Source organism: Pseudomonas alkylphenolica (assembly GCF_004025535.1).
In the GTDB taxonomy this organism is placed as follows: Bacteria; Pseudomonadota; Gammaproteobacteria; order Pseudomonadales; family Pseudomonadaceae; genus Aquipseudomonas; species Aquipseudomonas alkylphenolica_A.
Genome location: NZ_QJRG01000038.1, coordinates 57,672 through 113,542, shown reverse-complemented (window position 1 = coordinate 113,542; position 55,871 = coordinate 57,672). Strand labels below are relative to the sequence as shown.

At 61.0% G+C, this 55,871-nt stretch carries 52 protein-coding genes and 1 other RNA gene (2 of these 53 cut by a window edge); 29 read left to right on the top strand and 24 right to left on the bottom strand.

The annotated features are described in order from the left end of the window. The 3 genes in view from DM813_RS08975 to DM813_RS08965 are tightly spaced (at most 44 nt apart) and all read left to right on the top strand, a layout consistent with a single transcriptional unit that may run on beyond the window. Positions 1-1,526, top strand: partial view of an acyl-CoA dehydrogenase family protein gene (locus tag DM813_RS08975; RefSeq protein ID WP_128323068.1) — the 3' portion only. 127 nt of this gene lie to the left of the window's left edge; the window shows 1,526 of its 1,653 coding nt (coding positions 128-1,653); its start codon lies off the left edge, out of view; its stop codon occupies positions 1,524-1,526. A 44-nt stretch (positions 1,527-1,570) separates the two neighbouring features. Beyond that, entirely contained in the window at positions 1,571-3,064 is a 1,494-nt protein-coding gene (amn, locus tag DM813_RS08970) for an AMP nucleosidase (RefSeq protein ID WP_128323067.1), read from the top strand. 6 nt (positions 3,065-3,070) lie between these two features. Next, on the top strand, positions 3,071-3,700 hold the full coding sequence (locus DM813_RS08965) for a pseudouridine synthase (RefSeq protein ID WP_128323066.1): 630 nt from the start codon (positions 3,071-3,073) through the stop codon (positions 3,698-3,700). Here DM813_RS08965 and DM813_RS08960 read toward each other — a convergent pair. Next, on the bottom strand, positions 3,697-3,900 hold the full coding sequence (locus DM813_RS08960; RefSeq protein WP_128323065.1) for a DUF2788 domain-containing protein: 204 nt from the start codon (positions 3,898-3,900) through the stop codon (positions 3,697-3,699). The two genes, DM813_RS08965 and DM813_RS08960, sit on opposite strands and share 4 nt — an antisense overlap. 55 nt (positions 3,901-3,955) lie before the next feature. Further along, a complete protein-coding gene (locus DM813_RS08955; RefSeq protein ID WP_128323064.1) occupies positions 3,956-4,432 on the bottom strand; it encodes an Lrp/AsnC family transcriptional regulator in 477 nt (158 codons plus the stop codon). A 442-nt stretch (positions 4,433-4,874) separates the two neighbouring features. Here DM813_RS08955 and DM813_RS08950 point away from each other — a divergent pair, with 442 nt between their 5' ends. Further along, entirely contained in the window at positions 4,875-5,705 is an 831-nt protein-coding gene (locus DM813_RS08950) for a DUF6515 family protein (RefSeq protein WP_128323063.1), read from the top strand. A 19-nt stretch (positions 5,706-5,724) separates the two neighbouring features. Here DM813_RS08950 and DM813_RS08945 read toward each other — a convergent pair whose 3' ends face one another. Both DM813_RS08945 and DM813_RS08940 read right to left on the bottom strand, forming a co-directional pair. Then, positions 5,725-6,597: a cation diffusion facilitator family transporter gene (locus DM813_RS08945; RefSeq protein WP_128323062.1), complete on the bottom strand. Its 873-nt coding sequence runs from the start codon at positions 6,595-6,597 to the stop codon at positions 5,725-5,727. Positions 6,598-6,622: 25 nt separating this feature from the next. Beyond that, entirely contained in the window at positions 6,623-7,042 is a 420-nt protein-coding gene (locus tag DM813_RS08940) for a polyribonucleotide nucleotidyltransferase (protein WP_128323061.1), read from the bottom strand. 117 nt (positions 7,043-7,159) lie between these two features. Between DM813_RS08940 and hrpB the strand changes: the two genes are divergently transcribed. Then, the gene (hrpB, locus tag DM813_RS08935) at positions 7,160-9,685 is read left to right on the top strand and encodes an ATP-dependent helicase HrpB (RefSeq protein ID WP_128323060.1); all 2,526 of its coding nucleotides are present in this window, start codon (positions 7,160-7,162) and stop codon (positions 9,683-9,685) included. Positions 9,686-9,697: 12 nt separating this feature from the next. Here the strand turns inward: hrpB and DM813_RS08930 are convergent, their stop codons facing one another. Together DM813_RS08930 and DM813_RS08925 are read right to left on the bottom strand one after the other, a co-directional pair. Continuing rightward, entirely contained in the window at positions 9,698-10,228 is a 531-nt protein-coding gene (locus tag DM813_RS08930) for a hypothetical protein (RefSeq protein WP_128323059.1), read from the bottom strand. 135 nt (positions 10,229-10,363) lie between these two features. After that, a complete protein-coding gene (locus DM813_RS08925; RefSeq protein WP_128323058.1) occupies positions 10,364-11,032 on the bottom strand; it encodes a hypothetical protein in 669 nt (222 codons plus the stop codon). 152 nt (positions 11,033-11,184) lie between these two features. Between DM813_RS08925 and DM813_RS08920 the strand changes: the two genes are divergently transcribed. The 3 genes from DM813_RS08920 (at position 11,185) to DM813_RS08910 (ending at position 13,129) form a co-directional block, all read left to right on the top strand. Further along, positions 11,185-11,925 carry a DUF2076 domain-containing protein gene (locus DM813_RS08920; protein WP_128323057.1) on the top strand — a complete coding sequence of 247 codons (741 nt, stop codon included), beginning with the start codon at positions 11,185-11,187 and terminating at the stop codon, positions 11,923-11,925. A gap of 101 nt (positions 11,926-12,026) precedes the next feature. Continuing rightward, positions 12,027-12,506 (top strand): NYN domain-containing protein, encoded by a 480-nt coding sequence (locus DM813_RS08915; RefSeq protein ID WP_045182683.1) that lies wholly within the window; start codon positions 12,027-12,029, stop codon positions 12,504-12,506. Positions 12,507-12,526: 20 nt separating this feature from the next. Then, a complete protein-coding gene (locus tag DM813_RS08910) occupies positions 12,527-13,129 on the top strand; it encodes a 3'-5' exonuclease (protein ID WP_128323056.1) in 603 nt (200 codons plus the stop codon). Here DM813_RS08910 and DM813_RS08905 read toward each other — a convergent pair. Next, positions 13,126-13,584, bottom strand: a complete 459-nt coding sequence (locus tag DM813_RS08905; RefSeq protein WP_128323055.1) for an Lrp/AsnC family transcriptional regulator — start codon at positions 13,582-13,584, stop codon at positions 13,126-13,128. The genes DM813_RS08910 and DM813_RS08905 overlap by 4 nt on opposite strands. 152 nt (positions 13,585-13,736) lie before the next feature. Here DM813_RS08905 and yedA point away from each other — a divergent pair, with 152 nt between their 5' ends. Continuing rightward, positions 13,737-14,669 (top strand): drug/metabolite exporter YedA, encoded by a 933-nt coding sequence (gene yedA / locus DM813_RS08900; RefSeq protein WP_128323054.1) that lies wholly within the window; start codon positions 13,737-13,739, stop codon positions 14,667-14,669. A gap of 75 nt (positions 14,670-14,744) precedes the next feature. Then, entirely contained in the window at positions 14,745-16,076 is a 1,332-nt protein-coding gene (locus tag DM813_RS08895; protein ID WP_128323053.1) for a DEAD/DEAH box helicase, read from the top strand. Positions 16,077-16,088: 12 nt separating this feature from the next. Here DM813_RS08895 and DM813_RS08890 read toward each other — a convergent pair whose 3' ends face one another. Beyond that, a complete protein-coding gene (locus tag DM813_RS08890) occupies positions 16,089-17,336 on the bottom strand; it encodes a TIGR03862 family flavoprotein (RefSeq protein ID WP_128323052.1) in 1,248 nt (415 codons plus the stop codon). A gap of 148 nt (positions 17,337-17,484) precedes the next feature. Continuing rightward, positions 17,485-18,399 carry a histone deacetylase family protein gene (locus DM813_RS08885; RefSeq protein WP_128323051.1) on the bottom strand — a complete coding sequence of 305 codons (915 nt, stop codon included), beginning with the start codon at positions 18,397-18,399 and terminating at the stop codon, positions 17,485-17,487. A gap of 101 nt (positions 18,400-18,500) precedes the next feature. On the opposite strand from DM813_RS08885, the gene DM813_RS08880 reads away from it, so the two are divergent. Beyond that, positions 18,501-18,926: an EamA family transporter gene (locus DM813_RS08880; protein ID WP_128323050.1), complete on the top strand. Its 426-nt coding sequence runs from the start codon at positions 18,501-18,503 to the stop codon at positions 18,924-18,926. Here the strand turns inward: DM813_RS08880 and DM813_RS08875 are convergent. Then, positions 18,892-19,740 (bottom strand): phosphatase PAP2 family protein, encoded by an 849-nt coding sequence (locus DM813_RS08875; protein WP_128323049.1) that lies wholly within the window; start codon positions 19,738-19,740, stop codon positions 18,892-18,894. The genes DM813_RS08880 and DM813_RS08875 overlap by 35 nt on opposite strands. A 2-nt stretch (positions 19,741-19,742) precedes the next feature. After that, a complete protein-coding gene (locus tag DM813_RS08870) occupies positions 19,743-20,432 on the bottom strand; it encodes a histidine phosphatase family protein (RefSeq protein ID WP_431311941.1) in 690 nt (229 codons plus the stop codon). A gap of 375 nt (positions 20,433-20,807) precedes the next feature. Here DM813_RS08870 and DM813_RS08865 point away from each other — a divergent pair, with 375 nt between their 5' ends. The 4 genes from DM813_RS08865 (at position 20,808) to DM813_RS08850 (ending at position 25,233) form a co-directional block, all read left to right on the top strand. Then, positions 20,808-22,991, top strand: coding sequence for a TonB-dependent receptor (locus DM813_RS08865; RefSeq protein WP_128323047.1), 2,184 nt, complete (start codon positions 20,808-20,810; stop codon positions 22,989-22,991). A 135-nt stretch (positions 22,992-23,126) separates the two neighbouring features. Further along, positions 23,127-23,696 (top strand): GNAT family N-acetyltransferase, encoded by a 570-nt coding sequence (locus DM813_RS08860; protein ID WP_128323046.1) that lies wholly within the window; start codon positions 23,127-23,129, stop codon positions 23,694-23,696. Positions 23,697-23,773: 77 nt separating this feature from the next. Further along, complete coding sequence (gene tesB / locus DM813_RS08855; RefSeq protein WP_128323045.1) at positions 23,774-24,643, top strand: acyl-CoA thioesterase II; 870 nt, start codon at positions 23,774-23,776, stop codon at positions 24,641-24,643. Beyond that, positions 24,640-25,233, top strand: a complete 594-nt coding sequence (locus DM813_RS08850) for an HAD family hydrolase (RefSeq protein ID WP_128323044.1) — start codon at positions 24,640-24,642, stop codon at positions 25,231-25,233. The genes tesB and DM813_RS08850 overlap by 4 nt, the downstream gene beginning before the upstream one ends. Positions 25,234-25,315: 82 nt before the next feature. Here the strand turns inward: DM813_RS08850 and DM813_RS08845 are convergent, their stop codons facing one another. The 3 genes from DM813_RS08845 to DM813_RS08835 all read right to left on the bottom strand — a co-directional run bounded on the left by DM813_RS08845 (position 25,316) and on the right by DM813_RS08835 (position 29,340). Further along, positions 25,316-27,787, bottom strand: a complete 2,472-nt coding sequence (locus DM813_RS08845; RefSeq protein ID WP_128323043.1) for a TonB-dependent siderophore receptor — start codon at positions 27,785-27,787, stop codon at positions 25,316-25,318. A 104-nt stretch (positions 27,788-27,891) separates the two neighbouring features. Continuing rightward, entirely contained in the window at positions 27,892-28,839 is a 948-nt protein-coding gene (locus DM813_RS08840; RefSeq protein WP_128323042.1) for a FecR domain-containing protein, read from the bottom strand. After that, complete coding sequence (locus tag DM813_RS08835; RefSeq protein ID WP_128323041.1) at positions 28,840-29,340, bottom strand: sigma-70 family RNA polymerase sigma factor; 501 nt, start codon at positions 29,338-29,340, stop codon at positions 28,840-28,842. A 141-nt stretch (positions 29,341-29,481) separates the two neighbouring features. On the opposite strand from DM813_RS08835, the gene DM813_RS08830 reads away from it, so the two are divergent. Both DM813_RS08830 and DM813_RS08825 read left to right on the top strand, forming a co-directional pair. Next, positions 29,482-30,492, top strand: a complete 1,011-nt coding sequence (locus tag DM813_RS08830; protein ID WP_128323040.1) for a zinc-dependent alcohol dehydrogenase family protein — start codon at positions 29,482-29,484, stop codon at positions 30,490-30,492. A 272-nt stretch (positions 30,493-30,764) separates the two neighbouring features. Further along, the gene (locus DM813_RS08825) at positions 30,765-32,018 is read left to right on the top strand and encodes an aromatic amino acid transport family protein (protein ID WP_128323039.1); all 1,254 of its coding nucleotides are present in this window, start codon (positions 30,765-30,767) and stop codon (positions 32,016-32,018) included. A 42-nt stretch (positions 32,019-32,060) separates the two neighbouring features. Here DM813_RS08825 and DM813_RS08820 read toward each other — a convergent pair whose 3' ends face one another. Next, a complete protein-coding gene (locus DM813_RS08820; protein ID WP_128323038.1) occupies positions 32,061-33,536 on the bottom strand; it encodes an APC family permease in 1,476 nt (491 codons plus the stop codon). Positions 33,537-33,607: 71 nt separating this feature from the next. Beyond that, positions 33,608-35,101, bottom strand: coding sequence for an aldehyde dehydrogenase (locus tag DM813_RS08815; RefSeq protein WP_128323037.1), 1,494 nt, complete (start codon positions 35,099-35,101; stop codon positions 33,608-33,610). Positions 35,102-35,336: 235 nt separating this feature from the next. Between DM813_RS08815 and DM813_RS08810 the strand changes: the two genes are divergently transcribed. Together DM813_RS08810 and DM813_RS08805 are read left to right on the top strand one after the other, a co-directional pair. After that, positions 35,337-36,068, top strand: a complete 732-nt coding sequence (locus tag DM813_RS08810; RefSeq protein WP_128323036.1) for a FadR/GntR family transcriptional regulator — start codon at positions 35,337-35,339, stop codon at positions 36,066-36,068. 82 nt (positions 36,069-36,150) lie between these two features. Then, the gene (locus DM813_RS08805; protein ID WP_128323035.1) at positions 36,151-36,900 is read left to right on the top strand and encodes a cache domain-containing protein; all 750 of its coding nucleotides are present in this window, start codon (positions 36,151-36,153) and stop codon (positions 36,898-36,900) included. 78 nt (positions 36,901-36,978) lie between these two features. Here DM813_RS08805 and ssrA read toward each other — a convergent pair. The 5 genes from ssrA to DM813_RS08780 all read right to left on the bottom strand — a co-directional run bounded on the left by ssrA (position 36,979) and on the right by DM813_RS08780 (position 43,597). Further along, positions 36,979-37,371: a transfer-messenger RNA gene (gene ssrA, locus DM813_RS08800) on the bottom strand. Between the two features lie 99 nt (positions 37,372-37,470). Further along, positions 37,471-37,743 carry a hypothetical protein gene (locus tag DM813_RS08795; protein WP_128323034.1) on the bottom strand — a complete coding sequence of 91 codons (273 nt, stop codon included), beginning with the start codon at positions 37,741-37,743 and terminating at the stop codon, positions 37,471-37,473. 71 nt (positions 37,744-37,814) lie between these two features. Continuing rightward, positions 37,815-40,634, bottom strand: a complete 2,820-nt coding sequence (locus DM813_RS08790) for an FAD-binding and (Fe-S)-binding domain-containing protein (protein ID WP_128323033.1) — start codon at positions 40,632-40,634, stop codon at positions 37,815-37,817. Between the two features lie 80 nt (positions 40,635-40,714). Then, positions 40,715-41,860, bottom strand: coding sequence for an FMN-dependent L-lactate dehydrogenase LldD (gene lldD / locus DM813_RS08785; RefSeq protein ID WP_128323032.1), 1,146 nt, complete (start codon positions 41,858-41,860; stop codon positions 40,715-40,717). A 69-nt stretch (positions 41,861-41,929) separates the two neighbouring features. Further along, positions 41,930-43,597, bottom strand: a complete 1,668-nt coding sequence (locus DM813_RS08780) for a lactate permease LctP family transporter (protein ID WP_128323031.1) — start codon at positions 43,595-43,597, stop codon at positions 41,930-41,932. Positions 43,598-43,851: 254 nt separating this feature from the next. Here DM813_RS08780 and DM813_RS08775 point away from each other — a divergent pair, with 254 nt between their 5' ends. Further along, positions 43,852-44,619 carry a GntR family transcriptional regulator gene (locus DM813_RS08775; RefSeq protein ID WP_128323030.1) on the top strand — a complete coding sequence of 256 codons (768 nt, stop codon included), beginning with the start codon at positions 43,852-43,854 and terminating at the stop codon, positions 44,617-44,619. Positions 44,620-44,665: 46 nt separating this feature from the next. Here DM813_RS08775 and smpB read toward each other — a convergent pair whose 3' ends face one another. Further along, the gene (smpB, locus tag DM813_RS08770; protein ID WP_128323029.1) at positions 44,666-45,148 is read right to left on the bottom strand and encodes an SsrA-binding protein SmpB; all 483 of its coding nucleotides are present in this window, start codon (positions 45,146-45,148) and stop codon (positions 44,666-44,668) included. Positions 45,149-45,264: 116 nt separating this feature from the next. Here smpB and DM813_RS08765 point away from each other — a divergent pair, with 116 nt between their 5' ends. The 3 genes from DM813_RS08765 to DM813_RS08755 are packed head-to-tail and all read left to right on the top strand — an operon-like array spanning position 45,265 to position 47,420. Continuing rightward, a complete protein-coding gene (locus DM813_RS08765) occupies positions 45,265-46,668 on the top strand; it encodes a sodium-dependent transporter (RefSeq protein ID WP_128323028.1) in 1,404 nt (467 codons plus the stop codon). A gap of 7 nt (positions 46,669-46,675) precedes the next feature. Continuing rightward, positions 46,676-47,110, top strand: a complete 435-nt coding sequence (locus tag DM813_RS08760; protein WP_128323027.1) for a type II toxin-antitoxin system RatA family toxin — start codon at positions 46,676-46,678, stop codon at positions 47,108-47,110. Beyond that, positions 47,103-47,420, top strand: a complete 318-nt coding sequence (locus tag DM813_RS08755) for an RnfH family protein (RefSeq protein ID WP_128323026.1) — start codon at positions 47,103-47,105, stop codon at positions 47,418-47,420. Before DM813_RS08760 ends, DM813_RS08755 begins: the two co-directional genes overlap by 8 nt. 49 nt (positions 47,421-47,469) lie before the next feature. Here the strand turns inward: DM813_RS08755 and DM813_RS08750 are convergent, their stop codons facing one another. Beyond that, a complete protein-coding gene (locus DM813_RS08750) occupies positions 47,470-48,006 on the bottom strand; it encodes an outer membrane protein assembly factor BamE (RefSeq protein WP_128323025.1) in 537 nt (178 codons plus the stop codon). 97 nt (positions 48,007-48,103) lie between these two features. Between DM813_RS08750 and fur the strand changes: the two genes are divergently transcribed. Further along, a complete protein-coding gene (fur, locus tag DM813_RS08745; RefSeq protein WP_128323024.1) occupies positions 48,104-48,508 on the top strand; it encodes a ferric iron uptake transcriptional regulator in 405 nt (134 codons plus the stop codon). Between the two features lie 68 nt (positions 48,509-48,576). Here the strand turns inward: fur and recN are convergent, their stop codons facing one another. Next, complete coding sequence (recN, locus tag DM813_RS08740) at positions 48,577-50,250, bottom strand: DNA repair protein RecN (RefSeq protein ID WP_128323023.1); 1,674 nt, start codon at positions 50,248-50,250, stop codon at positions 48,577-48,579. Between the two features lie 230 nt (positions 50,251-50,480). On the opposite strand from recN, the gene grpE reads away from it, so the two are divergent. From grpE to carA, 5 genes are all read left to right on the top strand, one after another. Next, positions 50,481-51,035, top strand: coding sequence for a nucleotide exchange factor GrpE (gene grpE / locus DM813_RS08735; protein ID WP_128323022.1), 555 nt, complete (start codon positions 50,481-50,483; stop codon positions 51,033-51,035). Positions 51,036-51,136: 101 nt separating this feature from the next. Then, the gene (gene dnaK, locus DM813_RS08730) at positions 51,137-53,056 is read left to right on the top strand and encodes a molecular chaperone DnaK (protein WP_128323021.1); all 1,920 of its coding nucleotides are present in this window, start codon (positions 51,137-51,139) and stop codon (positions 53,054-53,056) included. 210 nt (positions 53,057-53,266) lie between these two features. Next, positions 53,267-54,391, top strand: coding sequence for a molecular chaperone DnaJ (gene dnaJ / locus DM813_RS08725; protein WP_128323020.1), 1,125 nt, complete (start codon positions 53,267-53,269; stop codon positions 54,389-54,391). Between the two features lie 12 nt (positions 54,392-54,403). Further along, positions 54,404-55,207 carry a 4-hydroxy-tetrahydrodipicolinate reductase gene (gene dapB / locus DM813_RS08720; protein WP_128323019.1) on the top strand — a complete coding sequence of 268 codons (804 nt, stop codon included), beginning with the start codon at positions 54,404-54,406 and terminating at the stop codon, positions 55,205-55,207. A 263-nt stretch (positions 55,208-55,470) separates the two neighbouring features. After that, a protein-coding gene (gene carA / locus DM813_RS08715; RefSeq protein ID WP_128323018.1) for a glutamine-hydrolyzing carbamoyl-phosphate synthase small subunit crosses the window boundary here: on the top strand, positions 55,471-55,871 show its beginning. It continues 736 nt past the right edge of the window; only the first 401 of its 1,137 coding nucleotides appear in the window; its start codon is at positions 55,471-55,473; its stop codon lies beyond the right edge, outside the window.

Sequence of the window (55,871 nt, the reverse complement as noted above, 5' to 3'; positions counted from 1 at the left end):
CCGAGGAGCGGATTGATGCGTATGGCGCACTGGCCGGTGGGCCGCTGATGGCGGCGGGCTTTCTGGCCAACCAGAACAAACCGCAATTCAGCAGCCATGACCGCTACGGTCACCGTATCGATCTGGTGGAGTTTCATCCGGCTTATCACGAGTTGATGCGCACCGCCATCGAGCATGGCTTGCCGTCGCTGCCCTGGGTCGAGCCCCGCGAGGGTGCACACGTTGCCCGGGCTTCCATGACCTACCTGCACAGCCAGGCGGAAGCCGGCAGTGGCTGCCCGCTGACCATGACCTTTGCCGCGGTACCTGCGCTCAAGCTGCAACCGGAGCTGGCCGAATACTGGCTGCCCAAGGTGCTGGCCACCGAATACGACCCGCGCAATGTCGGCGACCGGCACAAGGTCGGAGTGACCCTGGGCATGGCCATGACCGAGAAGCAGGGCGGCACCGATGTGCGGGCCAACACCACCCGAGCCTACGCGGTTGGGGCAGCGGGGCCGGGGCAGGCGTACGAGTTGGTCGGGCACAAATGGTTCTGCTCGGCGCCAATGTGTGACGCCTTCCTCACCCTGGCCCAGACCGACAAGGGCTTGAGCTGTTTTCTGCTGCCTCGGCACCGCCCGGACGACACGCGCAACCAGTTCTATATCCAGCGCTTGAAGAACAAGCTGGGCAACTGCTCCAACGCCTCCAGCGAAGTCGAGTTCCGTGGCGCCCTGGCCTGGATGATTGGCGAAGAAGGCCGCGGCGTGCCCACCATCATTGAAATGGTGGCGATGACCCGCTTTGACTGTATGGTCGGCTCCAGTGCCTTGATGCGCCAGGCCTTGACCCAGGCTGCTCACCACTGCGCACACCGCCAGGTCGGCGGACGCTTGCTGGCCGAGCAACCGTTGATGCAGAACGTGCTTGCCGACCTGGCCCTGGAAAGCGAAGCGGCACTGGCCCTCAGTCTACGCATGGGACGCGCCCTGGATCAGCCAGATGATCAGCAGCAGGCGAAGTTCGCCCGCCTGGTGACGGCGGTGGGCAAGTACTGGATCTGCAAGCGCGCCCCGGCCATGATCAACGAGTCCGCCGAATGCATGGGCGGTGCCGGGTATGTCGAAGACAGCATCCTGCCGCGCTTGTACCGCGAGGCGCCGGTCAACTCGACCTGGGAGGGTTCGGGCAATGTTCAGTGCCTGGATGTGCTGCGCGCCCTGTCCAAGGAGTCCGGTGTGCTGGATGTGTTGTTCGACGAGCTCGGCGACGGCCACGGTGACCCACGCCTGGCAGTGCATATCGGCAACCTCAAGGCTGCCTTTGCCGACACCGGTGATATCCAGTACCGCGCCCGCCAGTTGACCGAAGACATCGCCTTGGCCCTGCAGGCCAAGCTGTTGCTCGAAGCTGGCAACGCGACGATCAGCGATGCCTTTATCGGCAGTCGCCTGAGCGGCAGCGGCCGGGTTTACGGGGTGTTGCCGCGCGGGGTGAATGTTGGCGAACTGGTGGCACGTGCGACGCCAAACTGGCCGCTCTAATAGGCGTGCCTTTGCCTGAATATGTAGGCAAGATGAGCGTATGCATGCCAGACAGGAAGTACATTGTGAGCCGTACTGATGAAGCCTTCGTTGTCGTAGAAACCGCCGAGCAGGCCGTCGATCGTTTGGCGGCCCTGCACGAGAAATCCACCGCGGCCCTGAGCCAGGCGCTCAAACGCTACCTCAAGGACCGCACCGAGCCGAATGCCGAAGAGCGGGCCTTGTTCCGCTACCCGGAACTGCGCCTGACCTACGAATACCATGGCGAAGTACCGGCCATCACCCGTGCCTACGCCAAGGTCCAGCTGCCAGGCACCTACAGTGTCACTGTGACCCAGCCCGCGGCTTTTCGCGGTTACCTGCTGGAGCAACTCAAGCCGTTGATGCGCGACTTCACCGTCACCGTCGAAGTGGGCGTCAGTCAGCAGAACATTCCTTACCCCTACGTGGTCGAGCAGGGCGACGAGCTGGCCGGTAGTGGCATCACCGCGGCCGCGCTGGCGCGGGTATTCCCCAGCACCGATCTCTCGGCCGCCACCGATGGCATCGCCGACGGCCTGTACGATTGGGCCAACGTCGATCCATTGCCGTTGGCGCTGTTTGATGCGGCGCGGGTGGACTTTTCCTTGCGCCGCCTTGTGCATTACACCGGTAGCGACTGGCGCCATGTGCAGCCGTGGATTTTGCTGACCAACTACCACCGTTATGTCGACCAGTTCGTCACCCATGGCCTGGAGCAGTTGCGCGATGACCCGCGCTTCGTGCGGATGGTTCTGCCTGGCAACGTGATTATCGAAAAGAGCATGGACAACGGTGAGGCCCAGGCCCTGGTAGCCGGTGTGGTCTGGCACCGTTACCAGATGCCGGCGTACCACCTGATCGCCGCCGACGGTGATGGCATTACGTTGGTCAACATCGGTGTCGGCCCGTCCAACGCCAAGAACATCACCGATCACCTGGCGGTGCTGCGTCCGCATTGCTGGCTGATGATCGGTCACTGCGGTGGTTTGCGTCAGTCGCAAACCATCGGTGACTACGTACTGGCTCACGCGTATATGCGCCGTGATGGCATCCTTGATCGCGTGGTACCGCCGCATATTCCGATTCCAGCCTTGGCCGAGGTGCAACTGGCCCTGCAGGAGGCGGCAGCACAGGTGACGGGTGAGCGCGGCGACGAGCTGAAAAAGCGTCTGCGCACCGGCACCGTGCTGACCTATGACGACCGCAACTGGGAGTTGCGCTGGGCCCAGGAGCGTCCGCTGATCAATCTGTCACGGGCCGTGGCGGTTGATATGGAAAGCGGCACTATCGCCGCCCAGGGCTATCGCCTGCGTGTGCCTTACGGCACCTTGCTGTGCGTATCGGACAAACCGCTGCACAGCGAGATCAAGTTGCCGGGCGCGGCCAATGCGTTCTACAACCGGGCGGTCAGCCAGCACCTGAAAATCGGTATTGCCGCACTGGATTTGCTGCGTACCGAGCTGCATTCGCTTCACTCGCGTAAACTGCGCAGTTTCGACGAGCCGCCGTTCCGCTGAGGCCCCATGCCGTTACCCCCACGCTCCAAGCCGCGCCCTGGCGCGGCCAAACCCGCCGGTCCGCGTCGCCAGGCCAAGGCGCCGCCGGCCGAGCCGCGGTTGATCCTGTTCAACAAGCCGTTCGACGTGCTGACCCAGTTCAGCGACGGTGAAGGGCGCGCGACCCTCAAGGACTTTATTGATATTCCCGGCGTGTACCCGGCCGGACGCCTGGACCGCGACAGCGAAGGTCTGCTTCTGCTGACCAACGATGGCCAGCTGCAGGCGCGGATCGCCGACCCCAAGCACAAGCTGGCGAAAACCTATTGGGTGCAGGTGGAGGGTGAGCCGACCGAAGCACAGCTGCAGCAATTGCGCGATGGCGTCCAGCTCAACGACGGGCCAACCTTGCCGGCCCAGGCCCGGGCTCTGGAAGAGCCGCAACTATGGCCACGCAATCCGCCGGTACGCTTTCGCAAGAGCGTGCCGACCAGCTGGCTGGAACTGGTGATCAAGGAAGGACGTAACCGTCAGGTGCGGCGCATGACCGCCGCGGTCGGCCTGCCGACCCTGCGCCTGGTCAGGGTGCGGATCGGCGACTGGACGCTGGAAGGGCTGGATCAGGGGCAATGGCGGGAAGTACCGGCCAGACGCTAAACGCCTTCGATGTAGCCCACGACCACGCTCTTGATGATGAACGCGAGCACGCCCAGGCCCAGCACGAAAAACAGGATGAAGGTGCCGAACTTGCCGGCCTTGGATTTTTTCGCCAGGTCCCAGACGATAAAACCCATGAAACCAATCAGGACGGTGACCAGGATGATCATCATCCACTCTTCGAACAACGCAGGATCCATCGATTCTCTCCGGCAGGTTGAGGCGCGCAATTATACGCCCCGTCTGCCGGTCTGACTAACGCAGGTGCGTCAACGGTAGTTCAGTGCTGGCCAGCACCTGGTTGAGCACGAAGCTTGAACGCACGCTTGTCACCCCTTCGATGCGGGTCAGGTGCCCGAGCAGTAGCTTCTGATAATGGTCCATGTCGGGTACCACGACTTTCAGCTGGTAGTCGGCGTCCATCCCGGTGACCAGGCTGCACTCCAGTACTTGGGGCAGGTTGCGGATGGCGGCCTCGAAGGTCTCGAAGCGTTCCGGGGTATGCCGGTCCATGCCGATCAGTACATAGGCGGTCAGGCTCAGGCCGAGCTTCTTGCGATCGAGCAGGGCCACCTGGCGGGCAATGTAGCCGTCGTCTTCAAGCTGCTTGACCCGGCGCGAGCACGGCGAGGGTGACAGGCCGATGCGTTCGGCCAGCTCCTGGTTGGAGATGCGCGCATCGCGCTGCAATTCGGCAAGAATGCTCAGGTCGTAACGGTCCAGTTTGCTCATGGCACAGGCCTTTTCTGTTTCAATTGCTGTGAATTATCAATCCTTGGGTAAAAATTGCGCAAGTGCTATTTGTATGAGCAATCTTCGCAATCCGCTGCTGCCGTTGCAGTCGTATTCTTATACCCAGAATCACTGCCCGGACATCAGTCCAGTGCAGCTGGCCTTATCGGGGCAGCTGCGGCCAGCAACCCGACAGGGTTGTGCTCGGCCCCCGGGCTACACACTGTTCACAAGACAGCGTGAGGTGAGCCGGCGTCACAAGCGTCGAGCACGGACAAAATTCTCAAAGGGAGGCCTCAGGGTCTCCCTTTTTTAATGCCTGCATTTTTTCATCTCGGCGCTGATACCCCGGCTCTGGCAGCCTGATAGATTGTTGGTAGAACCCGCTGCGGGTTTTCCAGTCTTATCCACAGGCCCATCTCAACGGTCCGAGAGGAACAACATGAAGTCGCGCATCTGGTGTCTGGCCGGTGTTGGTTTGTTGTGCATCAGCATCAACCTGCAGGCATTGGCCGAAGGACAAGGGGGCCCCCATGACGGGCATGGCGGTCAAGGGGCAGAGGTGCAGGGTACATCGCCGTTGCAGTCACGTCCGGACGAGGTCCGCCAGACCCAGCCACCGCGTACCGGCTACTACCAGGACATTCCCCGGCACAACAATGGCAACCGCTATTACCAGGCGGGTGGCCCAGAGCAACGGCCGCAGGGCGATAACTGGCCGGGGCGGCCAGACGGGCATGGCAATGGCTGGGGAAGCGGGCCGCGCTATCAGCCAGGCCAGGTGATTGACCAGTTTCCCGATCAGTACTGGCGGGTGCCATACCGTGGTGACGAATACTTTTATTCCGGTGGCTACTGGTACCGTCCGCAAGGGCCGCGTTACGTAGTGGTAGCGCCGCATTACGGCATGCGGGTGGCTTACCTGCCGGACTATGCCCGCGAAGTATGGGTCGCCGATTCGCTGTTCTTCCTGGTTGCCGGTACCTATTACCAGTACCTGCAAGACAGCAACGAATACGTGGTGGTCAATCCGCCGATCGCCAGTGCGGTGCCCCAGCCAATGGAAAATGACTACGACGTGGTGGCCAATCCGGTGTCCGGCCAAAGCCCGGAGCAGGCCGACCGGGATCGCTATGAGTGCCACCGTTGGGCGGTGCAGCAAAGCGGATTCGATCCGGCAAAAGCCACCTATGCGCCTGCTTTGCAAGTAACTGAAGGCTACCGCCAAGCGCTGCGGGCTTGCTTAAGCGGGCGGGGCTACAGCGTTAACTGATAGACGATGCCGCGCCGGTTCAGCTCACTGGATCGGCATGCACCAGCACTTCAGCACGCGGGTACTTGGCATGAATGGCGGCCGCCGCTTGATCGCACAGCGCATGTGCTGCGGTCAGCGGCAGGTCGCCGGGCAGTTCCAGGTGCAGCTGGACAAACCAGTGGCTACCGGAAACGCGTGTGCGCAAGTCATGAGCACCGCGCACGCCAGGGACGCTGCAGGCCAGCTTGAGCATCTGCTCGCTGATATCGCCGGGCAGTTCCTGGTCCATCAGGATCGACGTACTTTCCCGGGCGATCTGCAGGGCGCTCCAGAGGATGTACAGCGCGATGCCAAGGCCGAAGAACGCATCCAGTTGTGGCCAGCCCAGACGCGCCAGGATCAAGGCGACGAGGATGCTGCCGTTGAGCAGCAGGTCGGATCGGTAGTGCAGTGAGTCAGCGCGTACCGCCGTGGAACCGGTGATACGAATGACTTTGGCCTGGAGCACCAGCAACGCCACAGTCAGCGCCAGCGACAACAGCATCACGGCAATGCCGATGGCGGTATCGCCCAGTGGCTGTGGATCGCGCAGGCGTTCTATCGCCTGCACACTGATCAGCACGGCACTGGCACCGATGAACAGCGCCTGCGCCATGCCGGCCATGGCCTCGGCCTTGCCGTGACCGTAACGGTGATCGTCATCGGCCGGGCGTAAGGCGTAATGCACCGCCAGCAGGTTGAGAAACGACGCGACCCCGTCGAGCACCGAGTCGGTCAACCCGGCCAGCAGGCTCACCGAACCGCTGAGCCACCAGGCCACCGCCTTGGTCAGGACCAGAATGCTGGCCACCGCCAGCGAGGCGCGGGTGGCCAGGCGTAGCAGGCGTTGATGTTCAGTAGACGGGGTCATTCTGCCAGGCGCTTCCCGAGTGGTTTCAGGCGGCAGGCTTCAGGCCGTACATCGCCAACTGCTCGACACTGCCTGTGTGCTGGATCAATCGCGGGTCGTTCAGCGGCAGGCGCTGGCCGAGTTCGCTTTCGAGAATGGCCTGCAGCTTGCTGTTGTCGACCTTGCCATCGGCGCTGATTGCCTCGCGGAGCTTTTCCGGCGCCACATGCGCAGTCTGACTTGACGGCAGGTAGATGGCGCCGGTGGCGAAATCGACACCAAAGGCGATCAGGCCGGGGATCACGTAGAACAGGATACCGATGGCGTCGAGGGCAACGATCACCGGGTCGACCTTGCCTTCAATCTGACCGCGTCGCTCAGGGTAGAACAGCGTCCCGCAGGCCGAGAGTTGAGTCAGCAGGGTGGCGACCACAACGCCGCCGATGAGACGAGAAGGAATACGCATGGATATCTCCGCAATGAAGGCCATAACGATACAGGCAAAGAGCCGTTATCTACAGCTAAGACCATGATAGAGCAGGCCGGTTCGCCGTTATACTCGGCGTATTGTTTGAGGGCTCTCATGATTTCGTTACCGATTGATGCTGTCGTTCCCGCCTTGCGTGAAGCCTTGTGCCTGCGCCATGAAGCTGTGTTGGAAGCACCACCCGGCGCCGGTAAAACCACACGGGTGCCGCTGGCCCTGCTCAACGAGCCGTGGCTGGCCGGGCAGACCATTCTCATGCTGGAACCCCGTCGGCTGGCAGCCCGTGCCGCCGCCGAGCGACTGGCCAGCGAGTTGGGCGAACAGGTGGGGCAAACGGTCGGTTACCGCATTCGCCTGGACAGCAAGGTAGGCCCCACGACCCGGATTGAAGTCGTGACTGAAGGTATCCTCACTCGCCGCTTGCAAGCTGATCCGGCGCTTGAAGGTGTGGGCTTGCTGATTTTTGACGAGTTTCACGAGCGCAGCCTGGATGCCGACCTGGCCCTGGCGTTGAGTCTTAATGGTCGTGAACTTCTGCGTGATGAGCCACCGCTGAAAATCCTGCTGATGTCGGCGACGCTGGAGGGCGAGCGCCTGTCGAGCCTGCTGGATGATGCCCCGGTGATCAGCAGCGAAGGGCGCATGTACCCGGTCGATATGCGCTGGGGGCGCCCCTTTCAGCCCGGCGAGTTCATCGAGCCACGGGTTGTCGATACGGTGCTGCAGGCCATTGCCGATGAGCCGGGCAGCCTGCTGGTGTTTCTCCCGGGGCAGGCTGAAATCCGTCGCGTGCATCAGGCGTTGCAGGACGCCCTGGGCGAGCGGCCGGAGCTGTTGCTGTGCCCCTTGCATGGTGAGCTGGATCTCAACGCCCAGCGTGCTGCCATCGACGCCGCCCCCCCCGGCCAACGCAAAGTGGTGCTGGCAACCAATATCGCCGAGACTAGCCTGACTATCGATGGCGTACGGGTGGTGGTCGACGCCGGCCTTGCGCGGGTGCCGCGCTTTGACCCGGGCAGCGGTATGACCCGCCTCGACACCCAGCGCATTTCCCGCGCCAGTGCCACACAGCGCGCTGGCCGTGCTGGCCGTCTCGAACCCGGGGTGTGCTACCGGCTGTGGTCGGAAGCTCAGCACGAACAGCTGGCCGCTTACAGTAGCGCCGAAATTCTTCAGGCCGATCTCGCTGGCCTGGCGTTGCAGCTGGCGCGCTGGGGGGTTACCCCGGAACAATTGCGCTGGCTCGACCAGCCCCCTGGCGCGGCGTATGCGCAGGCGCTGGATCTGCTGCAACGCCTGGGTGCCTTCAAGACCGACAGTCAGGACGCCTTGAGTGACCACGGCCAAGCCATGGCCGAATTGCCGGCACACCCGCGCATCGCCCATCTGCTGTTGCGTGGCCAGGACCTGGGCCTGGCCGACATGGCCTGTGACGTCGCTGCGCTGTTGGGGGAGCGCGACATCCTGCGCGGTGCAGGTGCTGACGTGCATAGCCGCCTGGCTTTGCTCAGTGGTGAAACCCGTGCAAGCAAAGGCGGGCAGGGTGGGGTGCAGCGCGCCCGGCAGCTGGCGCGGCAGTATCGCGGCTATATGCGTGGCAAAGCGCGCACGGCGGTTGCCGACCCTGAGCATGATCGCTGGCTGGGCGCATTGCTGGCGCTGGCTTACCCCGACCGGGTTGCCCAGCAACGGCGTGCCGGCGGTGCTGAGTACCGCCTGGCCAATGGGCGTGCGGCGCTGTTTGGCGAGCCCGATGCGCTGATGAAATGTCCGTGGCTGGTGGTGGCCGACCTCGGTAGCCGTCAGGGGCAGCGCGAAGAGCGCATCTACCTGGCTGCCGAGTTTGATCCGGCGTTGTTTGACGGGGTACTGGCCGAACAGGTGCGCAACGTCGACCTCCTCGATTGGGACGAACGTGAAAACGTGTTGCGCGCCGAGCGCCAACGCAAGGTCGGCGAGCTGGTGCTCAGCCGTGAGCCGTTGACCGGGCTGGACGAAGATGCCCGGGGGCGTGCGCTGTTGGGGCTGGTCCGGCGCAAAGGGCTCGAACTGCTCAACTGGACCCCGGAGCTGCGCCAGTGGCAGGCGCGAGTGGCGCTGTTGCGGCAGATTGATCTGGAGGCGGGGGCTGCCAGTGAATGGCCAGACCTGAGTGACAGTGCCTTGATGGCAAGCCTGGAGGGTTGGCTGCAACCCTATCTGGGCAAGGTGACCCGTCTGAGCCATTTTGCGCAGCTCGACCTGTCGTCGATCCTGCGCAACCTGTTGCCCTGGCCGCTGCCCCAGCGCCTGGATGAGTGGGCGCCGGTGCATGTGAGTGTGCCCTCGGGGTCGAACATTCGCCTGGACTACAGTGAGCGGCCACCGGTGCTGGCCGTGCGCATGCAGGAGCTGTTCGGCCTTGCCGATACCCCGCGTATCGCCCAGGGACGCCAGCTGGTGTTGTTGCATCTGTTGTCACCGGCGCGGCGCCCGGTGCAGGTGACTCAGGACCTGGCGAACTTCTGGCGAAGCACTTATGCCGAGGTGAAGAAGGACCTCAAGGGGCGTTACCCGAAGCATTACTGGCCGGATGACCCGCTGGTGGCCGAGGCTACCGCGCGGGCCAAGCCGCGCAAGTAGCCGTCAGGTAGATCAGATGTTGATCCGTTCGATTCGGAACGTGACTTCTTCACCCTCGCCAACCCTCAGGTAGGAGAAGCGAGGGTTGCTCACCGCAGGATCGTGGTGGGTCCGGACCACATGGCCCTGATGATCGCGCCAGCGGCAGATTACGGCGTCGTCACCCCAATGCAGAGGCTCAAGCTTGAAATAGTCTCTAACGCTGGCGTAAGCGTAGAGTCCAAGGTAACCATTGCGACTGATGCCGAGTTTCTTCTCATGGTCGGCGCCGCTGCCGCTGATCATGAAGTGCAGTCGGTCCGATGTTCTTGAGTGGAAGAGAAAACGCAGTACCGTGGCAGGTTGCTCATGCCCGGCAACCAGCCAGTCACTCTGCCCTCCGATCACCTGTCCGTCGCGGTCCTTGAATTCGCTTAGATGGACTGAGCGGGCGTTTTCACCCAGGGGGCTTTCGAGGTCAGCCGTCGAATCAACGATATGGAGTGTGCCGAGAAATACTTCGGCGCGCTCCGCCCAGTTGTTGTCGTTCGTGAAGGTAGTCAATGGAAACTCCTGCGTTTCGGTGGTGAGTTGCCACTTTCACCGAGGGGCAGAAATCAAGGCAGCTTGCAGGGTTTCCAGGGAAGGGCAGGCCCTGCCCGACGCGGGCCGGGCAGTTGATTTGAAACGCTGCATTGGTTACGGCGCTGGTGGCTCCACCGCCGCTTCGCTGACCAGCATGTACAGGCGGAACATCACCACCGTGCTGAACAGCTGCAGGAAGCTGTTACCGCTGTCGATGGCCAGTTGCACCAGCGGCGAGGGCTCAGGCACCAGCATCTGGCTCAGGCCGTCGATCAACCACAAAGGCGCGAGTACGCCGAGTATGCAGGTGAAGATTTTCCAGAAGTTGCCGGAGGTCATCTGGAAGCTTTCACGCATCGCCGCAATCGGTGGCAGGCCACGCAGCACCAGCAGATACTCGGCAAACACCAGGTGGACCATGACCCAGATCCCCGGAATGATGAACAGGGCCGCACCGGCCATGATCAGCAGCGAACTGAGCATCACCATCAGGGCAAACGATGGCCACAGGCGCAATGCCATGGCCAGCAGATTGCGTTTGAGCGGGGTATAACCGTTGCTGCGGGTGTCGAGGTAGAGAATCAGGGCGGCGCTGTACAACGGGTAAAACAGCAGGCTGGCCAACATGCCGTAGCCCTGGGAGGCGTCCTTGCCCAATTGCTGATAGAGCAACTGGGTGAACAGCGCTTCGAGTACCACCAGCGGCAAGCACAGCTGGAGAATGCTCAGCAGGTGGCGTCGGAAGAAATACAGGGAGTCACGCAAAACACTGAGCGGATTCATCGGTCGATATCGTAATGGAAAAAGCAGGGCGTAACTTTAGCCCAGCCAGCCCCTAAGCTGAAGAAAGTTTCATCGCGCCTTGTGTTGAATCCGCGGCCCAGACACCCCATTTTCAGTAAACCCGAATCCCCCGGCTTTTGTATGAGGTTGCCATGAACAGTGAAGAACAAACCCTGATCGACGGCCTGTTTAGCCGGCTCAGGCAAGCTGAAGATCCGGCCGTCCCCCGTGACGCGTCGGCCCAGGCACGGATTGCCGAGCACCTGCAACAACAGCCCGCCGCCCCGTATTACATGGCGCAGGCGATCCTGGTCCAGGAAGCAGCGCTCAAGCGCCTGGACGAGCAGAACAAGCAACTGCAGGCCGAGTTGAAACAAGCCCGGGCGCAAGTGGCTGCAACAACGCCAAGCAACAGTGGTGGTTTTCTATCGAGCATTTTCGGCAGCGGTACCCGTGATCCTCAGCCACAAACGCAAGCGCCTGCCAGCGCGTCGACCGGTGGCGGCTGGCGTGAGCCGTCGCGTGGGTTCAATCAGCCTGGTATTACTCCGCAGCAAGGCTTCAACGCAGCCCCCGCACCAGCGCCAGCGCGCAGCGGTGCCAGCAGTTTCCTCGGTGGTGCTTTGCAGACGGCTGCGGGTGTCGCTGGCGGGGTGATGCTGGCGCAGGGCATCAGCAGCCTGTTCAACCATCAATCGCAACCTGAAGAGGTGGTCGAAGTTATCAAGGAAGAAACGGCACCGGCCAGCGACAACGGTGGCTGGGGCAGTAACGACGAGCAACGCCTGACCGCCGACAACAGTGGCTATGACAATGATCAGGGCGGTTTCATGAACACCGACTACGGCAACGATGACGGTGGTTTTTTCGACGGTGATGACAGCTTCATCTGACCGCGCATACCCGCACCGCCTTCAGGCTGGCATACTGGGCGCCGAAACGGCCCCGGTGTGCGGCGGCCGCCAACCGCGCCGTGGCGCCATGAGGATGAACGGTGAAGAAGATCGCGGTATTCGCCGATGTGCAGAACCTCTATTACACCGTGCGCCAGGCCTATGGCTGTCATTTCAATTATGCCGCGCTGTGGGCCGACATCAGCCAGCATGGGCAGATCGTCGAGGCGGTGGCCTATGCCATCGACCGGGGTGACAGTAAACAGCAGCAGTTTCAGCAGATCCTGCGCAACCTCGGCTTCACGGTCAAACTCAAACCCTATATCCAGCGCAGCGACGGTTCGGCCAAGGGCGACTGGGACGTCGGTATTACCCTGGACGTGATCGACGCGGCGGCCAGGGTCGACGAAGTGGTGCTGGCTTCCGGTGACGGTGATTTTGACTTGCTCCTGGAGCGGGTCATCAGCCGCCACGGTATCGAAGCGGTTGCCTATGGCGTTCCGGGCCTGACGGCCAATTCCCTGATTCGTGCGGCCAGCCGCTATGTGCCGATTGAAGGCGGCTTGCTGCTGCGGCACTAGTTTTTACTGAGGTTCAGTTTTTGGAACGTATTGCTGTCATCGACTTCGAAACCACCGGCATTTCACCAGGTGCCGGCTGCCGGGCCACGGAAGTGGCGGTTGTCATGCTTGAACGGGGGCGTATTGTCGAGCGCTACCAGAGCCTGATGAATGCCGGCTTGCCGGTACCGGCCTTTGTCGCTTCGCTGACCGGTATCACCACCGCCATGCTGCGCAGCGCCCCGCCGATTGCACAGGTCATGAATGAGGTGGCCGAGTTCGTTGGTGATACACCGATGCTGGCGCACAACGCCTCGTTCGACCAGAAGTTCTGGGATTACGAACTGGCGCAGATCGGCCGTAGCCGCAGCCAGCGTTTCGCCTGTTCGATGCTGTTGGCCCGGCGCTTGCTCCCCGCCGCGCCCAACCACAAGCTAGGAACCCTGACCCGTTGGGCCGGCCTGCCGGATACCGGCACAGCGCACCGGGCAATGGCCGATGCCGAGATGGCTGCCAACCTGGCCCAGCATATGGCTGGACGCCTGCGTGAGCAGGGTATCAATGGCGTGTCCCACCAGTTGTTCTGCAGCCTGCAGAAAGTGCCGGCAGCCAAGATTGGCGAGGCGCTCAACGCCTACCGCTAGGCCTTCTTGCCGTTGTGCTCAAGGTGGCCCAGCGGCAAGCGTCGTTGCACTGCGCTGGAGAGGATGATCGAGGTTTTGCTGAAGCCGAACTGGGCGATACGGTTGATCAGCTCTTCAAGTTCGGGCATCGAGCCCACCGCCGCTTGCATGATCACGCACGGATCGCCAGTCACCCGGTGGCACTCGGTGAGTTGCGGGATCTGGGTGAGCGCTTCGTAGGTTTGCTGATTACCGTGGCTGGCCAGGCGCAGTTCTATTACGCACTGGATCGGCAAGCCGACTTTCTCCAGATCGACCTTGGCCTGATAGCCGGTGATCACGCCGCAGGCCTCAAGCTTGGCGACGCGTTCGGCAACCGCCGGTGCCGACAGATTGACCTTGCGCGCAAGCTCTGCGAACGAGGCGCGACCATTTTCCAGCAAGGCGCTGAGCAGCATCCGATCGTATTTGTCCATGGGCTTCCCGAGGCGATTGCTGAATCGAAGGTTTATGGGTGGAAGAACCGTTGTTTCAAAAGTGTACGGTTCTTTTAAACACGTTTTGTAACTTATGTTCAGGTGCACACCTTTTTAAACTACCTCTCCAACTACCCGATTTCGAGTCCCTCATGCCTGCCCCTCGTCGCTTCCCGTTGGTTTTGATCGGCGCCTTCCTCGCGTTGTACCTGGTGTGGGGCTCGACGTACCTGGTGATCCGTATTGGTGTCGAATCCTGGCCACCGCTACTGATGGCGGGCGTGCGCTTCGTGATCGCCGGTACCTTGCTTTACGGCTTCTTGCGCTGGCGTGGGGTGCCGGCACCGACCTGGCCGCAATGGCGTGCCGCCGGCGCGATCGGCGTGCTGTTGCTCAGCTGTGGCAATGGTGGCGTGACCCTGGCCGAGCATGCCGGTGTCGCCTCTGGCGTGGCGGCATTGGCAGTGGCTACCGTTCCGCTGTTCACCCTGTTGTTCGGTTTGTTCTGGGGCCAACGTAACACCCGTCTGGAATGGGCCGGGATCCTCCTCGGGCTGATCGGCATTGCCATGCTCAACCTCGGCTCGAACCTGCAGGCCAGTCCGATGGGGGCGGCGCTGATTCTGTTCGCAGCGGCCTCGTGGGCGTTCGGTTCGGTCTGGAGCAAAAGCCTGCCATTGCCCCAGGGACCGATGGCCAGCGCGGCCGAGATGCTGGTCGGTGGCGGTGCGCTGTTGTTGGGCAGTGCTCTGAGTGGCGAGCGCATGACGCAGATGCCCACCGCTGCCGGATGGGGGGCGTTGGCCTACCTGGTGTTCTTCGGTTCGATCCTGGCGTTCAGCGCCTACATGTACCTGCTCAAGCACGTGCGTCCGGCAGCCGCCACCAGCTATGCCTATGTCAACCCGGCCGTGGCGGTGTTGCTGGGGATCCTTTTTGCGGGCGAGCAGATCGGCTTCGAGGAGTGCGTGGCGATGGCGGTGATCATTGGCGCCGTGGTGCTGATCGGTCTGCCGCAGTGGCGCAAACCCGCGGCGCAAGCCGCCAAGGCACCGGTACCGACCGACGGCGAGCTGTGCAAGTGACTGCGGTTTGTCAGGAAGGCGCCGGCGGAACAAGGTAAACTGCCGCCATTGCTGAATTCCCCTGACGGTATTGCCATGACATTCGCCAAACTTGGCCTGATTGAACCTTTGCTGCGCGCGCTTGAGCGCCTGGACTACAACACCCCGACGCCGGTCCAGGCCCAGGCCATTCCGGCGGTGCTGGCCGGGCGCGACCTGATGGCGGCAGCCCAGACCGGTACCGGCAAGACTGCAGGCTTCGCCTTGCCGCTGTTGCAGCGCCTGACCCTGGAAGGTGCCAAGGTCGCCAGCAACTCGGTGCGAGCTCTGGTGCTGGTGCCTACGCGCGAGCTGGCCGAGCAGGTGCACAACAATATCCGTGAATACGCCGAGCATCTCCCGCTGAGCACCTATGCGGTATACGGCGGGGTCAGTATCAACCCGCAGATGATGAAGCTGCGCAAGGGCATCGACCTGCTGGTGGCCACCCCGGGCCGCTTGCTCGACCTGTTCCGCCAGAACGCGGTGAAGTTCAACCAGCTCCAGGCCCTGGTGCTTGATGAAGCCGACCGCATGCTTGACCTGGGCTTTGCCGAAGAATTGCGGGCTGTGTATGCCGCCTTGCCGGCACGCCGGCAAACCTTGCTGTTCTCGGCAACCTTCTCTGACGAAATTCGCCAGTTGGCTGCACAGACTCTGAATGACCCGTTGAGTATCGAAGTCAGCCCGCGCAACGTGACTGCCAGCACGGTCAAGCAGTGGATTGTGCCGGTGGACAAGAAGCGCAAGCCGGAGCTGTTCAGCCACCTGTTGCGCAAACAACGCTGGAAGCAGGTGCTGGTGTTTGCCAAGACGCGCAACGGTGTCGATCAACTGGTCGAGCGTTTGCGTGGCCAGGGTGTTAACGCCGACGGTATCCATGGTGACAAACCCCAGGCCACCCGCCAGCGTGCACTGGACAGTTTCAAGGCACGCGAGATCCAGATCCTCGTGGCGACCGACGTTGCGGCGCGAGGCCTGGATATCGATGATTTGCCGCTGGTGGTGAACTTTGACCTGCCCATCGTGGCTGAAGATTATATCCACCGTATCGGTCGCACGGGCCGCAAAGGCAACACCGGCGAGGCGATTTCACTGGTGTGCGCCGATGAAGTGCAACTGCTGTCAGCGATCGAGATGTTGACCCGCAAGACCCTGCCGCGTCACGAAGAGCCGGACTTCATTCCTGATCACAAGGTGCCGATGACCGATGCCAGTGGTCAGGTGCTGAAGAAGCCGAAGAAACCGAAAAAGCCCAAGGAAAGCAGCAGCAAGCGCAGCCTGGGGCGCTGGATGGATGGCGGTGAGGCACCTGCGGCTGCACCGGCGGCGAAGCCTGTGCGCAAAGTGCCGACCTTCAATACCGGCCCGCGCAAGCGCAAGCCTTGAGGTTTGGGGCCGCTATGCGGCCCTGTAGGAACTCAACCAGTCCAGCATCCCAAGCCCCGCCTTGCGCCCACTGGCAAAGCACGCCGTCAGCAGATATCCCCCGGTCGGGGCTTCCCAATCAAGCATCTCGCCTGCGCAAAACACGCCAGGCAGTGCCTTGAGCATCAACCGCTGGTCCATCGCTTCGAACATCACCCCACCAGCGCTGCTGATCGCCTCATCCAGCGGGCGAGGGCGCACCAGTTCGATCGGCAGGGTCTTGATCGCCCGGGCCAGCTGCGCGGGGGCGGCGAAGGTCGACGCATCGGTCAGTTCGCGCAGCAGCGCGGCTTTGATGCCATCCAGGCCCAACTGGCTGTGCAGGTGCTTGGCCATCGAGCGTGAACCTCGGGGTTTACTCAGGGCCGCCTCGATGTTTTCCACCGTACGATTGGGCAGCAGGTCGAGCAACACCGTGGCACTACCGGCGCGGTTGATCGTTTCGCGGATCTGCGCCGACCAGGCGTAGACCAGGCTGCCTTCCAGGCCTTGGGTGGTAACAATGCACTCACCCAGGCGGGGAGGTTGCCCGGCCAGGCTCAGGGCGATGTTTTTCAGCGGGGCACCGGCGAACTTGTCCTTGAGCAGGGCGCTCCAGGCCTGCACTTCAAATCCGCTGTTGGCTGCCTGCAGCGGCGCGGTCTGCACGCCTTTATCCACAAGCCACGGCAACCAGGCCGCATCCGAGCCCAGTCGCGCCCAGCTACCGCCGCCCAGCGCCAGCAATGTCGCTGCAGGTGTGAGCGAAAGCTCACCCTGTGGATAAGCCACTCGTAGGCTGCCGTCGGCATTCCAGCCCAGCCATCGGTGCCGGGTGTGGATAACTACCCCGGCATCACGCAAACGCTTGAGCCAGGCACGTAGCAGCGGGGCGGCTTTCATGTCGCGTGGGAAAACCCGGCCAGAACTGCCTACGAATGTCTCGATGCCCAGACCGTGAATCCACTGGCGCAAGGCATCGGCATCGAAGCCTTCAAGCAGACTGGCGATTTCACCGCTGCGCTCGGCATAACGGCTGATGAAGGCCGGGTACGGTTCGGAGTGGGTGATGTTCATGCCGCCGACGCCGGCCAGCAGGAACTTGCGCCCCACCGAGGGCATGGCGTCGTACAGGCTCACCGCAATGCCGGCCTGACTGAGTACTTCAGCGGCCATCAGCCCGGCTGGCCCACCTCCGATAATGGCGACGTGGGGGCGGTTGGCACTGGCGGTGTCGGTCATGGCGGGCTGCAAGCTGGAAAAAAGAGCCGCATTCTACCCCAGCCGGGTCTCGGGAAACACTGATCAAAAAACGAACAGTGCCATCAAGCCCAGGTAAACAAAGGGCTTGGTGGGCTTTCGCAGAGGTTATCCACAGGCAGCTCCACAGTCATTGTGAGTAACCCAGTACCCGACTGGCACTGTGGTGAAGGATGCCGTGACGGCGCGCCAGGGCCTCGCGGTCCTTGCTGTAGCCGCCACCAATAACGCCCACCACCGGGATATCCCGGCCCAGGCACTGGCGCAGCACCAGTTCATCACGCGCCGCCACACCGGCATCGGTCAACTGCAGGTAGCCGAGGGCATCGTCCTTGTGCACGTCGACACCGGCGTCATAGAGCACCAGATCCGGCCGGTACAGCGGCAGCAAATAGTTCAGGGCGTCCTCAACCACCTTCAAGTAGGCCTGGTCGCCCATGCCCCGCGGCAAAGGGATGTCCCAGTCGCTTTGCGCCTTGCGCGCGGGGAAGTTCTGTTCGCAGTGCAGGGACACGGTGATCGCATCTGGTGTGTCGTGCAGAATCCGCGCGGTGCCATCGCCCTGGTGCACGTCGCAGTCGAAGATCAGCACGCGGTGCACCCGGCCGGCGGCCAGCAGGTAATGGCTGATCACCGCGAGGTCATTGAAGATGCAGAAGCCGGCCGGGTGATCGTAGTGGGCGTGGTGGGTACCGCCGGCCAGGTGGCAGGCAATGCCGTGTTCCAGGGCAAGCTCCGCCGCCAGTAATGAACCGCCAACCGCCCGGACTGTGCGGCGCGCCAATGCCTCGCTCCAGGGCAAGCCAAGGCGGCGTTGGTCCTCGCGTGACAGTTCACCGTGCATGTAGCGTTCGATGTAGTCACGGTCATGGGCCAGGGCCAGGATGTCGTTGGGGCAGATCTGCGGGCGGATCAAGGCCTGGTCGGTGGTCAGGCCAGTGTCGATCAGGTGATCGCGCAGCAGCCGGAACTTGTCCATTGGAAAGCGATGGTCGGCGGGAAAGTCCGGGCTGTAGTCGTCGTGGTAGATCAGCGGCAGGGGCATGGCGGGTACTTGAACTGGGCAAGCGTTGATCTTGCCAGTTGCCGTCGCCGTTGCGCTACCTTGTAAGCTGACCGGAGTATCTCTTTACAGGTGAAGTGACAATGCTGGCTTCCTGGACGTTCTGGGCGCTTCTCTCCGCCGTATTCGCCGCGCTGACGGCCATTTTCGCCAAGGTGGGCATCAGCGGCATCAATTCCGACTTTGCCACCCTGTTGCGCACCGTGGTGGTGTTGGTCAGCCTGGCACTGATTCTCTACGCCACCGGTCAGTACCAGTCGCTGAGCTCGATCTCCCCACGCAGCTACGTTTTTCTGGTGCTGTCGGGGTTGGCCACAGGTGCTTCCTGGATTTGCTACTTCCGCGCCCTGCAACTGGGCCAGGCATCGCAGGTTGCGCCTGTGGATAAACTTAGCGTGGTGCTTGTCGCCGTGCTCGGGGTTACCTTGCTCGGCGAAAAGCTCGACCTGCGTCAGTGGGCGGGTATCAGTCTGGTCACTCTGGGCGTAGTGATGCTGGCATGGCGCTGACGGTCAAAACCGGCCGTGTGCGTACGCTGTTCAGCGCAGGCGCCTGCAGGGCCTGCCGGCCATAGAAAAGCAGCGCGGTCAGCCAGGTGCTGAACCAGACGAAGATCCCAGCCCAGAACGTGTGTGACATGTAGTGCCACCCCTGCAGGACACGGGTGGTGCCATAGACGAAGCCCAGCAGCAGGATTGCTACCAGCAGCTTGCGTGCATGCGGCCAGCGATGGCGCAGCGCGACAAAGTACAGGGCCAGCAAGGTAAAGCCGCTGGAGGCATGGCCGCCGGGCCAGCAACGGCCGTCACCGGCCTTGCTGAACCAGGTGAAATTTTCGTACCACTCACTGTGCAATTGCGGGCCACCGTACAGGGTGGTTTCCACCGGGCAATACACGCTGGTGTGGCTCTTGAGGTAGTGAATCACGGTGGTGCACAGGGCGAAGGCGACGACCACGAAGAGCAAGTCGCGGCGATGGTGCGAGGTAAAGCGCAGTACCGGGGCAATCCGTGCTTTTTCCAGAAAGCGCACTGGGGCGGTATGCGTGTGTCCCGCCAGGCGTGGCCAGACAAACGACAGCAGTGAGCCGATGATTGCCGCTTCACCGGTCCAGTTCGGCAGCACCCGTGGCCATTTGTGCGTGACCTTCTCGAACCATTGGTCGTGCAACAGCGGGAACTGGCCGCTGACCGGATCGAGCAGCAGATTGCTGATCCATTGATCAAGCCGGGTCAGGTCGAACAGGAGGAAGACCATGGCTGCGAGCAGCAACGGCAGGCCCAGGTTGTTCAGGTAGAACCGCGTGCGTGAACGCTGTTGCATACTCAGTTCCTTGTGCTGGCCAGCAGCTTTTGCCACGCGGGAGCATTCATCTGGCCGAGGATTCTCGGTTTGCCATTGGTGCCGACAGACACGAACAAGGCACTGGCGTAGGCGCTGGAGCGCTCACCACCAGGCACATTCAATTGCCGCTCGAGTTGGTCGATACAGCCGCTGTGGGTAACGAGCACGAGATTCTGGTCGGACGTTTTGTGCGTCAATGCAGAGGTGGTGAAATTTTTATCGCACTGCTGAACCCACTCCTCGCTGGCAATTGCTTTGCCGAACATGAAGTGGGCGGTTTGACGGGTTCTGACTTCAGGGCTGCTCAGCAGGCTGGCATTGCCCAGTCCGAGGCTCTGCAAGCCATCACCAACCCCTTTGGCCACCAGGCTACCGGCAGTGGTAATACCGGCAGGATCATTCAGGCACGGGCTGCGCGAACGGTCACAGCGCTCGGCATGACGTACCAGGACAATTACTGCGCCTTTTGCCCATTCGCTGTACACACCACTGCGATTCATCTGGTTATCGCTACCTAGGTCCACGACCTGAGTCCTCGTTGCTACCCATGTGGTAATACTTGCCAGTGCGCCAAGCAGGCACAGGCCAATAAACACTGATCTGGCCGAGGGCAGGTTTCGTCGCCGGGTAGGCGTCGCCAGGACCACCTTTTCTATCGAGCTGTTGAACATACGGTTACTCCACAACGTTGAGCCAGGCCGGGTGGCTGTCGACAGAGCAGGCACCACAAACGTGCCAGCACTCTAAAAGGGCGGCTGTGGTGAGCAGGTGAAGTGGTTGTGAAAAAAACCTTTCAGACGTGGCTCACGATTGGTCGGGGCGTGGCACTCTTTTTTTCGCGGGTTCGAACTCTAGTGCAATGCGCCTGTCAGAGGGCGTTACTTGGTGAGTAAGCGTTTGCGTATCGCTTGGTTGTAACTAAATATATGTAACTACTTATATCTTAAGAAATAATATGTTACTCGGCGTAAAGTATGTAAATACGCTTCTGCTGATAATTGCTGCTAAATAGTATTGCGCATCATTTTCTAATGGTGACAATCCTGATGGCACATAAGGTTGAAACAACACGTCGTTCCGAGTCTGGTCATCTTTATACCGCGCTAGGGTTGGCGGTAGCATCCTGGTCTTCTGTCAGCCTGGCTGAAACTTCCAGTTCGCCGGTTGCGGCATCGGCTAAAACCCTGGAGCTGGATGCGACCAATATTTCCGGGAAACATCACGAAACATTTAAGGTTGACGAAATGTCGTCGCCCAAGTTCACCGCGCCACTTCGTGAAACGCCGAAATCAATCACCATTATTAATGAAGCGTTGATGAAAGAGCGGGGCGTTACTTCGCTCACGGATGTACTGCGTACAACTCCCGGCATTACCCTTGGGGCCGGTGAGGGCGGCACGCCACTGGGGGATCGCCCGTTCATCCGCGGTTTCGAATCCAGTACCGATATTCAGATCGACGGTGTCCGCGACCTGGGGCGGATGTCCCACGAAGCTTTCAATGTGGAGCGGGTGGAAATCGTCAAAGGCCCGGGCTCTGCCTACAGCGGCCGCGGTTCGACCGGGGGCACGATCAACCTGGTGAGCAAGTCGGCGAAAATGGAAGACGCCATTGGCGGCAGCGTCACCATGGGTACCGACCAGCTGTGGCGCAACACAATCGACATCAACCAGTATTTGCCCGACCAGGATATTGCCTTTCGCCTGAATGCCATGAAGCATGAAGCCGATACGCCGGGCCGCGACGATGTCGAAGTCAAGCGTTGGGGTATTGCCCCTACTATTACCTGGGGATTGCAGGGGCCAACCCGGGTCACTGCAAGTTACTACCATCTTGAAACTGACGATATCCCGGATCAGGGTCACCCGATTTCACTGATTACCAACAAGCCGGCAAATGTTGACCGTGACAACTTCTATGGGCTTGTGGATCGCGACTTCCGGAAAACTTCCGCAGACCTGGCAACCCTGATTCTCGAACATGACTTTACTGATGAGTTGACGCTGCGTAATACCTTGCGCGGTGGCCGTAGCATGCAAAACTACGTCATGAGCCGTCCGGTGTTTGCCAACGAGGCGCAAGAAGAAAGCGGCCAGGTTGGGCGTGGCTTCCGTCCACGCAATGTGGTCAACACCACACTGGTCAACCAGACCGACCTGTTCGGCTCTTTCCATACCGGCACAATCAAGCACACTTACGCTGCCGGTATGGAACTCAGTCGCGAGACCATTACCGACAAAAACAAATACGTTGGTAACAACGGTCGCCCTGCGGATCTGTATAACCCCAACCCGCACGACGGTGGCTGGACGTTGCTCCCGGGCAATGGCGAGGTAACCAGCAAGAACCAGACCGAGGTCAAGTCGCTGTATGTCTTCGACACCCTTGGGTTGCATGAGCAATGGGACCTCAACCTCGGCCTGCGCTATGACGACTATGACGTGAAGAACCGTGTTGCCGGCGGCGCCGAGTCGTCCAGCGAGCTGTGGAACTACCAGGTTGGTGTGGTGTTCAAGCCGATGCCCAATGGCAGCATCTACCTGTCGTACGGCACCTCGTCCAACCCGTCGGGTGAAAACACCCAGTCTGGCGGCGCTGACGGCGCCGGCGCCGGTAACCTCAACGGCAACAAGGCCAACCTCGACCCGGAAAAATCCCGCAGCGTGGAGCTGGGTACCAAGTGGGACGTGTTCAACGAGCAGCTGTCGTTGACGGCCGCGGTGTTCCGTACGGAAAAAACCAACGCACGGGTCACCGATCCACTCACCGGTCTGGTGGCGCTGGATGGCGATCAGCGAGTGACCGGTATCGAACTGGAGGCCACTGGGCGTATCACCGATGCCTGGGCAATCTGGGCGGGTTACACCTACCTGGATGCCGAGGTGGTGAAGTCGGGCGGCGATCGCAGTAATGACGGCAATCAGTCCAAGTTCATCGCACCGAACAGCTTCAGCGTGTGGACCTCTTACGACATCGACGACCGCTGGACGGTCGGCGCCGGCGCCAACTACATGGACGAGCGCTACATGAACGACGCCAACACCATCACTGTGGACGACTACTGGCGCTACGACGCGATGCTCGGCTACAAGGTCAACAAGAACCTCGACCTGCAGCTCAACGTCCTCAACCTGACCGATGAAACGATCTACGATGCGTCTCACGTGGGGCTGTTTGCGACGGTGGCACCTGGCCGTTCTGCCGAGCTGACCGCCAACTTCAAGTTCTGATAGACCCCGCTCCAAAGGCGGTAGCATGGGCCAGCCCCGTGCTGTCGCCGCTGTGATTTTTCTGCTTGGCACATCGCCACCCTGGCTGCACCTGCCTACGCTGTACACTGCAGGCGGTGTGTTCAGGAGCAGGCGATGACCCCGATACGTGAATTGGAAAGCGCGCGTCTTGTACTGCGCCAATGGCAGGACGACGACCTCAACGAATTTGCGGCCATGTGCGCTGATCCGCAGGTGATGCGCTATTTCCCCGCACCCCTGACGCGTCTGGAAAGTGCTGCCCTGATCGGGCGTCTGCGCGGCCATTTCAATGAGTACGGTTTTGGAATGTGGGCGCTGGAGCGCAAGGACTCCGGTGCCTTCATCGGCATGACCGGCCTGCTCAATGTCGGCTTCGACGCCGCGTTCACGCCCGCAGTGGAAATCGGCTGGCGCCTGGCGCGGCGTCATTGGGGCCTGGGCTTTGCCAGCGAAGCGGCCTGGACCAGTCTGCGCTGCGCCTTTGCCCAGTTGGGGCTGACAGAGGTGGTGTCATTCACCGCGCAAAGCAACCTGCCGTCACAAAAGGTCATGCAGGCCATTGGCATGCAGCAGGACCTCGAAGGCAGCTTCCTGCACCCTAAACTGGCCGAGGACCATCCGCTGCGTGCGCATGTGCTCTACCGTATCAACCGGGCGCAGTGGCAACAGACACTGCGCGGCTGAATTGCACAACATACGGGAGAGCTATGACAAACCCTGTATCATTTGTCGCAGTTGCGCATTGCTTTGGAGAATCTTGAATGAGCCACGTGTTGGACGATCTGGTTGACCTGTTGAGTCTGGAAGCCATCGAGGAAAATCTGTTCCGCGGACGCAGTCAGGACCTGGGGTTTCGCCAGCTGTACGGTGGCCAGGTGCTTGGGCAATCGCTGTCGGCCGCCAGCCAGACGGTCGAAGAGGCGCGTCATGTGCATTCGCTGCACGGCTACTTCCTGCGTCCGGGTGATGCGGCTATGCCGGTGGTGTACTCGGTTGACCGGGTTCGCGACGGTGGCAGTTTCAGCACCCGGCGAGTAACGGCCATCCAGAAAGGGCAGCCGATCTTTACCTGCAGCGCCTCGTTCCAGTATGACGAAGAGGGTTTTCAACACCAGACGCAGATGCCCTCGGTGGTCGGCCCGGAAAACCTGCCTTCGGAAGTGGAGTTGTTCCAGCGCATGGCTGATCGCCTGCCTGAGTCCATCCGCGACAAGATGCTTTGCGCCAAGCCGATCGAAATGCGTCCGGTCACTGAAGAAGACCCGTTCAACCCCAAGCCGGGCGACCCGGTGAAGTACATCTGGTTCCGTGCCGATGGCACCCTGCCGGACGTGCCGGCGCTGCACAAGTACATGCTCGCCTACGCGTCGGACTTCGGTTTGTTGACTACCTCGCTGCTGCCTCACAGCAAGTCGGTGTGGCAGAAAGACATGCAGATCGCCAGCCTCGATCATTCGTTGTGGTTCCACGGCAACCTGCGTGCCGACGAGTGGCTGCTGTACGCCATGGACAGCCCCTGGGCCGGTAATGCCCGCGGCTTTTCCCGTGGCAGCATCTTCAACCAGGCCGGTCAATTGGTAGCGTCGTCCTGCCAGGAAGGCCTGATTCGCCATCGCAAGGACTGGACATGAGCCTGAAGGATATTCGTCACTGGGTATTCGACATGGATGGCACCCTGACCGTTGCGGTGCATGACTTCGCGGCGATTCGAGAGTCGCTGGAGATTCCGCCGAGTGACGACATCCTCACCCACCTGGCCGCGTTGCCGGCAGCGGAGGCGGCCGCCAAGCATGCCTGGTTGCTGGAGCACGAGCGTGACCTGGCGATCGGTTCGCAGGCGGCGGTCGGGGCAGTGGAGCTGGTGCGTGAGCTGGCCGGGCGTGGCTGCCAGTTGGGCATTCTTACCCGTAATGCGCGTGAGCTGGCGCATGTCACGCTGGAGGCCATCGGCCTGGCCGATTATTTTGCCGCGCCCTATGTACTCGGGCGTGATGAAGCACCGCCCAAGCCGCACCCGGGTGGCTTGCTGAAGCTGGCTGACGCCTGGGAAGTGGCGCCCAGCGAGATGGTCATGGTCGGCGATTACCGCTTTGACCTCGACTGCGGGCGTGCGGCGGGTGCCCGCACCATCCTGGTCAATTTGCCGGACAATCCCTGGCCGGAATTGACCGACTGGCATGCGGCCGATTGCCGGGCGCTGCAGGCGTTGCTCGGCCACTGATTCGCGGCGCGTCTCAAAAACCTGCGACCGCTACGCGCTCGATCGCAGGCTTCGCCGGCTCCCACCGGCCCGCCCATCGACTTCAGAAATCCCAGCGGGTGGTCAGCATCACGTTGCGTGGCTCGCCGTAGTACGTGGTGTCGAAGTTACCCAGCCCGCTCAGGTAGCGCTTGTCGAACACGTTGTTGGCGTTGACGGTGAAGCTCAGGTGCTCATCGTACTGGTAGCGGCTCATCAGGTCGACCAGGGTGTAGCCGCCTTGCTTGATGTAGGTGTAGTCGTTCACCGCACCGCTGTAGATCTTGCCGTAGAACGCGCTCTGCCAGTTCACACCACCGCCGACCGTGACTTTGTCGAGCATGCCCGGCAGGCGGTAGGTGGTGAACACCCGCACCAGGTGCTCAGGTTTGCTGGTGCTCATCGGGAAGCCATACATGCGTTGCTCGTCGGCGTCCCGGGTTCGGGCATAGGTGTAGCCGGCCGAGAGGTTCCAGCCTTCTTGCAGTTCACCGGCAACTTCCAGTTCCACGCCATTGGTGGTGGCGCCGCTGGTGGCCTTGTAGATGCCTTCGTTGGTGATCGGGTTGGTGCCGATCGACTCGGCGACGTTGTCTTGCTCGATGCGGAACACGGCCAGGCTGGCATTCAGTCGCCCTTCGAAGTAGGCCGCTTTCAGACCGGTTTCGTAGCTGTCGCCCTCAACCGGGTCGAGGGTGACGCCGTTGGCGTCCTTGTTGCTCTGTGGCTGGTAGATCGAGGTGTAGCTGGCGTACACCGAGTAGGTGTCGTTCAGGTCGTAGACGATGCCGGCGTAGGGGGTGACCACGCCGTGTTCCTTGTAGCTGGCCGAGTTGTCCGGGAAGTTCGGGTTGAGGCCGTCGTAGTCGTAGTTGTCGTGGTACTTGAAGGTGCTGACGCGGGTACCGAGGATTACCGAGAGGTCGTCAGTGGGGCGCAGGCGGGTGGCGATGTAGGCACCGTTCTGACTTTTCTTTTGCTCGTACTTGCCGTTCTTCGGGAAGTCCGGCACGCCGATGTGGCCGTCCCAGTCGAAGATGCTCCCCGGCACCAGGCCGAATTCGCTGGTGTCCCAGGTGCTGCCGGTCTGGCGCGAGTGCGAGGTGTTGTAGCCGATCACCAGGTCGTGCTCGCGGCCGAACAGGCTGAACGGCCCGGAGAGGCTCAGGTCGGCGGTGTTCTGCACCCGATGACCTTCCCAGCGGCCCCAGAAAAAGTACATGCCGTTACCGTCGCGGTCCGGGCTGCCGCCGCTGGCTGATGCCAGACGGGTGTCGTGGTCGCTTTGCAGCTGGTTGAGGCTGAGCTTGAGTGTCCAGTCGTTGGCCAGTGCCTGTTCAAGCGAGGCAAAGTAGGTACGGTTCTGAAAGTCGCGGCGGCTCCAGTCGGCGCCCGGGTTGAACGAGCGGGAAAAATCAGTGCGCCCGCCATCGGTGTAATACACCGGGTTGCCGGTCCAGGAGGTGCCGCGTGGCGTGGTGTTCTGCTGGTCGATACCGACAGTTAGCAGGGTATCGGGGGTGATGTCGGCTTCGAGAATGCCGTAGTACACCTCTTTTTTCTGCTGGTAGTGGTCCTGGTAGCCCTTCTTGTCTTGCTGCGCGCCGACGAAACGGCCGCGCAAGGTGCCGCTGCTGTTCAGAGGGCCGGAGACATCGCCTTCGCCTCGGTAGTCATCCCAGCTGCCGGCACTGCCGGTCAGTGACGCCTGAAACTGCGCGGTGGGTTTCTTGCGAATCAGGTTGACCGTGGCCGAAGGATCGCCAGAGCCTGTCATCAGGCCGGTAGCGCCCTTGAGTACTTCGACGCGGTCATAGATGGCCATGTCGACATGGGCAGTGCCTTCGTCATACACACCGTCATAGATGGTGTTGACGCCGTCGTACTGGTAGTTCGTGATGACCAGGCCGCGGCTGGTGAACTCGGTACGGTCGCTGTCGTAGGTCTGTGCCGAAACGCCGGGGGTATTGCGCAGCACGTCGGAGATGCTCTGGGCGCCCTGGTCGTCCATCAGCTGCCGGGTGACGACAGTGATCGACTGGGGTGTTTCGCGGATCGACAGCGGCAGCTTGGTCGCGGTGCGTGATGCGGCGGTGGTGTAGGAACCGGTGTTCTCCGTGGTTTCGCCAAGCAGCTGACCATTGATACTGGTGGCCCCCAGCTCCAGCGCGCCGCTGCTGTCGAGCGGGACCAGTACATATCCGCCGTTACTCTGGCGCTGGGCCTGCAGGCCGCTGCCCTGCAGCAGGCGTGCGAGGCCTTCTTCTATCGAATACTCACCCTGCAGCCCGGCCGATTGACGGCCGTGGGTCTGGCGCGCATCGAACGACAAGGTGATGTTGGCGCGGGTCGCGAACAGGCTCAGGGTGGTGCCCAGCGGCCCCGGGGCGATCTGGAAGCGGGTACTGGCGCTCTGGGCCTGGGCCGGGGCCGGCAGCAGAGCCAGGATCGGCAGCGGTGCCAGGGTCAGGCCGAACAGCGCCAGGTGAACGGCGCGAACCAGAGGACGGGGTGCCCGGGGGCAAATGCGGGTCATGCAGGTTTTCCTTCGATTGGCTGGGCAGATGTGCAGCTGGATTTGCTGCTTTAACTGCGTAGCCGAATGAGAATGAAAATCGGCAACCCATTATTTGAAATTATTCAGGCCGGCTCGATGCTGACCCAATAACGCGTCAGGTAACGCACTTTGACGGGCAGCGAGGCACTGAGGTTTTCCAGGATGGTGTCGGTATCGTCGATACGAAAGGCACCGGACAGGCGCAAGTCGGCGATGCCATCGGCGCAGCGCAGCACGCCGGGGCGATAGCGGCGCAGTTCAGTGATGAAGTCGGCCAGGCGCCACTCGATGACAGTCAGCATGCCCTGGGTCCAGGCGCCGGTACCCGGTGCCACGGAGTGGGCGGTACCGATTTGGCGCGGGTTGAAAGTGACCGACTGCCCGGCATCCAGGCGCAGCATCAGCAGCGGGCTGTCCACCGGGCGGATCTCTACCGCATGTTGCAACACACTCACCTGGCTACTGCCTTCATCGCTGCGCACGCTAAAGCGCGTTCCCAGGGCGCGAACACGGCCTTCGGCGGTGTGTACCTCGAAGGGGCGGGCGTCCGGGTCGCTGGCGGTTTGCACCATGATTTCGCCACGGTACAGGCGCAATGCGCGCAGTTGGCCGTCGTACCGGACATCCACCGCGCTGTCGCTGTTGAGCTCAAGCTGGCTGCCGTCGCTGAGCCTGACCTGCCGCCGCTGCCCCTTGCCCGTGCGCAGTTCCGCCATCAATGCCTGCGCTGGGGTACTTTCCCGCACAGCCCAGCCGGTGGCACCAACCGCCAGCAGCATGGCCAGGGTCTTGAGTACTGCACGCCGACGCGCACGTACACCGGCCAGGGTCGGCAGGGCAACGTCAGCCGGCAGGCTGCCAAATTGCCGTTGCAGTTTTTCGACGCGGGCCCAGGCCTGGGCATGGGCCTGGCTTTTCCCCAGCCAGTCCTGCCAGGCCTGTAACTGGGCGTCGCTGGGCTGCGCGGCGTTGAGCTGGACGTACCAGGTCGCAGCGGCTTCCAGGGTGCGGTAATCCAGGGCGTTGGCCATTCAGTCGTCCATCAGCAGCAGGCAGTGGGTCATGGCACGGATCAGGTGCTTCTTCACCGTGGTGACCGAAATATCCAGACGCTCGGCGGTGGCCACGTAGCTCAGGCCTTCGAGCTGCACGGCCAGAAAGATGCGCCGGGTCCGTTCGCCCAGGCCATCGAGCAAGGTGTCTACGGCCACCAGGGTTTCAAGAATCAGCAAACGCGTTTCCGGCGAATCGGCCAGGCGTTCCGGGCGGTTGGCCAATTCTGCAAGGTAGGCCTGCTCCAGTGCCTTGCGACGGAACTTGTCGATCATCAGTGCATGGGCAATGGCGCCCAGGTAGCTGCGTGGCTCGCGAATGGTCTGCGCATTGCGCGCGGTCAGTACCCGGATAAAGGTATCCTGGGCCAGGTCCGCGGCATCGCTGGCATTGCCCAGGCGTGCGCGAAGCCAGGCTTTGAGCCAACCGTGGTGTTCGCTGTAGAGCGTATGCAGAGCAGCATGATCGGGAGCAGGCATGAACGGCAACCAGCACAGTAATTGATAATTAGTCGCATTATTGATGTTTATCCGGATGTTTCGCAAGAGCCGGCGCTTGACCAGCGTGCGGTCGCGGCCAAGACTGATCAGCTCTTTACCGTGTCCAATCAGGAGGTGCGCATGACCAGCAAGGCTATCTACGTTCAGGCGGGCGGCGGTTACGACAAGGTTCAGGTCGGCACCTGCGAAACGCCTGCACCGCAGGTGGGAGAGATCACCGTGCGCTTGCACGCCAACTCGCTCAATTACCACGACTTTGCCGTGGTCAGCGGCATGTGGGGGCCCGCAGCACCGCGCATTCCCATGGCTGATGGCGCCGGCGTGGTGACGGCGGTCGGCGCCGGGGTCACGGAGTTTGCGGTGGGCGACGCGGTGGTCAGCACCTTTTTCCCCGACTGGCTGGACGGCCAAGCGCAGGTCGAAGGTTTTGCCACGGTGCCGGGAGACGGCATCGATGGCTATGCGCGCGAACAGGTCACCGCACGCGCCACCTCGTTTACCCATGCCCCCAAAGGCTACAGCCATGCCGAAGCGGCGACACTTACCACTGCCGGGGTCACGGCTTGGCGCGCGCTGATGGCCGATGACTCACTCAAGCCGGGTGACACGGTACTGGTGCAAGGCACGGGCGGTGTGTCGATCTTCGCGTTGCAGTTTGCCAAGCTGGCCGGCGCCACCGTGATTGCCACCTCGTCCAGTGACGAGAAGCTCGAACGCCTCAAGGCCATGGGCGCCGACCACCTGATCAACTACCGCAAGACCCCGGCCTGGGGCGAAACGGTACGCCAGCTCACCGGCAACCGCGGTGTGGATCACGTCATCGAAGTAGGCGGCCCGGCGACCCTGGAGCAATCCATGATCGCTGCGCGCATCGGTGGGCATATCTCGCTGATCGGCATTCTGACCGGCGTCGCCGGCCAATTGCCGCTGGTGCAGGCGCTGGTACGGCAGATACGCCTGCAAGGCGTATTGGTGGGCAGCCGTGCTCATCAGCAGGCGCTGGTGCGCGCGATCGATGCCAATGGCCTGCGTCCGGTCATCGACAAATCTTTCGCCCTGGAGCAGATCGTCGACGCGTTTCGCTATCAGGAGAGCAACCAGCATTTCGGCAAGATTTGCCTGGAATTCTGATCACCCGCCCCAGTGAAGTCGCCCGACCTTGGTCGGGCTTGACCTCTGCCCGTTGTTGCTCAAACGCGCTAACTGTCTGCTTTTAAAGAATTTTCAAGAAATTTTGATACACACTCTTTCGCCCTCACTGAATGTTATTTCAAACACCTTGTGTGATATTTTGCCCGCCGCTCGAAAGTCCATGGAACAGCGCGACCGTTCTGACAGTGGCGCTGTGACGCATCGTTTCAGGTGCTTCCGGTAATAAATACAAATACGCAGTGAGTGTGATCATGAGTGCAACCCCCCGCACCGCCGTCAGCGGTGCTGACGCTTCCACGTCCGAGTCCTCGGGCCTTGAGGTCAAACGCCTGACCTTCGTCGAGGCCGTGGCGATGATCGTGGGCACCAACATCGGTGCTGGCGTGCTGTCGATGGCCTATGCCAGCCGCCTGGCCGGCTACATGCCGTTGCTGCTATGGCTGGCCGTTGCCGGCGTCTTCACCACCATCTCCATGCTGTACGTCTCGGAAACCACCTTGCGCACCCGCAGCCATCACCAGTTGAGTGGCCTGGCACAGCGTTATGTCGGTTCCTTCGGGGCCTGGGCCATCTTTCTCTCGGTGGCGGTCAACAGCATCGGTGCGCTGACTGCCTACATGAGTGGCAGCGGCAAGATTCTCAGCGAATTCTTCGGTATCAGCCCGGCACTGGGCAGCCTGCTGTTCTTCCTGCCGGCCGCGTTCGTGCTGTACCTGGGGCTCAAGGCCATCGGCAAGGGCGAGAAGTTCATCAGCATCGGCATGGTCTCGATGACCCTGGTGCTGGTGGTGGCGACGCTGATAAATGAACACACCGACTTTGCCAACCTGTTCGATGGCAGCTGGATCTACATGATCCCGGTGTTCAACATTGCCGTGTTCTGCTTTTCTGCGCAGTACGTGGTGCCGGAGATGGCCCGTGGTTTCAGTCACGCGCCCAAGCGGCTGCCTGTCGCTGTCATTACCGGGATGGTGATCACTTTCATCCTGCTGGCGATCGTGCCGATGTCGGTGATTGCTCTGAACGGCCTGGAAAACCAGACCGAGGTAGCCACCCTGGCGTGGGGCCAGGCCCTTGGGCAGTGGGCGTTCTACACCGCCAACACCTTTGCCCTGTGCGCGATGATGACCTCATATTGGGGCCTGGGCGGCAGCTTCCTGACCAACATCTTCGACAAGTTCAAGAGTCTGGGTTCGGAGAGCAACCCGAAGAACCGTCTGCTGGTGCTTGCCATTGTCTGCGTACCACCGTTCATCCTGGCCTACAGCGGTATGGTCGGCTTTGTTAACGCGCTGTATTTTGCCGGTGTGTTCAGCGGCGTGATCCTGTCGATCATGCCCATCCTCATGCTGCGCTCTGCACGCAAGAACGGTGACATCGTGCCCGCCTGGCAGTGCGGCTGGATTGCCCATCCGCTGATTCAGGTGCTGGTGGTCATCCTCTACCTGTGCAGCATGGCCTACGCGATTGCCAGTGCCTTTGGCTGGTTGCCAGGCGGCTGGTAAGCCCACGGTGCTCGCCTGCTGTGCAGGCGAGCACCGGTTCAGTCAGTTTTTCCAGGCATCCGACGCCGGGGCATTGCTGCGCTCATGCGGGCGGAACAGCAGCATGTAGACCAGTCCGACAGCAATGACGATCAGGCCCACGACGAGGATGCTGTAGTTGACGTACCAAGGGGCATCCGGGGTGCGCGGCCACGACATGTTGACCATCGCCAGCACGCCATACACCAGGGCCGCAATGTTCACCGGCCAGGCCCAGGCACCGAGGGTGAACTGACCCTTCGGTTTCCAGCCGCGCAAGCGGGCATACAGTGCGCCACCAACGATCATCTGGAAGGCCAGGTAGATACCGACAGCGGCGAAGCTGACCACCAGGGCGATGGCGTTCTGCAGGTAAAACCCGACACAGACGATCAGCGCCGGGATCACCCCGCACACCACCAGTGCGGCGGTGGGAACGTGGGTGTTGGGCGACAGTCGTTTCAGCAGGCCGCTGCCAATCATCATCTCGTCACGCGCATAGGCATACAGCAGGCGGCTTGCAGAGGCCTGCAGGCTGAGTACGCAGGAGACAAAAGAGACGGTGATCACTGCCATCACGATCCGCGAACCCAGTGGACCAAAGGCCGAACCGAAAATGGTCGACAGCGGGTCGGCGTCGGCGCCGGAGATCACGGCGCGAATGTCGGGCACCGCGAGAATCAATGCCAGCGCGGCAAACATCGACGCTGCGCCACCGATCCAGATGGTCATGCGCATGGCCTTGGGCACTTTGCGGCTTGGGTTGGGGGTTTCCTCGGCCACGTCGCCACAGGCTTCGAAGCCGTAGTAGAGGAACATCCCTGCCAGCGCTGCAGTGAGGAAGGCCGGCCAGTAGGCACCGTCGATAGCAATGTCGAAGGTATCGAACAGGACCCCGAACGACTGATGCCGTTCGAACACAAGCAGGTAGGTACCGATCACCAGCGCGCCGACCAGCTCGCAGACGAATCCGAAAATCGCCACTCGGGCGAGCAGCTTCGTGCCGCTCAGGTTGAGCAAGGTCGCGATCGCGGTCAGTGCCAGTGCCACCAGGGTGTTGGTCGCCGGGCTGGATTCAAAACCAAGCAGACTGGCAATGAACGGGCCGGCCCCCAGCGCTACCGCCGCTACCGTCACGCAAAGCGAGATGGCATACACCCAGCCGACCATCCAGGCCCACTTCTTGCCGACAAGACGTCGGGCCCACGGGTAGACACCCCCGGAAATCGGATACTGCGAAACCACTTCGCAAAACACCAGGCACACCAGCATCTGGCCGATGCCCACCAACAGATACGACCAGAACATTGGCGGTCCACCCGCCGCCAGGCACAACCCGAACAGCGTATAAACGCCGACAACGGGGGACAGGTAGGTGAAACCCAAGGCAAAGTTTTGCCACAGGCTCATGCTTCGGTCGAAGTTTGAGCTGTACCCCAATGCCTTGAGTTGTTCGGCATCTTTATCAACGGCTGCATCCGGACTTACAGAGCTATTCATAGCGGCGCCCTTTGCGGAAACGAAGGTGTTTGTGTGCAGAGGAGGCGCGTGCCTCCTCAGGTCGGGTCAGGTCAGAGCTTGATCCAGGTCGCTTTGATTTCCGTGTACTTGTCGAACGCATGCAGGGACTTGTCACGTCCATTGCCCGACTGTTTGAAACCGCCGAACGGCGCGGTCATGTCGCCTCCGTCGTACATGTTCACCCAGACGCTGCCTGCCCGCAGGCCCCGCGCGGTCTGGTGGGCTTTGGACAGGTCGCGGGTCCAGAGTGCAGCGGCGAGGCCGTAGGGTGTGTCATTGGCCAGGGCGACAGCCTGTTCCGGCGTTTCGAACTCGATTACGCACAATACCGGCCCGAAAATTTCTTCCTGGGCGATCTTCATGGCGTTGTCGACGCCGTCGAATACCGTGGGTTCGAAATAGGTGCCGCCAGTTTCTTCCAGCACCCGCGTACCGCCGGTGACGACCGTGGCGCCGGCGGCCTTGCCAGCTTCGACGTAGCTCACTACCTGTTCCAGTTGCCGGGCATCGACCAGCGCGCCGACATTGGTTTGCGGATCCAGCGGGTTACCGGCTTTCCAGCCCTTGATCGCCTCCACCACCAGCGGCAGGAATTGCGCCTTGATGGACTTTTCCACCAGCAGGCGTGAGCCGGCGGTACACACTTCGCCCTGGTTGAAGGCGATGGCCGCGGCGGCGGCTTCTGCTGCCGCGTGCAGGTCCGGGGCGTCGGCAAAGACGATGTTCGGGCTCTTGCCGCCGGCTTCCAGCCAAACGCGCTTCATGTTCGACTGGCCGGAGTACACCAGCAGTTGCTTGGCGATTTTGGTCGAGCCGGTGAACACGATGGTGTCGACATCCATGTGCAGCGCCAGCGCTTCGCCGACCGTGTGGCCGTAGCCTGGCAGTACGTTCAGCACCCCCTTGGGCAAGCCCGCTTCACACGCCAGTTGTGCGATGCGAATTGCACTCAGGGGCGAGCGCTCGGAGGGTTTGAGAATCACCGAGTTACCGGTGGCCAGGGCAGGGCCCAGCTTCCAGCTGGCCATCATCAACGGGAAGTTCCACGGCACGATTGCCGCCACGACCCCGACCGGCTCGCGGGTCACCAGACCCAGTTGATCGGCTGAAGTCGGCGCGACTTCGTCGTAAATCTTGTCGATGGCCTCGGCGCTCCAGCGGATGGCATCCGCCGAGCCGGCAACGTCCACCGCCAGGGCGTCGCTGATGGGTTTACCCATGTCCAGGGTGTCGAGCAGTGCCAGTTCTTCTGCATGTGCTTCGAGCAGATCGGCGAAACGTTTCAATACCGCTTTGCGCTCTGCGGGGGCGCATCTGGACCATGCTCCAGAGTTGAAAGCGGCCCGGGCGTTGGCGACGGCGATCTGTGCGTCGGCGCCGTCACAGCTTGCGACAGTTGCCAGCAGGCGACCATCGATGGGGCTGTGGCAGGCGAAGGTGCCACCGCCCACGGCATCAACGTACTCGCCGTTGATGAACGCACGTCCCTCGATGTTCAAGTCGAGGGCCTTGGCTTGCCAATCGGCTTTGTTCAGCTGGCTCATGAATGCTCCTTGTGTTTTTTAGAGTTGGCGCACATAAATTGTATGGAACCATATAATTTTGATACTGAGAAGCACCCGGACACAGCGTTTTTTACGCTTTTAACTGGACTGTTATAATTTTTAGGTATTTGTTTTCGCTTTGATTGGCGTAAACAACTCTATAAGATACGGTTTCATATCTAATTCTGACCCTTCGGTCATATGACTGTACGTACCCAATGACTGACGAATGCCCATGCCCGCGACCTCACACCTGATCCGTTTCAAGCAGGAAGGTAAAACCGAGTCGGTCATCCGCCACCTGGAAGAGATGATCGCGCTGGGCCTTCTGGCGCAGGGCGAGCAGCTGCCCCGCGAGCCGATCCTGGCGGCGCGCCTGGGTGTTGCCCCGGTGACTTTGCGCGATGCCCTGGCGGTATTGCGCACACGCGGTGTGATCGAGACGCGGCGTGGGCGCAGTGGTGGCAGTTTCATTTGTGCAGCGCCGCAATCCAGCGTGCAGGCTCTTTACACCCGGTTGCGTGGTTTCAGTGCCCTGGAGTTGCGCGACTACACGGACGAGCATGTTGCAATCGCCGCCGCTGCCGCAGAGCTGGCGGCGCAACGCGCAGGGCCGGATGAGCACGAACGGCTGCAGATGTTGATTGATGCCCTGGGGGCTGCCGGCGATGCCAGGGAGCAGCGGCAGGCCGATGCCCGATTTCACATTGAAATAGCGGTGGCGGCGCAGTCGGTGCGCTTGACGCACAGTGAGGTGCGCTTGCAGGCGGAACTGGGTGAACTGCTTTGGCTGGCTTATGGCGCTGAGCCGGATATCCCGGCGATGCAACGTGAGCACAGCGCCATTGTCGAGGCGATCAAGGCCAATGACAGTGCGCTGGCGGTAGCCTTGGCCCGTGCCCACGTCATCAAGGAGATGCGCAAGCTGACTTCACTGCGGCTGGAGCAGATCGCTCAGCTTGAGTAAATGGAACGGTTATTGCTCTTTCTCACATTGTTCATGTGATGCCCGACACACGCCAACCACCCAAGCAGTGCGAGATTGAGCCATGAGTGATGAAGCAGACCGTGCTGAATTTGCGGAGTTTGCGTCCAATATCAACGTTGCAATTGGTAACATCTTCGATGGCTTAGGCGTACTGAGCGCCCAGGTTGCGTGCATCTGGAAACAGGCGCGCACCGCCGGTGGGCGCCCGCGGTTGCGGGATCTTGGCTGCCTGGAGGCGGATGCGGTGCGCTTGCTGGGCATCAAAAGCCTGCGAATCCATGGCGCCGGGGTAGTGCTGGCCCCAGGCGAAATTGCCGATGCCGATATGCACATCGAATGGTGGTGTGGCGAGTCGGACCATAGCGTCCATCCCCTGAAGCTGGACTTCAATCGCCGTAGCGACAGTTTCTACAACTACCTGACCATGCCCTGGTACTCGCGTGTTCGCGACACCGGCAAGCCCTGCGTGGCAGGGCCATTTGTAGACGTCAACGGTACCGAGGAGTACATCGTCGCGTTCTCGGTGCCCATGTTCGACGGTGACCGCTTTATTGGTGTGGCTGCGGCCGATGTTTCTCTGGAGTCACTGGAGCCCCTGCTGGTACGCGGGCTGATGCGTTTTCCCAACGAAGCGGTACTGCTCAATGCCGATGGCCGGGTACTGGCAGCCAACACGCCGAGCTGGATGGCCGGCGACCTGGTCAGGCCGCGTGAAGCCTCGAATTACCGCTGCGGCGTGGTGGGGCTGAACGCATTTCCGGTTTACTGGACCGTCATGCAAGGCCAGTCGCCAAGGAATTCGATGGTGTGAAGCACCTGCTCTCATTGGGCCAAGCACTAAATTTCGAGCACAAAAAAAGACGTCCGAGGACGTCTTTTTTTGTGGAATTGGTGGAACCGGGGGGATTTGAACCCCCGTCCGCCAGTGCTCCGCTGTCGGTACTACATGCTTAGCCGTGTCTATTGAGTTAATCCGCAGCCGCCCGACGGGCAGGGTGCTTTGGACGAGTTGCGTAGTATTTAGCCCCTTTGTCCGCAACGTACTCGGGTGGCGATCCTGTTCTGTATGACAATCACTTCGGGTTTACAGGCATCCCCTAGTGATTGCTGGAGCCGAAGCTACCAGGAGAGCGGGCTCAGCTGCTTACGCAGCGAGAGCGTAACCCTCGTAGTTTTCGTCATTGGCAACTATAGAAAGTTGCAACAGTGGATTTACGAGTTCTGTTACCAACTCGGCATGCACCTAGAGTTTCACGACCGGCGTCGAATCCTAATCGGCCCCATTTGTTGCGCTCTAGCTGAAGCGTTTTTCAACGCTTGCCACGAGTATACGCCATCGCCCGGGTGACGTCGACTGCTGACCCGTCACCAGGCGCAAGGCTCAATAACCGCCTTTCTCGGTTTTCTGCATACGACTGATGATCTTGCTGGTGATGGCAATGCATTCCTTGGTGTCGCCACTGGCCTGGGCAGCCTTGGCTTTTTCCAGGCGCGCTTCCAGGGTGTCATCCAGGCTCTCGGACGTTGCCTTGGCGGTGGCCATCTCGTCGTTGATCTTCTGCAGGTTGGTGGCACACAGGTCGTCAGCCGCGAACACAGGCGAGGCAAGCAGTGCGGCGGCAATGAACAGTCCGGTAATCGCAGTACGCTTCATGTCGATCTCCTTGCGGGAGTGGCGTTGGGGATGTGGGTCTTGTTCAGTGGACTGCACGGCTTGCCAGGGGTTCAGGAAGATTTCACCACCCGTGCCCGAGTGACGCGGTCCACCAGATAGACTAGCCCGTGGTAATCAATCCCGCCGTGGTTGCTCAGGCCAATTTCACAGGTGCGGCTGGTGGAAATCCCTTCACCGCAGTACTGCACCGCTTCCTTGAGGCTGCGCAGCGAGTGGGCATTGAGCTCCGGCGTGGTGAAGCCTTTGTCTCCGGCAAAGCCGCAACAATGGATGCCTTCCGGAATCACTACCTGATTGCTGCAGCGTCGTGCGAGGTCGATCAGGGCCTGGCTTTCACCGAGGTGCTGGGTGCTGCAGGTTACGTGCACCGCAATCGGTTCGTCCTGGGGCGTGAACTCCAGCTTGTCGAGCAGGTGGGTGCGGATGAAGCGCACCGGGTCATAGAGGTCCAGGCGGGTTTCGGCGAGGTCCTGAACCAGGCGCAAGGTGCAGGGGCTGGTGTCGCAGTAAATGGGGTCAAGCCCGCCGCGGCTGGCGTGGAGCAGGGCGTTGATCAGCTCCTGGCGCTTGTGCTCGGCCTGTTCGGCGTAGCCTTTGGAGGCAAAGGGCTGGCCGCAGCAGAGGTTGTCCTGGTTTTCCGGGAACACTACTTGATAGCCGGCTTTCTCCAGCAGGCCACGGGTCTTGTCGAGCAGCGAGGATTGTTCGCGATCACCTGCGGCCGGGCCCATGACCCGCGAAACGCAGGCGGCCAGGTACACCACACGTGGCCGTGCATCGCTGCGTGGCGCGCTGAATTGCACAGGCTTCAGCGGTTGCGGCATTGCTGCCGTCCATTGCGGTACACGACCGTGGCTGAGCTGACTCAAACGGCTACTGAGCCGACTCAGGCGTGGTGCGCCGAGCAGCTTGCGTGCACTGTCGGCCGCACGCAGGGTAAGGCGTGCTCCACGCAGGGCAGTATGGAAGTTGTCGGCAAGCCAGTTGGCGGTCTTGGCATGATCGGCAGACTCGCCGCGCAGCTTTTTCACCAGCTCACCGGTGTTGATGCCCACCGGGCAGCGCTGGGCACACAGCCCCGTGGCGGCGCAGGTATCAATGCCCTGGTATTGGTAGTCACGTTCGAGTTGAGTGGTGTCGCTGCCAGCGCGTTTTTTCGCCTGGATATCGCGCCACATGACAATGCGCTGCCGGGGGCTCAGGGTCAGCCCTTTGGACGGGCACACCGGCTCGCAGAACCCGCATTCGATGCACTTGTCGACGATCTCGTCGGCGGCAGGCAATGGCTTGAGGTTCTTGAGGTGAAGTTGCGGGTCGTTGGTCAGCACCACATCGGGATTGAGGATGCCGGCGGGATCGAGCAGGCGCTTGAGTTGCCACATCAACTGGTAGGCATCCGCGCCCCATTCCAGTTCGACGAAGGGCGCCATGTTGCGTCCGGTGCCGTGTTCGGCCTTGAGCGAGCCGCCGTATTCCACGGCAACCAGGTGGGCGACGTCATCCATGAAGGCAGAATATCGCGCCACTTGCTCTGGCGAGTCGAAGCCCTGGGTGAAGACGAAGTGCAGGTTGCCTTCCAGAGCGTGGCCGAAGAGGATGGCTTCGTCATAGCCGTGTTTGTCGAACAGCGCGATCAGGCGATTCACGCCCTCGGCCAGTTGCTCGACAGGGAACGTGACGTCTTCGATGATCACCGTGGTGCCGGTCTCACGCACGGCGCCGACCGCCGGGAAGGTGTCTTTGCGGATGCGCCACAGCTGGTTGTAGACCACCGGGTCTTCACTGAAGTCGACCTGCTTTTCCACCGCAAATCCGGCGATGGACGTGCTGATGTGCGCCAGTTGCTCATGCAGCAGCGACTGGGTGGCGGCACGTGACTCGATCAGCAATGCACAGGCACCCTCGGAGAGGCTTTTCACCCAGTCAGGCATGCCCTGCATGTTTTCCACCGAGCGCAGGCTGCGGCGGTCGAGCAGTTCCACGGCAGACACCGGCTGCTGCTTGAGCACCGGCACCGCCTTGCAGCAGGTTTCGACATCCGGGAAGACGATCAGCGCACTGGCTTTGTGCGGATGGTCGGGCACAGTGTTGTAGGTCACGGCACTGATGAAACCGAGGGTGCCCTCGGAGCCGACCATCAGGTGGGTGAGGATATCCAGTGGCTCGTCATAGTCCACGAGGGCATTCAGAGACAGTCCCGTGGTGTTCTTCAGCCGGTACTTGTGACGAATCTTTGCCGCCAGTTCGGTATTGGCGCGTGTTTGCCGACCCAGTTCACCGAGCTGTTCGAGCAGGGCGCCGTGGGTTGTGTGCAGCTGTTCGATGCTTTGCGGTTGTTCGGTGTCCAGCAGGGTGCCGTCGGCCAGCAGCAGGCGCATGCCGGCGAGGGTGTGGTAGCTGTTTTGCGCGGTACCGCAGCACATGCCGCTCGCGTTGTTGGCGACGATGCCACCGATCTTGCAGGCGTTGATCGAGGCCGGGTCGGGCCCGATCTTGCGACCAAACGGTGCCAGCCAGGCATTGGCCTGGGCGCCGATCACGCCGGGTTGCAGGCGGATCTGCGTACCACCGTCGCGGATGTCGCGACCGTTCCAGTTATCCCCCAGCACCAGCAGCACCGAGTCGCTGACAGCCTGGCCGGAGAGGCTGGTGCCGGCGGCGCGGAAGGTAACCGCGACCTGCTGGGCATGTGCCGCCTTGAGCAAGGTGGCGACTTCGCCTTCGCTTTCGACGCGGATCACCAGCTTGGGGATCAGGCGGTAGAAGCTGGCGTCGGTGCCGAATGCCAGGGTCGAGAGCGGATCGTCGAAGCGGCGCTCGCGGGGGATCAGGTGTTCTACCGTGTCGAGGAACGCGGCGGGCAGACTCATGCAATCTCCTCGCGGGGCCGTGGCGTCTGATGCGCGACGTACCCCGGTCAATCAGGCTTGGAAGGGGGCAGGCGCAGGTTTCAGGCGCCCAGTTCGCGTACCAGCGAATCGCGGGTGATTTCGCTGATGGACTTGGCGCCGGTAAGCACCATGGCCACGCGCATTTCTTTCTCGAACAGTTCCAGCAGGTTTTTCACACCGGCTTCGCCCGCAGTCGCCAGGGCGTAGAGGAATGCGCGGCCGATCAGCACGGTGTCCGCGCCCAGGGCGATCATGCGCACCACATCCAGGCCACTGCGAATACCGGAGTCGGCGAGGATCTTCAGGTCGCCCTTTACCGCATCGGCAATGGCCGGCAGTGCACGGGCACTGGACAGCACGCCGTCGAGCTGACGGCCGCCGTGGTTGGAAACGACAATACCGTCGGCACCGAACTTCACTGCGTCCTTGGCATCCTGAGGATCGAGAATGCCCTTGATCACCATGGGGCCGTCCCAGAACTCGCGGATCCACTCAAGGTCCTTCCAGGAGATCGACGGGTCGAAGTTGGCCCCCAGCCAGCCGATGTAATCGGCAAGACCGGTAGGGCTGCCACGGTATTTTGAGATGTTGCCCAGATCGTGAGGCTTGCCCAGCAGGCCTACGTCGAGCGCCCACTGCGGGTGGGTCATTGCCTGCCAGACACGACGCAGCGGTGCGTTCGGGCCGCTCATGCCGGAGTGCGCGTCGCGGTAGCGGGCGCCAGGCACCGGCATGTCGACGGTAAACACCAGCGTGGTAACGCCTGCAGCCTTGGCGCGCTCCAGCGCGTTGCGCATGAAACCGCGGTCCTTGAGCACGTACAGCTGGAACCACATCGGGCGATCGATAGCCGGCGCGACTTCTTCGATCGGGCACACCGACACCGTCGACATGGTGAAGGGAATGCCCTTGGCCGCTGCAGCGCGCGCCGCCTGGACTTCACCGCGGCGGGCATACATGCCGGTCAGGCCAACGGGCGCGAGGGCCACCGGCATGCTCAGGGTTTCGTTGAACAGCTGAGTCTCAAGGCTCAACTCGGACATGTTTTTCAGCACGCGCTGGCGCAGGGCAATGCTGGCCAGGTCTTCGACGTTGTGGCGCAGCGTGTACTCGGCGTAGGCGCCGCCGTCGGCGTAGTGGAACAGGAACGGCGGCAGCTTGCGTTGCGCTGCGGCGCGGTAGTCGGTAGAGGCAGAAATGATCATGTGGTCTCGCTGCGTCGGTTGTAAGGGGCGGATGCCGGGCGCGCTGAACCGCGCCCGGCCTCTGACACTTTAGTGAACCAGCATGCCGGTCAGCCAATAGGCCTGAACCAGAGTGATCAGGCCGACGATGGTGGCAAAGAACAGGCTGTGTTTGAGGGTGAAGCGGAACAGGTCCGATTCCTTGCCGACCAGGCCGGTGGCCGCACAGGCTACCGCGATCGACTGCGGCGAAATCATCTTGCCGGTCACGCCACCGCTGGTGTTGGCCGCGACCAGCAGGGTGTCGTTAACCCCGATCTGATGCGCCGTGGTGGCCTGCAGCGAGCTGAACAAGGCGTTGGACGAGGTGTCGGAGCCGGTCAGGAACACGCCCAGCCAGCCAAGGAACGGCGAGAAGAACGGGAACGCCGCGCCGGTGCCGGCCAGTACCAGGGCCATGGTCGAAGACATGCCGGAGTAGTTGGTGACGAAGGCGAAGGCCAGCACCATGCCGATCGACAGGATCGGCCAGCGCAGCTCGAAGAAGGTCTCTTTCAAAGTGGTCAGACCAGTTTTGAAATTGATCTTCAGGACCAGCATGGAGATCAGTGCCGAGAAGAAGATCGCGGTACCGGTGGCGGAAATCGGGTCGAGTTTGAATACGGCCGGAATCGCAGTCGGGGTGGCGACGATCGGGGCAGTCTTGATCACCAGTTGATCGAGGTGCGGAATGGCGAAGTTGAACACCCAGCTGTACATCGAGCCGCCAGCGGCAAAGGCTGCCTTGAACGGTTTGAGGGTCCAGATGGTGACCAGCACGGTGAGAATCAGGAACGGCGACCAGGCCTTGAAGATTTCACCGAAGCTGTACGGTGAAGGCTGGCTGCCACCGCCATTGACCACGGCGGCGCCAACGCTGCCGGTAGCGCTGGTGAACGAACGCTTGGGCTGCCAGACCTTGAGGAACAGGGTCAGGGAAACCAGGCTGGCCAGGGCCGAGGTGATGTCCGGCAGTTCCGGGCCGATGAAGTTCGAGGTGAAGTACTGGGTGACCGCGAAGCTCAAACCAGCCACCAGTGCAGCAGGCCAGGTCTCTTTGACGCCGCGCAGGCCGTCCATCATGAACACCAGCCAGAACGGCACGAACAGCGACAGCAGCGGCAGTTGGCGGCCGGTCATGGCGCCGATCTTGAAGGCGTCGATGCCGGTTACCTGGCCGGCAACGATGATCGGGATGCCAAGGGCACCGAACGCCACCGGTGCGGTGTTGGCGATCAGGCACAGGCCGGCGGCATACAGCGGATTGAAACCCAGGCCTACGAGCAGAGCGGCAGTAATCGCCACCGGTGCGCCGAAGCCTGCCGCACCTTCCAGGAAGGCACCAAAGCAGAAGCCGATCAGCAGCACTTGCAGGCGCTGGTCATCGGTAATCGACAGCACCGAGCTGCGGATGACTTCGAACTGGCCGCTCTTGACCGTCAGTTTGTAGAGGAACACCGCGGCAACGATGATCCAGGCGATAGGCCACAGGCCATAGGCAAAACCGTACCCGGCGGCGGCAAGCGCCATGTCGGCAGGCATCTGGAAGGCAAAGATCGCGACCAGAATCGACAGGCCCAGGGTAATGCTACCCGCCACATGACCCTTGAGACGGAACACCGCCAGCGCGAGAAAGAAGAAGACGATCGGGATGACTGCCGCGAGCGCGGACAGGCCAAGACTACCAAGCGGACTGTAAAGCTGTTGCCAGGTTTGCATATGGGGTGGCCCCTAATTGTTGTTGGTCTGACGCTGGCATTGGATAATTGGTAATACCAATTTACAATGTCGAGGCGCTAGGTTAAAAGCCTCGTAGCGGGTGTGTCAATTTGTCTCGGCAAAACTTTCGTCGGAGCAGAGGCGGGCGCGAGGCCTGAATAGCTGGGAAATTTGCCAACTGATGGGTGTCGGCGAGAGGCGGATAGGCCAAAATAGACGGCCCCAAACGTTCTTGGGCTTGTGGAGTGCATGTGATGGTTTTTGATCAGGTCCGCCAACGCCGTTTGTCCGACGATATTGTCGAGCGGCTTGAGGGGATGATTCTTGAAGGCACCTTGGCTGCCGGCCAGCGGCTGCCTGCCGAACGGGCATTGGCCGAACAGTTCGGGGTGTCGCGACCGTCATTGCGCGAAGCAATCCAGAAGCTGGTGGCAAAAGGTTTGTTGGTCAGTCGCCAGGGCGGTGGTAACTACGTGGCCGAGTCACTGGGCACAACCTTCAGCGACCCCTTGTTGCAATTGCTTGAAAGCAACCCGGAAGCCCAGCGTGATCTGCTTGAGTTCCGTCACACCCTGGAAGCGTCGTGTGCCTATTACGCGGCAATCCGCGCCACGGAACCTGACCGTCAACGGCTCAAGGCTGCGTTCGACACCTTGCAGGATTGTTATTCGCGCTCCGCTGAAGTGGACCGGGCCGAGGAGGGCGCAGCCGATGCGCGTTTCCACCTGGCGATTGCCGAGGCCAGCCACAACGCGGTGTTGTTGCACACCATTCGTGGTCTGTTCGACCTGCTCAAGCGCAACGTGGTTACCAACATTGGCGGTATGTACAAGCAGCGTGCCGAAACCCGAGACATGCTGATCAGTCAGCACCGGGAGCTGTACCTGGCGATTGTGGAAGGGCGTGCGGAGGATGCGCGCGAAGTGTCCAGCCGGCACATTCTGTACGTGCAGGAAGTGCTCGACGAAGTGCGCCAGGAAGTGCAGCGAACAGCGCGGGCAGAGCGGCGTATCGGGCGTTAGTGCGTAATGGCAAGGCAGGCGACCTCAGGCCGCCTGCCAGAAAGACTCAGTCTTCCTTGCCCTTGTTGCGCACTGCACGCTGCAGTTCGCGGTCGGAATCACGTTCACGCTGTGTATCGCGCTTGTCGTATTCCTTCTTGCCCTTGCCCAGTGCGATCTCGCACTTGATCAGGTGCTTGCTCCAGTAGATCGACAAGGCCACGCAGGTGTAGCCCTTTTGCTGTACGGCAGCATGAATGCGTTCCAGCTCGCGCTTGTTGAGCAGCAGTTTGCGGGTACGTGTCGGGTCGGCAATGACATGGGTGCTGGCCGCGGTCAGTGGCGTGATATGGCTGCCCATCAGCCAGGCCTCGCCATCTTTGAGCACCACGTAACTGTCGGTCAGATGCGCCTTGCCGGCACGCAGACTTTTTACTTCCCAACCGGACAGGACCAATCCGGCCTCGAACTTGTGCTCGATGAAGTAATCGTGTCGCGCCTTTTTATTCTGCGCGATGGTCCCTGTCGGATGTTTCTTTTGTTTAGCCATAGGGGCGGCATTATAGGCAGTCGTCGCGCTGTCGGCTACGGGGTAGCAGTGCGCTTGAGCCTGTGAGTTGAATCCCGGACAATGCGCGCTCATTTTTTCCACAGTTGAGCGTGTTGATGTCGACGGACAAGGTTTCTGTCCATGGTGGCTGGGCCAGTCGCTGGGTGTTTGTACTGGCGGCAACCGGTGCTGCAGTAGGGCTGGGAAGTATCTGGAAATTCCCCTACATGGTCGGTGTCTACGGTGGCGGAGCCTTTGTGCTGGTGTTCCTGGCCTGCATTGCCCTGATCGGCATCCCGGTGATGCTCGCTGAAACCCTGATCGGCCGCCGTACCCGCCAGAGCCCGGCCAACGCCCTGCGTGACCTGGCGCTAGAGGCAGGGCACTCACCGCGCTGGTCCTGGTGGGCGTTTGCCGGAATGATCACGGCGCTGTTGATCCTGTCGTTCTACAGCGTGGTCGGTGGCTGGTCGTTCGATTACATCATCAGCATGGGCAAAGGCGACTTTCAGGGCGTGACGGCCGACCAGGTCGGCACCTACTTCAATGGGGTCATCAGCGATCCCTGGCGGCTTGTGCTGTGGCACAGCCTGTTCATGCTGCTTTCGGCGCTGGTGATTGCGCGCGGTGTGGTGGCAGGCCTGGAGAAGAGTCTGCGCATCATGATGCCGCTACTGTTCCTGCTGCTGGTGATCCTGCTGGGCTACAGCCTGACCACCGGGCACTTCATGCAGGGTCTGCATTTCATGTTCGACTTTGACACCTCGCGCCTGCTCGACGGCTTGCTGCCTGCCATGGGGCATGCCTTCTTTTCGTTGAGTGTCGGTGTCGGCTCGCTGTTGATCTACGGCGCCTACATGCCCAAAGGTGCGTCGATTGGCGGCACCATTGTCGCCGTCGCGCTGCTCGATACCTTTGTTTCGCTGTTGGCCGGCCTGGCCTTGTTCCCTATCGTTTTTGCTGCCGGGCTGAACCCCAGCGAAGGCCCGGGCCTGATGTTCGTTGCCCTGCCATTTGCATTCGGCAATGTGGCGTTTGGCCAGTTGATGGGCGTCGTATTCTTTGTTCTAGTGGCGGTGGCGGCCTGGAGTTCGGCGATTTCTTTGCTGGAGCCAATGGTGGCCTACCTGGTGGAGCGCACCGGTGTGCGTCGTGGCTGGATCACAACCTGGCTGGCATTCAGTTGCTGGTTGGTTGGCTTGGGCACGGTGTTTTCATTCAATATCTGGCAGCAGGCGCGCTTTTTTGTGAACGACGGCAGCGGCCTGCAGCTCTACCAGTGGGGAGCGAGCGGCGGCCTGGATTTCTTCGGGGTGATCGATTTCTTCACCTCGCGGGTCATGTTGCCGTTGGGTGGATTGTGTTTTGTGATTTTCGCCGGTTGGATCATGGGCCGTGAGGCGGTGCGCGACGAGTTGGCCATGCGCAGCCCGTTGTTGTTTGCTCTGACTTTCTTCTTGATGCGCTATGTGGCGCCCCTCGGCATTCTGATTGTGTTTGCCGCTCAGCTTTGGAAGTGACACCTGGATGACTACCCATATTCAACGCTCGGCTCTGCTGCCTTATCCCGCCCAGGCGTTGTACGACCTGGTCAATGATGTAGCGCGCTACCCGGAGTTTCTGCCCTGGTGCTCGGCCAGCACGGTGCTCGAAGTCAGTGACACGCTGATGCGTGCCAGCCTGGAGGTTGCCAAGGGCGGGATGAGCCAGAAGTTTGTTACCCGCAATGTGCTGGTGCCCGGGCAGTCAATCGAGATGAACCTGGAGGAGGGGCCCTTCAATCAGCTGCATGGGCTGTGGATATTCAAGCCCTTGGGTGAGAAGGCCTGCAAGATCAGTCTGGACTTGTCCTTCGACTATGCCGGGCCGCTGGTGCGTGCCACCTTGGGCCCGCTCTTCAACCAGGCGGCCAATACCCTGGTAGACGCATTCTGCCAGCGGGCCAAGCAATTCAATGGCTGAGCACCTGTTGCAGGTAGAGGTTGCCTACGCAACCGCCGAACAGCAATGGCTCCTGACGTTAGAGGTCGCGGCCGGTACCACATTGCGTGAGGCCGTGCGATTGTCGGGGCTCGCCGAGCAGGTGCCGGGGCTTGATGCAGAAGCCTGCCCGCTGGGTATCTTCGGCAAGGTCGTCAAAGAGGCTGATCAGCAAACTGTTGTCGACGGTGATCGCATCGAGGTGTATCGGCCGTTGATGATCGACCCCAAGGAAGTGCGCAAGCAGCGCGCCGACAAAGTGGCGAGGGTGTTCAAAAAAGCCAAGCGCTGAGGCACAAAAAAGCCCGGAATGTCCGGGCTTTTCTTTGTCAGCAATGGGCTTATTGCGGCGAGACTTCCAGTGGTGCAGGGGTCGGTACCGGAATGGTTTCAATGGTATCGACTTCTTTCTGGATCTTCTCTTCAAGGGAGCCCGGCTTGGCTGGGGTTTCCTTGACCGGCTCGACCGGCTGGGTAGTGCCTGTTTCGACCGGGGCGACGCTGGTGTCGCCGCTGCCACCGAGAATTTCCTGGTCGCGGCTGACGCCCGGCATGAAGTCGCCGGACAGGCTGACCAGTTGATCGTTCTCGTTGAAGAAGATGCTCATGCGCTCCTGCTGGCGTTCACCGCCACCTGGCTGCAGGCTGTACAGATAATCCCAACGATTGGTATGGAAGGTATCCTGGATCAACGGGTTGCCCATGATAAACCTTACTTGCCGACGGGTCATTCCGGGGCGTAATTGGTCTATCATGTCTTGCGTGACGACATTGCCCTGCTGGATGTCGATTTTGTAAACCCCGGGGAACGAGCAACCGGCGAGTGCGAGCAGTCCCACAAAGGTGAGGCTGGTTAGCAAGAGCTTGGTGTTTTGCATCGGTGGGCGACTTCCACTATCTTGGCTGGACAACGTAAACCCCGATCATACCCGTATTCAGAGAAGCTGCGAAGCAGCATCGGCGAGAAAGCTGACCATGGTTGAAAATAGCGAACTGCGCAAAGCTGGTCTCAAGGTGACCCTGCCTCGAGTAAAAATTCTACAGATGCTCGACTCTACCGAGCAGCGTCACATGAGTGCCGAGGATGTCTACAAGGCGCTGATGGAGGCCGGCGAAGATGTAGGTCTGGCCACGGTTTACCGTGTACTGACCCAATTCGAAGCCGCAGGCCTGGTTGTGCGCCACAACTTCGATGGCGGTCACGCCGTATTCGAGCTGGCCGATGGCGGCCACCACGACCACATGGTTAACGTGGAGTCTGGCGAAGTTATCGAGTTTTTCGATAGCGAAATTGAAAAGCGCCAGAAGGAAATCGTTGCTGAGCACGGTTACGACCTGGTCGACCATAATCTGGTCCTGTACGTGCGCAAGAAAAAGTAAGCAATTATTTCTTCGTGTGTGACAACAAAGGCGACCTCAGGTCGCCTTTGTGTTTTCTGGCCTTCGCTTCAGGCTTTGCTGGTCACGACCATTTTGCGGGCGTGAGCCAGCGATTCCTTGGTCAGGTCAATGCCGCCGAGCATCCGCGCCACTTCTTCTACACGTTCACGTTTGCCAAGGTTGGCCACTGCGGTATGGGTGGCATCGCTGTTGCGCACCTTGTGCACGAACAGATGGTGGTGACCTTGTGCCGCCACCTGTGGCAGGTGCGTGACGGTCAGTACCTGGCCACGCTCGCCCAGGCGGCGCAGTAGTTGGCCAACGATTTCGGCAGTTGGGCCGCCGATACCCACATCGACTTCATCGAAGACCAGGGTCGGGATGCGAGAGGTTTGCGCAGTAATGACCTGGATCGCCAGGCTGATCCGTGACAGCTCGCCACCAGAGGCGACTTTTGCCAGGCCCTTGAGCGGTTGGCCCGGGTTGGCGCTGACCAGTAATTCCACCTGTTCCAGGCCATGCGGTGACAACTCGTCACTGTCGTTGGTGTGCAGCTCGATGCTGAAGCGGCCGCCGGGCATGCCCAGGCGCTGGATCTCCTGTTCCACGGCACCGGCCAGCTGAGTGGCTGCCTGCTTGCGCAGCCCGCTCAGCTCGATGGCCTTGTCCTGGTAGTGGCGGGCAAAGGCGGCCAGCTCATCGGCAAGGCGCTCGATCGACTCGTCATTGGCGTTGAGGCCTTCGAGCTCCTCCAGCAATCGTTGTTGCAGGCTGGACAGTTCGGTTGGGTGTACGCGGTGTTTGCGCGCCAGTGTATAGATGTTGTCGAGACGCTCTTCGAGCTGCTGCAGGCGCGCCGGGTCGGCGTCGAAGTGATCGAGGAAGCGGTTGAGCTCACCCACCGCTTCTTCAACCTGGATTTGCGCGCTGGCGATCATGTTGGCAGCTTCGCCCAGTGCCTTGGGGGCATTTTGCACGGCGGTCAGGCGGTTGAGGCTGGCGGTCAGGGCGTTGAGCACGTTGCCTGAGTCGTTCTCGCTGCAGTGGTCGATGACCTGGCGGCAGATGCCGAACAAGGCTTCGGCGTTGGTCAGGTTCTTGTGTTCCTGTTCCAGTTGCTCCAATTCGTTCTCGCCAAGGCCCAGGTTGTCGAGCTCTTCGAGCTGGTAGCTGAGCAGTTGATGCTGGGCCCGTTGCTCGTCGCCCGAGTTGGACAGGCGCTCGAGTTCCTGGCGGGTCTGGCGCCAGCGCTGGGCCGCCAGTTGTACCTGGCGGGCCAGGTCGGTGGCGCCGGCATATTCGTCGAGCAGTCGCCGATGGGTGTCAGTCTTCAGCAGCGACTGGTGTTCGTGCTGGCTGTGGATATCGATGAGCAGTTCGCCCAGAGCCTTGAGGTCGCCAAGCGGGCAAGGGGTGCCGTTTATGTAGCCGCGGCTGCGCCCTTCGGCAGTGATGACCCGGCGCAGGATGCATGGGCCGTCGTTGTCCAGGTCGCGTTCGGCCAGCCAGGTGCGGGCTTCGGGGATATCCACAAGGTCGAAAGTGGCGAGGATGTCGGCCTTGTCGGCACCTGGGCGTACCACGCCGCTGTCGGCACGATCACCCAGGGTCAGGCCCAGGGCGTCGAGCATGATCGATTTGCCGGCACCGGTTTCACCGGTAATGACGCTCATTCCTCGGGCGAGCTCCAGGTCCAGGTGTTCGACGATGGCATAGTTGTGTACAGACAGGTGCACCAGCATTGGGGCGGCTCCCAGGCGAGAAGTCTGGTTATTTATACAGTGTTTTAAAATCCACTGGCAATGGCTGCGCTTAGTTCGATTTGGTTATCAGTCGGCTGTTCTGATTGCGATGGGTTATGAACGAATCGGCGTGTGACGTTCTCTACCCCTTGAACCTGGGTTTTACGACCCCATATAGCCGGCAGAAGCGCGAGTTCAGCTCGCTGACATTATTCGAGAGGAGAGATTTTATGGCTGACGAACAGCTGGATGAACAGAATCTGAACGCCGAAGAAACTGGCGCACAAGACCTGAGCGCCCGCGTGCAGGTGCTCGAAGAGCAGCTGGCGGCGGCCCAGGATCAATCCCTGCGTACCGCTGCCGACTTGCAGAACATCCGTCGCCGTGCCGAACAGGATGTCGAGAAGGCGCACAAGTTTGCGCTGGAAAAATTCGCCGGCGACCTGCTGCCGGTTATCGACAGCCTGGAGCGCGGCCTGGAGCTTTCCAGCCCGGACGACGAGAGCATTCGCCCAATGCGCGAGGGCATCGAGCTCACCCTGAAGATGTTCCACGACACCCTCAAGCGCTACAACCTTGAGGCGATTGACCCGCACGGCGAACCCTTCAACGCCGAGCACCACCAGGCAATGGCCATGCAGGAAAGCGCCGAGGTCGAGCCCAACAGCGTACTCAAGGTCTTCCAGAAGGGCTATCAGCTCAATGGTCGCCTGCTGCGCCCGGCCATGGTCGTGGTCAGCAAGGCCCCTGCAGCGGTTTCGCCGTCGATTGACGAGCAGGCTTGAAATCGTTTCGGGCGCCCCCATCTAGGTGTCAAGCATTCAAGTATTACCGCAGTTAGCCACCACTGCTGCGGCAACAAAATTCAAGTTTCGGGAGAGTGAACATGGGCAAAATCATTGGTATCGACCTGGGGACCACCAACTCGTGTGTCTCCATTCTGGAAAACGGCAACGTCAAGGTAATCGAGAACGCTGAAGGCGCTCGTACCACGCCGTCGATCATTGCATACGCCAACGATGGCGAGATTCTGGTCGGTCAGTCGGCCAAGCGTCAGGCAGTGACCAATCCGCACAACACCCTGTACGCAGTAAAACGTCTGATCGGTCGTCGTTTCGACGAAGATGTCGTGCAGAAAGACATCCAGATGGTTCCGTACAAGATCGTCAAGGCTGACAACAACGACGCCTGGGTCGAAGTCAACGGCCAGAAAATGGCACCGCCTCAGATCTCTGCCGAGATCCTGAAAAAAATGAAGAAGACCGCCGAAGACTACCTCGGCGAGCCTGTCACCGAAGCGGTCATCACCGTTCCGGCGTACTTCAACGACAGCCAGCGTCAGGCCACCAAAGATGCCGGTCGCATCGCCGGTCTGGACGTAAAACGTATCATCAACGAACCGACTGCAGCCGCACTGGCTTACGGTATGGACAAGGCCAAGGGCGATCACACCGTGATCGTTTATGACCTCGGCGGTGGTACCTTCGACGTTTCGGTTATCGAAATCGCCGAAGTCGATGGCGAGCACCAGTTCGAAGTACTGGCCACCAACGGTGACACCTTCCTCGGTGGTGAAGACTTTGACATTCGTCTGATCGACTACCTCGTCGACGAATTCAAGAAAGAAAGCGGCATGAACCTCAAAGGTGACCCGCTGGCCATGCAGCGTCTGAAAGAAGCTGCTGAAAAAGCCAAGATCGAGCTGTCCTCGAGCCAGCAGACCGACGTTAACCTGCCGTACATCACTGCAGATGCTTCCGGTCCTAAGCACCTGAACGTGAAGATCTCCCGCGCCAAGCTGGAGTCGCTGGTCGAAGACCTGGTTCAGCGCACCATCGAGCCATGCCGTATCGCCATGAAAGATGCCGGTATCGACGTCAGCAAGATCGACGATGTGATCCTGGTGGGTGGTCAGACCCGTATGCCGCTGGTGCAGAAGGCTGTTACCGATTTCTTCGGTAAAGAAGCCCGTAAAGACGTCAACCCTGACGAAGCGGTTGCCATGGGTGCTGCGATCCAGGGTGCGGTACTGGCCGGTGACGTCAAAGACGTGCTGCTGCTGGACGTCAGCCCGCTGACCCTGGGTATCGAAACCATGGGTGGCGTGATGACCGCGCTGATCGAGAAGAACACCACTATTCCGACCAAAAAGTCGCAAGTGTTCTCGACTGCTGATGACAACCAGAGCGCTGTGACCATTCACGTGCTGCAAGGTGAGCGTAAGCAGGCTGCACAGAACAAGTCCCTGGGCAAGTTCGACCTGGCCGAGATTCCACCAGCACCACGTGGCGTGCCACAGATCGAAGTAACCTTCGACATCGACGCCAACGGCATTCTGCACGTAGGCGCCAAGGACAAGGCTACTGGCAAGACCCAGTCGATCGTGATCAAGGCCAACTCGGGTCTGTCTGATGAAGAAATTCAGCAGATGATCCGCGACGCCGAAGCGAACTCGGAAGAAGACCGCAAGTTCGAAGAGCTGGCCACTGCCCGTAACCAGGGTGATGCGCTGGTTCACTCGACTCGCAAAATGGTCGCTGATGCCGGTGACAAGGTTACCGCTGAAGAGAAGACCGCGATCGAGGCTGCTGTGGTTGCCCTGGAAGCCGCCATCAAAGGCGACGACAAGGCTGCCATCGACGCCAAGGTCGAAGAGCTGTCGAAAGTATCGGCTCCTGTTGCTCAGAAGATGTACGCCGAGCAGCAGGCTGAGCAGCCACAAGCGGGTGCGCAGCAGCAAGCCGAAGAACCTAAGCACGACGACGTGGTCGATGCCGAGTTCGAAGAAGTCAAAGACAACAAGTAATTGCTACAGGTTGTCGGCCGGCTGACTGCTCACTAGCGGTTGACTGGTAGGATGTCGCCGCGCGGGGGCTTGCTCCCGCGTTGGCGTGTCTGGAATACCCGAATTTTTACAGCATCTGTCAGGCCTTCGGGAGAAGGTTGAGGTGGATGCTGGCGGCACAGCGCGAAATGCGCAGAGGTTTGCCGAACGTCCTCAAGAGTGCAAAGACTTATGGCAAAGCGTGACTATTACGAAGTTCTGGGGGTTGAGCGCGGCTCCAGTGAGGCGGACCTGAAGAAGGCCTATCGCCGCCTGGCGATGAAGCATCACCCGGACCGTAACCCCGATGACAAAGAGTCTGAAGAGAAATTCAAGGAAGCCAACGAGGCTTACGAAGTTCTTTCCGATGCCAGCAAGCGTGCGGCCTACGATCAGTACGGTCACGCGGGTGTCGACCCGAGCATGGGTGGTGGCGGTGCTGGTTTCGGTGGCGCGAACTTCTCCGATATCTTCGGTGACGTGTTCAGCGACTTCTTTGGCGGCGGCCGTGGTGGTTCGCGCGGTGGTGCCCAGCGTGGCAGCGACCTGCGTTACACCCTCGAGCTGAACCTGGAAGAAGCGGTGCGCGGTACCACGGTCAATATCCGTGTGCCGACGCTGGTCAACTGTGAGCCGTGTGATGGCTCTGGGGCCAAGAAAGGCTCGTCGCCTTCGACCTGTCCGACCTGTGGCGGTATTGGTCAGGTGCGTATGCAGCAGGGCTTCTTCTCGGTCCAGCAGACCTGCCCGCGTTGCCACGGCCAGGGCAAGATCATCACCGATCCGTGCAACTCGTGCCACGGGGAAGGTCGTGTCGAAGAGTTCAAGACGCTTTCGGTCAAGGTGCCAGCTGGCGTTGATACCGGTGATCGCATTCGCCTGTCGGGTGAAGGTGAGGCCGGCTCCCACGGTGGGCCTACCGGCGATCTGTACGTTGTGATCAATGTGCGCGAGCACGCGATCTTCCAGCGTGATGGCAAGCACCTGTATTGCGAAGTGCCGATCAGTTACACCGATGCTGCCCTGGGTGGTGAGCTGGAAGTGCCGACCCTTGATGGTCGGGTCAAGTTGAAGATTCCGGAAGGCACCCAGACCGGCAAGCAGTTCCGCTTGCGTGGCAAGGGCGTGGCCCCGGTGCGTGGCGGTGGAGCTGGCGATCTGATGTGCCGGGTTGCGGTGGAAACACCGGTCAACCTGAGTCGTCGTCAGCGCGAGTTGCTCGAAGAGCTGCGTGATTCGCTGGAAGGCGACAGTTCTCACTCGCCCAAGGCCAGTGGTTGGTTTGAAGGCGTAAAGCGCTTCTTCGGCGACTTGTAAGAGGGATAAGGCATGCGACGTATAGCGGTAATGGGCGCGGCAGGGCGCATGGGCAAGACTCTGATCGAGGCTGTGCAACAGGCGCCGGGAGCCGGGCTGACGGCGGCAATTGATCGTCCGGACAGTTCGCTGGTGGGTGCCGATGCGGGTGAGCTGGCTGCATTGGGTCGCATTGGTGTGATGCTCTCCGACGACCTGGCAAAGGTTGCCGATGAGTTTGATGTGCTGATCGACTTCACTCACCCTTCGGTGACCCTGAAGAACCTGGCGTTCTGCCGCAAGGCAGGCAAGGCCATGGTCATCGGCACCACCGGTTTCAGTGTCGAGGAAAAGCAGCTGCTGGCCGAGGCAGGCAAGGACATTCCGATTGTCTTTGCGGCCAACTTCAGTGTCGGCGTCAACCTCAGCCTGAAGCTGCTGGACATGGCTGCGCGCGTGCTTGGTGATGACGTGGATATCGAAATCATCGAGGCCCATCACCGTCACAAGGTCGATGCGCCGTCGGGAACTGCGCTGCGCATGGGTGAAGTCGTTGCCAATGCGCTGGGCCGTAATCTGCAGGAAGTGGCAGTTTACGGTCGTGAAGGCCAGACCGGTGCCCGCGATCGCCAGACCATCGGTTTTGCTACCGTGCGTGCCGGCGATGTGGTCGGTGATCACACGGTGCTGTTCGCCGCTGAAGGTGAGCGCCTGGAAATCACCCACAAGGCTTCCAGTCGCATGACCTTTGCCAAGGGTGCTGTACGTGCCGCCCTGTGGCTGGACGGGCGTGAGCCTGGCCTGTATGACATGCAGGACGTGCTCGACCTGCGTTGATCGCAATGCCGCTGCGGGAACGGAATAACCGGAATGGTGAATCCGTTCCCGCAAGCCTCCCATGCGCCCTGTCGCATTCCCGTGCCTTTCAGGCACATCAGTGGTAGACCAAAAAAGCGTTTTTCTGTAAGCTACAGCTTTAGTGTGTCCACTAAAAGCGCGCAGATAATTCGATTAAGAAAGCGGGGTGACGTGTCTATACGTCATTCCGCTTTTTTACAACCTGCGATCGCCCCTTCAGGCTTGATTTACGGGAGGTCTTCTTGACTAAGCCAGCCATACTCGCCCTTGCCGATGGCAGCATTTTTCGCGGTGAAGCCATTGGAGCCGACGGACAAACCGTTGGTGAGGTGGTGTTTAACACCGCAATGACCGGCTATCAGGAAATCCTGACTGACCCTTCCTATGCGCAGCAAATCGTTACCCTGACTTACCCGCACATTGGCAACACCGGCACCACGCCGGAAGATGCCGAATCCGATCGCGTCTGGTCGGCCGGCCTGGTCATTCGCGACCTGCCGCTGATCGCCAGCAACTGGCGTAACAAGCAGTCGCTGCCTGACTACCTCAAGGCCAACAATGTTGTAGCGATCGCCGGTATCGATACCCGCCGCCTGACACGCATCCTGCGTGAAAAGGGCGCGCAGAACGGTTGCATCCTGGC

Excerpts from the sequence above, each read along its gene's own strand:
- amn (WP_128323067.1), top strand. The coding sequence starts at position 1,571 with ATGCCAGACAGGAAGTACATTGTGAGCCGTACTGATGAAGCCTTCGTT.
- DM813_RS08965 (WP_128323066.1), top strand. The coding sequence starts at position 3,071 with ATGCCGTTACCCCCACGCTCCAAGCCGCGCCCTGGCGCGGCCAAACCC.
- DM813_RS08960 (WP_128323065.1), bottom strand. The coding sequence starts at position 3,900 with ATGGATCCTGCGTTGTTCGAAGAGTGGATGATGATCATCCTGGTCACC.
- DM813_RS08955 (WP_128323064.1), bottom strand. The coding sequence starts at position 4,432 with ATGAGCAAACTGGACCGTTACGACCTGAGCATTCTTGCCGAATTGCAG.
- DM813_RS08950 (WP_128323063.1), top strand. The coding sequence starts at position 4,875 with ATGAAGTCGCGCATCTGGTGTCTGGCCGGTGTTGGTTTGTTGTGCATC.
- DM813_RS08945 (WP_128323062.1), bottom strand. The coding sequence starts at position 6,597 with ATGACCCCGTCTACTGAACATCAACGCCTGCTACGCCTGGCCACCCGC.
- DM813_RS08940 (WP_128323061.1), bottom strand. The coding sequence starts at position 7,042 with ATGCGTATTCCTTCTCGTCTCATCGGCGGCGTTGTGGTCGCCACCCTG.
- hrpB (WP_128323060.1), top strand. The coding sequence starts at position 7,160 with ATGATTTCGTTACCGATTGATGCTGTCGTTCCCGCCTTGCGTGAAGCC.
- DM813_RS08925 (WP_128323058.1), bottom strand. The coding sequence starts at position 11,032 with ATGAATCCGCTCAGTGTTTTGCGTGACTCCCTGTATTTCTTCCGACGC.
- DM813_RS08920 (WP_128323057.1), top strand. The coding sequence starts at position 11,185 with ATGAACAGTGAAGAACAAACCCTGATCGACGGCCTGTTTAGCCGGCTC.
- DM813_RS08905 (WP_128323055.1), bottom strand. The coding sequence starts at position 13,584 with ATGGACAAATACGATCGGATGCTGCTCAGCGCCTTGCTGGAAAATGGT.
- yedA (WP_128323054.1), top strand. The coding sequence starts at position 13,737 with ATGCCTGCCCCTCGTCGCTTCCCGTTGGTTTTGATCGGCGCCTTCCTC.
- DM813_RS08895 (WP_128323053.1), top strand. The coding sequence starts at position 14,745 with ATGACATTCGCCAAACTTGGCCTGATTGAACCTTTGCTGCGCGCGCTT.
- DM813_RS08890 (WP_128323052.1), bottom strand. The coding sequence starts at position 17,336 with ATGACCGACACCGCCAGTGCCAACCGCCCCCACGTCGCCATTATCGGA.
- DM813_RS08885 (WP_128323051.1), bottom strand. The coding sequence starts at position 18,399 with ATGCCCCTGCCGCTGATCTACCACGACGACTACAGCCCGGACTTTCCC.
- DM813_RS08880 (WP_128323050.1), top strand. The coding sequence starts at position 18,501 with ATGCTGGCTTCCTGGACGTTCTGGGCGCTTCTCTCCGCCGTATTCGCC.
- DM813_RS08875 (WP_128323049.1), bottom strand. The coding sequence starts at position 19,740 with ATGCAACAGCGTTCACGCACGCGGTTCTACCTGAACAACCTGGGCCTG.
- DM813_RS08870 (WP_431311941.1), bottom strand. The coding sequence starts at position 20,432 with ATGTTCAACAGCTCGATAGAAAAGGTGGTCCTGGCGACGCCTACCCGG.
- DM813_RS08865 (WP_128323047.1), top strand. The coding sequence starts at position 20,808 with ATGGCACATAAGGTTGAAACAACACGTCGTTCCGAGTCTGGTCATCTT.
- DM813_RS08860 (WP_128323046.1), top strand. The coding sequence starts at position 23,127 with ATGACCCCGATACGTGAATTGGAAAGCGCGCGTCTTGTACTGCGCCAA.
- tesB (WP_128323045.1), top strand. The coding sequence starts at position 23,774 with ATGAGCCACGTGTTGGACGATCTGGTTGACCTGTTGAGTCTGGAAGCC.
- DM813_RS08850 (WP_128323044.1), top strand. The coding sequence starts at position 24,640 with ATGAGCCTGAAGGATATTCGTCACTGGGTATTCGACATGGATGGCACC.
- DM813_RS08845 (WP_128323043.1), bottom strand. The coding sequence starts at position 27,787 with ATGACCCGCATTTGCCCCCGGGCACCCCGTCCTCTGGTTCGCGCCGTT.
- DM813_RS08840 (WP_128323042.1), bottom strand. The coding sequence starts at position 28,839 with ATGGCCAACGCCCTGGATTACCGCACCCTGGAAGCCGCTGCGACCTGG.
- DM813_RS08835 (WP_128323041.1), bottom strand. The coding sequence starts at position 29,340 with ATGCCTGCTCCCGATCATGCTGCTCTGCATACGCTCTACAGCGAACAC.
- DM813_RS08830 (WP_128323040.1), top strand. The coding sequence starts at position 29,482 with ATGACCAGCAAGGCTATCTACGTTCAGGCGGGCGGCGGTTACGACAAG.
- DM813_RS08825 (WP_128323039.1), top strand. The coding sequence starts at position 30,765 with ATGAGTGCAACCCCCCGCACCGCCGTCAGCGGTGCTGACGCTTCCACG.
- DM813_RS08820 (WP_128323038.1), bottom strand. The coding sequence starts at position 33,536 with ATGAATAGCTCTGTAAGTCCGGATGCAGCCGTTGATAAAGATGCCGAA.
- DM813_RS08815 (WP_128323037.1), bottom strand. The coding sequence starts at position 35,101 with ATGAGCCAGCTGAACAAAGCCGATTGGCAAGCCAAGGCCCTCGACTTG.
- DM813_RS08810 (WP_128323036.1), top strand. The coding sequence starts at position 35,337 with ATGCCCGCGACCTCACACCTGATCCGTTTCAAGCAGGAAGGTAAAACC.
- DM813_RS08805 (WP_128323035.1), top strand. The coding sequence starts at position 36,151 with ATGAGTGATGAAGCAGACCGTGCTGAATTTGCGGAGTTTGCGTCCAAT.
- DM813_RS08795 (WP_128323034.1), bottom strand. The coding sequence starts at position 37,743 with ATGAAGCGTACTGCGATTACCGGACTGTTCATTGCCGCCGCACTGCTT.
- DM813_RS08790 (WP_128323033.1), bottom strand. The coding sequence starts at position 40,634 with ATGAGTCTGCCCGCCGCGTTCCTCGACACGGTAGAACACCTGATCCCC.
- lldD (WP_128323032.1), bottom strand. The coding sequence starts at position 41,860 with ATGATCATTTCTGCCTCTACCGACTACCGCGCCGCAGCGCAACGCAAG.
- DM813_RS08780 (WP_128323031.1), bottom strand. The coding sequence starts at position 43,597 with ATGCAAACCTGGCAACAGCTTTACAGTCCGCTTGGTAGTCTTGGCCTG.
- DM813_RS08775 (WP_128323030.1), top strand. The coding sequence starts at position 43,852 with ATGGTTTTTGATCAGGTCCGCCAACGCCGTTTGTCCGACGATATTGTC.
- smpB (WP_128323029.1), bottom strand. The coding sequence starts at position 45,148 with ATGGCTAAACAAAAGAAACATCCGACAGGGACCATCGCGCAGAATAAA.
- DM813_RS08765 (WP_128323028.1), top strand. The coding sequence starts at position 45,265 with ATGTCGACGGACAAGGTTTCTGTCCATGGTGGCTGGGCCAGTCGCTGG.
- DM813_RS08760 (WP_128323027.1), top strand. The coding sequence starts at position 46,676 with ATGACTACCCATATTCAACGCTCGGCTCTGCTGCCTTATCCCGCCCAG.
- DM813_RS08755 (WP_128323026.1), top strand. The coding sequence starts at position 47,103 with ATGGCTGAGCACCTGTTGCAGGTAGAGGTTGCCTACGCAACCGCCGAA.
- DM813_RS08750 (WP_128323025.1), bottom strand. The coding sequence starts at position 48,006 with ATGCAAAACACCAAGCTCTTGCTAACCAGCCTCACCTTTGTGGGACTG.
- fur (WP_128323024.1), top strand. The coding sequence starts at position 48,104 with ATGGTTGAAAATAGCGAACTGCGCAAAGCTGGTCTCAAGGTGACCCTG.
- recN (WP_128323023.1), bottom strand. The coding sequence starts at position 50,250 with ATGCTGGTGCACCTGTCTGTACACAACTATGCCATCGTCGAACACCTG.
- grpE (WP_128323022.1), top strand. The coding sequence starts at position 50,481 with ATGGCTGACGAACAGCTGGATGAACAGAATCTGAACGCCGAAGAAACT.
- dnaK (WP_128323021.1), top strand. The coding sequence starts at position 51,137 with ATGGGCAAAATCATTGGTATCGACCTGGGGACCACCAACTCGTGTGTC.
- dnaJ (WP_128323020.1), top strand. The coding sequence starts at position 53,267 with ATGGCAAAGCGTGACTATTACGAAGTTCTGGGGGTTGAGCGCGGCTCC.
- dapB (WP_128323019.1), top strand. The coding sequence starts at position 54,404 with ATGCGACGTATAGCGGTAATGGGCGCGGCAGGGCGCATGGGCAAGACT.